Below are 53765 nucleotides of genomic sequence, written 5' to 3' on the forward strand. Positions count from 1 at the left end.
CTGCATCGCAATGACGACTGGATTGAGGAAGTGCTTCATCACCTCGGTCTTTCAGACAAGATGCACGCCAACATGCGAGCGTTATCTGGTGGCATGAAGCGCAGAGTGCTAGTTGCTCAGGCACTGGTGCACCGGCCCCCGGTAATCGTGTTGGATGAACCAACAGCAGGCGTTGATGTCGATTTACGTCGTAGCTTGTGGGAGTTCATATCGCGGCTGAATCGGGAGGGTCACACGATACTGCTGACCACGCATTACCTGGAAGAGGCCGAAGCCTTGTGCGGGCGTATCGCCATGCTCAAGCGTGGTCAGATCGTTGCGTTAGATACCACCGATGCGTTGCTCGCGCGAGTCGGTGGTGCTGGACTCGAGGAGGCGTTTGTGCAGATCATGCGCCAGGAAAATCAGGCAGCAGGCACAGCCCTATGAAAGAGATCAGTTCGATGGTGGCTTCAATTCCAGGCCGATCCGGGTTCTATACCCTCCTGTACAAAGAGCTGTTGCGGTTTTGGCGGGTGGCGTTTCAGACGATCGCTGCGCCCGTGATGACCGCCTTGCTTTATTTGATTGTGTTTGTTCAAGTGCTTCAAGACCGTGTCAAAGTCTATGATGCGATTCCTTATACCGAGTTTCTGATCCCAGGCTTGATGATGATGAGCATGCTGCAAAATGCTTTTGCCAATCCATCCTCTTCGTTGATTCAAAGCCGGGTGACGGGCAATCTGGTGTTTGTGCTGCTCACACCGATTTCCACGCGCGAGTTTTTTACGGCTTATGTGTTGGCCGCGGTCGTTCGTGGCCTGGCTGTCGGGCTAACGGTTTGGCTGGTATCCATGCTGTTTATTCCCATCCCGGTGACCTCGGTTATTTGGGTGTTGGTTTTTGGGGTGTTGGGCAGTGCCATGCTGGGCATCTTGGGATTGATTGCCGGCCTTTGGTCAGAGAAGTTTGATCAAATGGCGGCGTTCCAGAACTTTTTGATCATGCCATTGACGTTTTTGTCAGGGGTTTTTTATTCGGTGCATAGCCTGCCACCGTTTTGGCAGGCTGTGTCGCATTGGAATCCGATTTTTTATACCATTGACGGCTTCCGATACGGATTTTTTGGTGTGTCGGATAGTTCGCCCTGGCTAAGCCTTGCAGTAGTCGCCGGGTTTTTTATGGTCTTGACCATCATCGCAATCAGGCTGCTCGATAGCGGCTATAAACTCAGAACTTAGTGGAGTAGGACCCATGTTGCCAACACCAGAGGACATCAAGAAATACATTAGCGCAGGCTTGGCTTGTGAGCATCTCGAAGTCACCGGCGATGGTGCACATTTTGAGGCGGTGATTGTTAGCCCAGCGTTTGAAGGCAAGCGTCTGATTGCACGTCATCAACTCGTTTATGCCGCGCTTGGTGATCGTATGCGCGATGAGATTCATGCCCTGTCCATGAAAACGCTCACACCTGATGAGTTCAAGGCACAAGCCTGATGGACCGATTGCTGATCACTGGGGGTAAGCCGCTGGTTGGCGAGGTAGAGATTTCGGGCGCTAAAAATGCTGCGTTGCCGATTCTTTGCGCCGCGCTGCTCACCGCTGATACCGTGGCACTGGCGAATGTGCCTAGGCTTAAAGACGTGGACACCATGCTGAGCCTGCTTGCCCAGCTTGGTGTCAAGGTCAAGCACGATGGGCAAGCGGGTGTGGAGCTAACCGCCAGTTCGCTCGATTCGCTTCAAGCGCCGTATGAACTGGTTAAAACCATGCGCGCATCCATCCTCGTGTTAGGGCCGCTGGTTGCGCGCTTTGGACAGGCCAGGGTTAGCTTGCCAGGCGGTTGTGCGATCGGACAGCGGCCGGTCGATCAGCACATTCGAGGTCTTCAGGCGCTTGGAGCCGAGATCACGATTGAGCACGGCTATGTCGTTGCTAAAGCCAAACGGCTAAAAGGCGCTGTGATTCGTACTGACATGGTGACCGTCACCGGTACAGAAAACTTGCTCATGGCCGCAGTACTGGCTGAGGGCACGACGGTGCTGGAGAATGCTGCACGTGAGCCTGAGGTAGTGGATTTGGCCGAGTTGCTCATAAAAATGGGTGCCGATATTTCCGGGCACGGCACTGATCGAATCGTGATTCGTGGTGTCGAGCGTTTACACGGTGCGCAGCATGAGGTGATGCCTGATCGCATCGAGGCGGGTAGTTTTCTCTGTGCGGTTGCGGCAACGGGGGGGCAAATCCGGCTTGGCGGTGTTGCACCGTCTACAATGGGCGCAACGCTCAGTAAACTTGCTCAGGCAGGGCTGCAGCTAGAAGTCAGTGATGATTCGATTCAGGCCACTATGCAAGGCAGGCCCAAGTCAGTGGACATACGCACGCACGAATACCCCGGGTTTGCGACTGACATGCAGGCGCAGTTCATGGCGCTAAATACAGTGGCGCAGGGAACATCGATTGTGGTGGAGACCATATTTGAAAATCGCTTCATGCATGTGCAGGAACTGATACGGTTGGGTGCGGACATTGAAATCGATGGTCATACGGCAGTGGTCAGGGGTGTACCGTCACTGTCAGGCGCAACGGTGATGGCCACTGACTTGAGAGCCTCAGCTAGCTTGGTGATTGCTGGCCTGAAAGCTGAGGGCCAGACTGTCATTGAGCGTATCTATCATCTCGATCGTGGTTATACCAACATGGAAATTAAATTAAGGCAGCTTGGCGCTCAAATCGAGCGGATTTCTTCGCGAGGTCAAGCGTGACTGCGGCGGTTGATCGTCCGGTGACGCTGGCATTGTCCAAGGGCCGGATCTTTGAGGAGACGCTGCCGCTGCTGACGGCCGCTGGCATTGAGGTATCCGAGGATCCAGAAAAGTCGCGCAAACTGATTATTGGCACTAACCGGCCCGATGTGCGCCTGATTATTGTGCGTGCATCAGACGTCCCGACCTATGTCGAATATGGTGCAGCAGATCTAGGCATTGCAGGCAAGGATGTCTTGATCGAACATGCAGCAACTCATCCGGGTGGCCTGTATCAGCCTATTGACTTGCAAATAGCCCGTTGCAAGCTTTGCGTGGCCGTGCCGCGCGGGTTTGATTACGAAGCGGCTGTGCGTCAGGGTGCGCGGCTACGCGTTGCCACTAAGTACGTCTGTGCAGCTAGGGAACATTTTGCGCGCAAAGGGGTCTATGTAGATCTGATCAAGCTGTATGGCTCGATGGAGCTTGCACCACTGATTGGGCTGGCTGATGCGATTGTTGATCTGGTTTCCACTGGCAATACACTGAAAGCCAACAACCTCGTGGCAGTCGAAGACATCATGCCGATTTCTTCGCGGCTCATTGTCAACCGAGCAGCGTTAAAGACACGACAGGGACAATTACAGCCCATTATGGATGCTTTTGAGCAGGCAAGCTGAAATCCCTGTTAAGCTGATAGCTGTAGACTAGTCTTTTTTTGAATTTGATTGTTTTTTTGAATATTGAGTTGCCCCATGGCCGCCGTTACCCGACTGACCGCTAGAAATCCTGAGTTTGCCAGCCAGTTGACGAAGTTACTGCATGTGGATGCGGCTGAAGACGACGCGATCGAGTCAGCAGTCGCCAAGATATTGCAAGCGATTCGTCTAGAGGGTGATCAGGCGCTGTTGAGATACACGCAACAATTTGATCGTGTTTCTGCAAAATCAGTGGCTGAACTCGAAGTACCACGTCAGGCCTGGTTGTCGGCGCTTGAGGGCTTGCCAGCGGAGCAGCGCCAGGCGCTAGAGGCGGCAGCCGATCGCATTCGTGCCTACCACGAACGACAAAAACAAGACAGTTGGACTTTCACAGAGGCCAATGGCACAGTGCTTGGTCAGCAAATCACACCGCTTGACCGGGTGGGCCTCTACGTTCCAGGTGGCAAGGCAGCGTATCCATCATCGGTGTTGATGAACGTCATTCCTGCCAAAGTGGCTGGCGTCAAAGAAGTCATTATGGTGACGCCCACGCCAGATGGTCAGCGTAACCCCTTGGTGTTGGCTGCGGCAGCGATTGGTGGTGTGGATCGCGTCTTTGCTGTAGGTGGTGCCCAAGCGGTCGGTGCTTTGGCATATGGCACTGACACCATCGCTGCCGTGGACAAGATTGTCGGCCCTGGCAACGCCTACGTGGCTAGTGCTAAGCGTCGCGTATTTGGCAAGGTTGGGATTGACATGATTGCCGGTCCCAGTGAAATCCTGGTGATCTGTGATGGCAAGACACCGGCTGACTGGATCGCGATGGATCTGTTCTCCCAAGCCGAGCACGACGAGCTCGCGCAGGCGATTTTGTTGTGCCCGGATGCCGGTTTTTTGGATCAGGTACAAGATGCCATTGACCGTTTGCTGCCAACCATGCCCCGTAGCGACATCATCGCGACAAGCCTGAAAAACCGCGGTGCATTGATTCAGGTCGATTCGCTGGATGAAGCTTGCGACATCAGCAATCGTATTGCGCCAGAGCACCTTGAGGTGTCGGTTCAGGATCCAAAGTCACTATTGCCCAAGTTAAAGCATGCGGGTGCTATTTTTATGGGTCGCCACAGCTCTGAGTCTCTGGGAGACTATTGCGCCGGTCCCAATCACGTGCTGCCCACGTCAGGTACGGCGCGGTTTTCTTCGCCACTCGGTGTTTATGACTTTCAGAAGCGCTCAAGCATTATTGACGTATCTGCGCAAGGCGCCGTTGAGCTTGGACAGATTGCCCGAGTGTTGGCCACTGGTGAAGGACTGCCAGCGCACGCACAAAGTGCTGCGTATCGGATTGTCTGAAATTACCAGATACCGGGTGCATTTAACGTGTTAGGCCCAAGAGCCGCTTACAATATGATTTTGCAGTGACTGAACAGCAGTCTTAATTAAAGTGCGATCCTAATCATGCGAACCGCCGAAATCATCCGTAATACCAAAGAGACCCAAATCAGGGTCGCGTTAAATCTCGATGGCACTGGCAAACAGTCCATTGACACGGGCGTGCCGTTTTTGGATCACATGCTCGACCAGATTGCTCGTCACGGGTTGATTGATCTTGACATCAAAGCCACTGGTGATTTGTATATCGATGATCACCACACCGTCGAGGATGTTGGCATCACCATCGGACAAGCCTTGGCCAAAGCCCTAGGCGACAAGGCGGGGATCCGCCGTTATGGTCACAGTTATGTGCCGCTTGATGAGGCCTTATCGCGAGTGGTGATTGATCTGTCTGGCCGCCCTGGGCTGATTTTTGAGGTGCCGTACACGCGTGCTCGAGTCGGTAACTTTGACGTGGACCTCTCTCGGGAGTTTTTTCAGGGGCTGGTTAACCACGCGTGGATGACATTGCACATCGACAACTTGCGCGGCATTAACGCACACCATCAATGTGAGACGGTGTTCAAAGCGTTTGGTCGTGCATTGCGTATGGCCGTTGAACCTGATCCGCGCCAGGCTGGTGCAATTCCTTCGACCAAAGGCGTGCTGTAACTCCCGTACTTGTTGCGCCAAGAGACCCGCATGAAACGCATCGCAATTGTCGAATACGGCATGGGTAACTATCACTCTGTTGAGCGCGCCTTGCGTCACGCCGCTCCCGACGCCGATATCGTCTTGACTGGCACACCGGAGCATATCCTCGCTGCTGAGCGTGTGGTGTTGCCTGGCCAGGGTGCCATGGGCGATTGCATGAGGACGCTGCGCGAAGCGGGGCTGCAAGAGGTCATACTCGAAGTGGCTCGTAACAAGCCATTGCTTGGCGTTTGTGTTGGCGAGCAGATGCTGTTTGAGCGCAGCGAGGAAGGTCTCACCGACTGTCTGGCGTTACTGCCTGGGGAGGTTAAACGCTTTAGTGGCCCGATGTTTGACGAGTCAGCCGGCCCCGCTCGACTAAAAATCCCGCACATGGGCTGGAATCCAGTCAGGCAAGTGCAGCCGCACCCGCTTTGGGATGGTATTGCCGACGGGACACCTTTTTATTTTGTGCACAGCTATCATGTGGTGGCGGCAGATTCCACCTTGGTCTACGGTCAGGCCGATTATGGCTATGCATTCACGTGCGCCGTGGCGCGAGACAATATTTTTGCGGTGCAATTTCACCCTGAGAAGAGTGCGGATGATGGTTTACGCCTTTACCGCAATTTTGTAGATTGGAACCCTTAACCATTAACGTTGAATTACTAACCAGTCATGCTACTGATACCTGCAATCGATTTGAAAGACGGTCAATGTGTGCGTTTGCGTCAAGGCGACATGGATGATGCCACGGTCTTCTCGGAAGACCCGGTGGAGGTGGCCGAGCGCTGGGCTGATCTCGGTGCGAGACGGTTGCATCTGGTGGATTTGAATGGTGCGGTCGATGGCAAGCCACGCAATGAGGGTGTGATACGCGATATCCTGGAAGCCATGGGTGATGAGGTACCGGTGCAAATCGGTGGTGGCATCCGCGATTTGGATACGATTGAGCGCTATCTCGATGCAGGTATATCCTATGTCATCATCGGCACAGCGGCGGTCAAAAATCCGGGATTTTTGCAGGATGCTTGCGGCGCTTTCCCCGGCAACATCATTGTTGGCCTCGATGCCAAAGATGGCAGGGTTGCCACTGATGGATGGAGCAAGCTGACAAAGCATAGCGTGACGGATCTCGCCAAAAAGTTCGAAGACTATGGTTGTGAAGCCATTATCTACACGGACATTGGTCGTGATGGCATGCTCTCCGGCGTCAATATTGAAGCCACGGTCAAGCTTGCTCAGCACGTGCGCATTCCGGTGATTGCTTCTGGTGGCATCACAGACATCACGGACATTGAGAAACTCTGCGCCGTCGAGGCTGATGGTGTGGAGGGGGCGATTCTGGGTCGCAGCATTTATGAGGGCACACTGGATTTTGAGCAGGCAGTCAGACGTGCCGACGAGCTGTGTCCATGACCGAGGCGATCGAGCCCGTACTCGGCTGTGACGGCCTGATGCGCCGTATCATCCCGTGTCTGGATGTCACAGCCGGTCGAGTGGTCAAAGGCGTTAACTTCGTAGATCTGATGGATGCTGGCGATCCAGTTGAAATCGCCCGTCGGTACAACGCCGAAGGCGCCGATGAACTGACCTTTCTTGACATTACTGCCACCAGTGATGATCGGGATTTGATTTTGCCGATCATCGATGCGGTGGCGTCCGAAGTGTTCATCCCGTTAACCGTGGGTGGTGGTGTCAGACAAGTCAGTGATGTGCAGCGCTTACTAAATGCAGGCGCTGACAAAGTCTCCATCAACAGCGCTGCAGTGGCCGACCCGGACCTTATCAAGCGCGCCGCTGACTATCACGGCTCGCAATGTATTGTGATTGCCATTGATGCCAGGCGCGTGCCCGGCACGCCTGATTCCGATCCCCGCTGGGAGGTTTTTACCCATGGGGGCCGCCGCGGCACCGGTATGGATGCGCTCGAGTGGGCGCAACGTATGCAGGCCGCTGGCGCTGGTGAGGTGTTGTTAACCAGCATGGATCGAGATGGCACGCGTGAGGGATTTGACTTGTTGCTAACGCGTGCGGTTTCTGATGCTGTCAGTATCCCGGTGATTGCCTCTGGTGGCGTGGGCAATCTGCAGCACTTGGCCGATGGTGTCACCATCGGTGGAGCCAATGCCGTACTGGCGGCAAGTATTTTTCATTTTGGGCAGTACACCATAGACCAAGCCAAGGCATATATGGCCGAGCGCGGCATCCCGGTGAGAATTAAGCATGACTGAGCTGCAAACGTTGCCCGACTGGATGGCAGCGGTGAAATTCGATCAGCAGGGTCTGGTGCCTGTGATTGCTCAAGATGAGCTCACCGGACGGATTTTAATGGTGGCTTGGGCGAATCGCGAGGCGTTGCTCGAGACTGCCCGATCTGGGCATGCGGTGTATTTTTCCCGATCACGTCAGCGCCTTTGGCGCAAGGGCGAGTCCTCAGGTCATACCCAGATCGTCAAGGAGATTCGCCTAGACTGCGATGGCGATGTTGTTTTGTTGATCGTCAGCCAGATTGGCGATATTGCGTGCCATACGGGGCGTCAAAGCTGCTTTTATCGGCAGTTGAAGCAAATTGATGGCACAATGCAGTGGCAGTCAGTCGACCCGGTCCTCAAGGACCCTGATGATATTTACAAGTGATGAGTTAGGCCGTGCAAGAAAACCCCGAGATGATTTTGAGTCGTTTGGCGCGTGTGCTTCAAAGCCGCCACCCAGCCCAGGGCGCAGATCCTGAGGGCTCTTACGTCGCGAAGTTGCTTCTGAAGGGTCAGGATGCGATTCTGAAGAAAGTGGGTGAAGAGTCCACTGAGCTTGTCATGGCTAGCAAAGATGGTCAGCCTCAGCGTGTGGTATCCGAGATGGCGGATCTTTGGTTCCATTGTCTGGTGCTATTGACGCATCACGGGCTTGAGCCTGGCGACGTGCTCAAGGAGCTCGAACGCCGAGAAGGCGTCTCGGGCCTGGCTGAAAAAGCCAGCCGCGCAGCTGACCAGGGTTAGATGGGTTTAAAGGGGGGTCGATAGGCGATGAGTGAGAACTGCCTTTTTTGCAGAATTATCAAAAAAGAGATACCGGCTGACGTGGTCTATGAAGATGACGAGTTTATCGTTTTCAAAGACATTAACCCGGCTGCGCCGATACATCTTTTGCTTGTGCCGAAACACCACGTAGTTTCCCTACAGGACATTATCCCCTCTGATAGCGAATGGTTAGGTAGAATGATGTCATTGGTACCGAAAATAGCCCTGGAAAATGGTTGCGCTCCGGGTCCAAGCGGAGGGTTCCGTCTAGTGGCTAATTCGGGTGCACACGGTGGCCAGGAAGTCGGTCATCTTCATTTTCATATTATGGGTGGTCCAAGGCCCTGGTCGGGTCGGGCAGCACCTAACGCCTAAGTGGAGAGTTTGAATGGGCACCTTTAGCATTTGGCACTGGTTGATTGTTTTGTTGGTGGTGGCCTTGATTTTTGGCACCAAGAAGTTGCGCAACATCGGTTCAGATTTGGGCGGTGCGGTCAAGGGTTTTAAAGAGGGCATGAAAGAGGCCAACGATAAGGCCGATGAAGATGCAACTGCTGCGCAGACCCAGCGCGTCGCCTCGGGCGAGACCATTGACGTGCAAGCCAAGGAAAAGTCTGGCTCCCAGTCTTCTTGAAATTAATTAGTGCGGCTTGGCTTGGGCTGATCAGTTCAGCCCAAGCCTTTTCGACTTCGTAAAAAATAGGCGCTTTGTGTTTGATATCAGCTTTACTGAGTTGATGCTCATTGGAGTGGTTGCGTTGGTCGTTATTGGCCCGGAGCGACTGCCCAAGGTCGCAAAAACAGTCGGCCACCTTCTTGGGCGGGCACAACGTTACGTCAGTGATGTCAAGGGTGACATCCAGCGCGAGGTCGAACTCGATGAACTGCGCAAGATGAAAGAAGAGATGGAGACGGCGGCTAGATCGATGCAGACGTCGATGCAGCAAACCGAGTCGAGCCTGCGCAAAGAATTGCAAAGCCCGGTTGACGATATCAAAAGCGAAGTTGATGAGTTCAAGAGTGATTTTGAGCCGCAGATGAGCTCGATTGACAAGCAAGTCAGCAATCAAGCACAGCTATCAGAGGCACCGCCCGCCGCCCAGACGAGCCCTGCGCCGGTTGCCGAGCCATCGGTGAAGTCTGATGCGCCGGAGGCCAAACCATGAGCCAGGCAGATACCGCACCCCAAGAAGGGTTCATGTCCCACCTCGTTGAGTTGCGTAACCGGCTGATCAAGGCGGTCATTGCGGTGATGGGTGTGTTTGTTGTGCTTTTTATGTACCCCGGCGCCTCTGTCATTTATGACTTTCTGGCCCAACCGATGCTAGCGTCCCTGCCGCAGGGTACCCGCATGATCGCAACCGGGGTGATTACGCCATTCATGGTGCCAGTCAAGGTGACATTACTGGCGGCATTTATTTTGGCGCTGCCGTATGTGCTTTATCAGGCGTGGGCCTTTGTGGCACCTGGCCTATACCGCCATGAACAAAAATTGGCGTTGCCGCTGATTGTCTCAAGCTCGTTGTTATTCCTGGCTGGTATGGCGTTTTGTTATTTCATCGTATTCAACACGGTGTTTGCTTTCATCACGTCGTTTGCGCCTCAGTCAATTACGCCAGCCCCGGACATTGAGGCGTACCTCAGTTTCGTGATCACGATGTTCATCGCGTTTGGTGTGACTTTTGAGGTACCCATTGCGGTGGTCTTGCTTGTGCGCATGGGCATCATGAGTGTCGAGAAACTGCGGGAGATCCGCGGTTACGTCATTGTCGTGGCGTTTGTGATTGCCGCCATCGTGACCCCGCCCGATGTGATCAGTCAGTTTATGTTGGCTGTCCCGCTCTGGATTCTGTACGAAGTGGGTTTACTGCTTGCCCGCAATATCAAGCCAAGAAAGCCTGATGAAGATGACGGTGATCAGGCTAGCGAGTCTTCGTCTACCTCTAAAACCGACTGAATCGGATCTTCAGGTTTGCCTTGGGCGCGACGCAGCTCGATGACTGAGCCTAGGGATTGTTCGTGAGTCAGCCGCATGCGATTGCCTAGCGCTTGAGCGAATGCTTGAGCTGCCGCCGATGGAGCGCGCTGGGGGTTAAACACGTAAACCAGGTCCCTGTACAGGGATGGCGATTCAAGTCGGTGAGTGCGAAAGTGGACGGCTGTGCGGTTGCGCAGATTTTGTATGACGCTTTCCGGTAAAAATCCCACGTATGGTCCTTGGCTAATGAGCAAGGACTTGGCCAAGAGCGAGTCGAGCTCGAAAACAGGCGCTAAGGTAATACCCAGTTTTTTGGCGTAGTCTTCAAGGACATGACGCAGACCATGATCACGTGTTGGCAAAATCAGGCGATGCTTGACGACTTCCTTGAGTTGCATTTTTGCGGGTAGCTTTTCACCGCTACGTGCTGAAGACATCAACACGATTTCTTCACGCAGCACGAGCTCCTGAGCCAGGCTGCTATGTCCTCTGGGGCGATTGACAAATGCCAGATCGATTCGGCCATGGTTGACGTCTTCGCAAAGCGGATCAGTCAGGCCCTCAGTGATCGAGAGTGTGATGTTGGGGTAGCTTTCGGTGAACTGGGTTAGAACAGACGGCAAGACGCTATGGCCAATGCTTGAGATCAGACCAATCCTGACATGACCGGAGAGGCTTTTACCGTCGTGGGTGACCTTCGCTTTGGCTGACGCAAATGCCGATACGACAGGTACAAACAGACTGTACATTTCGTCAGCAGCCGGTGTCGAATGCATGCCTCGTGGTGTTCGTGTGAAAAGCTCGCGGCCGATCTCGCTCTCCAGACGTGAGATCTGCATGCTCAGCGCGGGCTGGACGATATTTAATCGCTTGGCCGCTTTCGTGACCGACTTTTCTTCGTAGAGGCAAAGGAAATACTGGATTTGTCGCAGATCCATGATTAATCTCGACTTTGGGGGTTGATCAACAAAACTATATCAATTATTTTGATACCTAGGATTAGAAATAATTAGTAGACATACTAGTATTGAAATTTTTAGTATTCACATACAACAATGAGATAGCAAATCGGGTTATTCGGTTTCGTCTCGAACGGTAACCTTAAAGTCCCGGGGGGAATGATGATCAGCGAAAGACTTAAAGTAGCGCGCTTACGTGTGGGTTTATCACAAGAAAAGCTTGGTAAGCTAGCGGGTATTGACCCAACATCTGCAAGCGCGCGCATGAACCAGTACGAGCGTGGCAAGCACTCACCGGATTACCGTCTGATGTGCAAAGTCGCCGAAATCCTGAACATGCCAGTTAGTTGGTTTTACACGCAGGATGACGACATGGCTCGCTTGCAAGAGATTTTCTTTAACTTGTCGCCTGACGCACGTCGTGACCTGCTCGCGCATGCTGAAGCAACCGGACAGAACTCGGTCAGTGGCTTTGCCTGATCGACTCGTCTGAGAAGCGTGTATGGCGTCATTGCCAGGAATCATTAGATGCAACGCGCCGAACTGCAACGCTGGTTAGATACAACGCTGGAATCCACCCGGTTCTCGGACTACTGCCCCAATGGGCTACAGGTCGAGGGTAGGACCGAAATCAACAAGTTGGTGACTGGAGTGACTGCGAGTCAAGCGTTGCTTGACCGCGCAGTGGCGCTACAGGCTGATGCCATCCTGGTGCATCATGGCTGGTTCTGGCGCGGTGAGGATCCGACCATTCGTGGCACTCGCAAACAACGTATTGCCACGGCTTTGGCGAGTGATCTGAATGTATTTGCCTATCACTTGCCGCTGGATGCGCACCCGACATTGGGTAACAACGCCCAACTGGCCAAGGTCCTTGGACTACAAGTTGAGCTCGACGCTCAGGCTAACCCGGTGACTGGCGGGGCAAAGGGACTCATTTGGTTTGGTGCACCGCAAACCCCCGTCACGTTGGGGCAGTTTGTTGCTAACACCAATCACGCTTTGAACCGACCCGCGGTGTTTATCGGTGATGCTGATCGACCCTGCAAGCGTGTTGCCTGGTGCACGGGTGGTGCACAAGGCATGTTTGAGGCAGCAATCGACGCCGGGGTGGATGTCTACATTACTGGCGAGATATCTGAGCCCAATGCTCACCTGGCGCGTGAAAGCGGTGTGGGCTTCATTGCGGCAGGACATCATGCAACCGAACGCTACGGGGTAAAAGCGCTCGGTGAAGCGATTGCGGCCGAATTCGATGTCGAAGTGTTGTTTTTTGACATCGACAATCCGGCCTAATCGAGTCAGCTTTGCTGTTTTTTCAAGAGATCTCTGATTTCAGTCAAGAGAACCACCTCTTGCGCGGTGGGCGCAGCCGTTGCTTCTTGCTCCTTCTCAAAACGTGCCCGGGCCGTGCTGACGGCCTTGACCATCCAGAAGATGACAAAGGCTAACAGGACAAAATTCAATAGGATGGTCAAAAAGTTACCCCAGGCGAAAAGCGTTGCGCCCGCGGCACTTAATTCAGCATAGGTTTCTGGGCCAGCGTAGCCAGCTGGTTTGGATAACACAATGAATTTATTGGAAAAATCTGCTGAGCCGCCGACCAGAAAGTTAATGATCGGCATCACAATGTCTTTCACCATCGAATCAACGATTTTGGAGAAAGCAGCGCCGATGATAATACCAACGGCTAAGTCGATGACATTGCCACGCATGGCAAAAGATTTGAACTCTGACAATATTCCTTTGACTGAAGCCACGTTTGTTCTCCTTGATAGTGGTCAATTGGTGGTTCAACACGGCGGTATAATATTGGACGATCATAAATTTGTGTCATTAGATTCCGGTTTTAGGAAATCACAACCAAGGATTATGTGATGAGTCAGGATTCAACGGTTAACCAAGACGCTGAGGGTTCCGCACCACTGGAACTACCTAGCGATCCACAGCGCCGCTTCTGGATTGGCGCAACCTGTGCGGCCGGTGGTGTTGCGGGTGCCGCCGTAGCGGTGCCATTTGTGGGCAGCTTCGCTCCTTCTGAAAAAGCGCGTGCAGCGGGTGCGCCCGTCGAAGTCGACATCAGCACCATCCCGCCTGGTCAAATGCGCACTTACGAGTGGCGTGGCAAACCAGTCTGGGTGATTCATCGCACGCCGGAAATGCTCGAAGGGCTCTCCAAAGTGAATGGTGACTTGGCTGATCCCAATTCTGATCGTCCCGGATACACGCCACCCTACGCCAAGAACGAGTGGCGCTCACGCAAACCTGAATTGTGGGTGGGCGTTGGCATTTGCACACACCTAGGCTGTTCGCCAACACCGCGATTTGAGCCGGGTGCTCAGCCTAGTCTGCCCGATGATTGGCAGGGCGGCAGTCTTTGCCCTTGTCATGGCTCGTGGTTTGACATGGCCGGCCGTGTCTACAAGAACAAACCTGCACCTGACAACTTGGAAGTGCCGCCATATCAATACATCAGTGATTCCAAGATTGTGATTGGGGTTGATGAAGATAACCCGGCCTAAATTGCCTAAGCTAGTGCTGTTTGTTGACATTGGATTGAAAGACTGAAAGGAGCCGTTTATGGCTGGCGAGAAGAACGTCGAAACAACGGGTTTGCTAGGGTGGATTGACCGCCGATTCCCGCTGACGTCGATGGTAAAGGAGCATTTGTCTGAGTACTATGCGCCCAAAAATTTCAACTTCTGGTATTTCTTTGGTTCGCTAGCGATGCTGGTGTTGGTAATCCAGATTGTGACTGGAATTTTTTTGGTGATGCATTACAAGCCGGATGCGCAATTAGCATTTGATTCGGTCGAATACATTATGCGCGAGGTGCCGGGAGGCTGGTTCATCCGCTACATGCACTCTACAGGCGCCTCGATGTTCTTTGTCGTGGTGTATCTGCACATGACGCGCGCCTTGATATATGGCTCTTACCGCAAACCACGCGAGTTGGTGTGGATCTTTGGTGTGGGCATCTTCTTGGCACTGATGGCTGAAGCGTTCATGGGTTACCTATTGCCCTGGGGTCAGATGTCTTACTGGGGTGCGCAGGTGATTGTTAACCTATTTGCTGCTGTGCCATTGATTGGACCCGACTTGGCCATTTGGATCCGCGGCGACTATGTGGTGTCTGATGCGACGCTGAACCGATTCTTCTCCTTACATGTGATCGCTATCCCATTGGTTTTGCTGGGCCTAGTGGTGGCTCACATCATTGCCTTGCACGAGGTGGGTTCAAACAATCCCGATGGTATCGACATCAAGGAAAAGAAAGACAAGTACGGGCGTCCGCTGGATGGTATCCCCTTCCATCCCTATTACACCGTGCATGACATTCTTGGTGTGGCGGGCTTCCTAATCGTCTTTATGGCCATCGTATTCTTTGCGCCAGAAATGGGCGGTTACTTCCTGGAGTTCAACAACTTCTTGCCAGCTGATCCGCTAAAGACACCGCCGCACATTGCACCGGTCTGGTATTTCACGCCTTTCTACTCAATGTTGCGCGCCACGACTGATCAGTTCACTTGGGTGATGGCAGCAGGTGCAGTTGTTGCCGCGCTGGTTTTGTTCTTAAAGTGTAAAGGCGCTGCCAAACTGATTGTTCCGGTAATTTTGATTGCATTGGCTGTTTCGTTCCGCATCATCGATGCCAAGTTCTGGGGTGTGGTGGTGATGGGCGGTGCGGTTGTGCTGTTGTTCTTCTTGCCATGGCTCGACTACAGCCCGGTCCGTTCAATCCGTTATCGTCCAGACTGGCACAAGTGGGTTTATGGGATCTTCTTTGTGAACTTTCTCATCTTGGGCTATCTGGGCACGCAGGCGCCAACAGACGTGTTTAACCTGATGTCACAAATTGGTACGGTTATCTACCTGGCATTCTTCTTCCTGATGCCGGTGTGGAGTCGTATGGGCACGTTCAAGCCAGTGCCTGACCGTGTTGTTTACCATGCCCATTGAGCCAGAGAGAGACGTGATGAAATTAATGAATAAGCTCCTTGGTGCTATCGTTGTATCCTTGACCTGTTCAGTTGCCATGGCGGCAGGCAGTTCTTATCCTTTGGACAAAGCACCACCCAAACTGAACGATCAAGCCGCCTTGCAAAATGGCGCCAAGATCTTTGTGAATCACTGCTTGAATTGCCACAGTGCCAAGTCGCTGCGCTACAACAAATTGCGCGACATCGGCTTGACCGATCAGCAGATCAAGGAAAGTCTGTTGTTCACCGGTGAGAAAGTAGGTGACATGATGACCATCGCGATGACTGTGCAAGATGGGGCGCGATGGTTCGGTGCTGCACCTCCCGACTTGTCAGTGATCGCTCGTGCCAAGTCAATTAATGCAGGCCCCCCGGGTGGTGACTACATCTACACCTACATGCGTACGTTCTATCGCGATACGACTAACGCAACGGGCTGGAACAACCTTGCCTTTCCCAACGCCGGTATGCCTCATGTCCTATGGGATCAACAGGGTCCTCGTGAGTTGACATCGACCTTGATCCATCAAGTGCCTAAAGACGGCAAGATGGTCTGGGAGAAACTCACCAAGCAGTATGACGCTCAGGGGTACTGGACGGCCAAGGCTGAAACTCTCGATAATTACTCGGGCCCCGGTGGCGAAACCCATACGTTCAAGGCACTTGACCCCAAAAAAGCTGCCCAGTACGACAAGGACATGGGTGACTTGGCTGCATTTATGACTTGGATGGCTGAACCTGTTCAGCTTGAGCGCAAGAAGATTGGTGTTTGGGTGTTAATTTTCTTGGGTCTGTTTTTTGTAGTGGCATGGCGCCTTAACGCGACATACTGGAAACACGTCCGTTAAAATCCACTACTTCGGGCCAGCACCTGCCTTAAGGCTGGTGCTGGCTTTTGTCATTTGATTTGATTCGTTATTAATTTTCTGATTCAGGACGGTACCTCACCATGATGGTCCTTTACTCCGGCACGACCTGCCCGTTTTCGCATCGCTGCCGCTTTGCCCTCTATGAAAAAGATATGGACTTTGAGGTGCAGGATATTGACCTGTACAACAAGCCTGAAGACATCAGTGTCATGAACCCCTACGGCCAGGTGCCAATTCTGGTTGAACGTGACTTGATCCTGTACGAGTCCAATATCATCAATGAGTACATCGATGAACGGTTTCCGCATCCACAACTGATGCCAGCCGATCCAGTGATGCGTGCGCGTACTCGCTTGTTCTTGTTCAACTTTGAAAAAGAACTGTTCGTGCACGTGGCGCTCTTGGAGGACAGGACCGCGCGTGCAGATACCAAGCGTCTTGACGCTGCTCGGGCTGCTATCCGTGATCGTTTGTCACAACTTGCGCCCTTGTTGATCAAGAACAAGTACATGTTGGGTGACGAATTCACCATGCTTGATGTGGCGATGGCACCGTTGCTTTGGCGCTTGGATCACTACGGCATCGAGCTTCCAAAAACTGCGGCGCCGATCCAAAAATATGGGGAAAGAATTTTTTCCCGCCCGGCGTACATTGAGGCACTGACTCCCTCTGAAAAAGTGATGCGTCGATAGACTGGGATGTCGTCAATGCCTGAAACATCGACAAAGCCTTATTTCCTGCGCGCGTTATACGAGTGGGCGACTGACAATGGTTATACGCCCCATATTGTCGTGCAGGTCAATAACGCTTGCCGTGTGCCTGCGGCATTTGTACAGGATGGTCAAATCACACTGAACATCGGTCATCTGGCTACAGGAGGCCTGGTGATTGGTAACGAACTCATCGAGTTTCAGGCTCGCTTTGGTGGTAAGGCAGAGCATATCTCGGTACCCGTGGCGGCAGTGACAGCCATTTATGCCCGTGAGACAGGCACAGGCATGGGGTTTGAGGTGGATGAAACCACTACATCCGAGACTGTCCTAGAGACCGATGGCAATCTTCAAGCGAGTGTTCAGGATGCTGACTCCCCCGAGCAAATTGGCACTGATGAGAAGTCAAAGCGCCCGAGTTTGCGCATCGTGAAGTAAATCTAGGGTGTGATTTAGTCAAATTCGAATAATCTTTTACAATACGTCCGCTTTGTTTTGAAAAGCGATCAAATGCCGGTGTAGCTCAGTTGGTAGAGCAGCGCACTTGTAATGCGAAGGTCGAGGGTTCAACTCCTTTCACCGGCACCAATCCTCACTCGGGAACACGCCCGACGCCCCGGCTCTATCCCACTAAGGGAATGAGCATTCATCAAACTCTGTTAAGTCCAGCGCGTCAGTTACTTGAACCGGCTCGCAAGTCTCGCAGACATTGCCTGATTTCTGAGCGTAATTGGTGAATAGCCGTAAAACGACTTGAAGAGCGAGCTGAAATTGCTTATGTGGGGGTAACCCAGTTTGGCGGCTATTTCGGAGATCTGTAATTTGCTTTGTGTAATTTGTTCATGAGCCAGGGCCAGTCTCTGTTCGCGGATGAATTGAGCGACGCTCATCCCGTACTTGCGCACGAACGCCATGTTCATGGATTTTGGTGACACACCGAACAATTTAGCTAAGCCAACAACGGTATGGGGTTCAGTGATGTTGGTTGATAGGTAATCGAATAGCGCCTGCGTGTCGAATGACTTTCCGATTTGTTTAGGCGTCTTGAGACGGCTTAGATGACCTATCAAGCCCTCAAGGAACTCGAGGGCCTTGTTCTGAGCATGCAGTTTTTGCAGTGACGAGTCGAGTCTGTAGTCGAAACAGTATTTCAGTGGCGCAATGACGTTTGATGGTAGCGCATAAACCCGATTGGGCGATCTGCATTGAGCCTGTAAGTCGTCAGTGAGCTCCTGTCCAATAAGCCTGAACAAAGAGGATTTACTGGCATGCAAGTAGAGTATCTCAATCACCGGCACACGATCGAAGATAACCTCTGCAGCGGACATCTCTTGCCACTGTAACAGTGTCCGTCCAGGCTCGATGCGACTAATGATCGGCTTGATGTGGTCGTGGCGAACCATACCACCAGAAAGAACGCTGCTCATTAAGAGCGATTCTTCCTTCATTTTTAGTTCGAGGTAAACACTGACGGGATTGGTACTGGCCTCGACGTTGAATCTAAACATGGAGTGATGCAGGCTGATACCGCTTGCGAGCTTGATGCTCGTAAATTCGCCCTGGCCGATGTGCGCAGGTAACGGATATCGCACAGAGAACAAATCATTCTCGGGGTAACGGTCATTCAGTGTGGAATCAACAAGCAGTTGGTCCCCGACTTTCCACTGGGTCTTGTATGAAGCAACGGGTGTCTGCATGCCAGATACATTAGCGATGTTTGCATTGCATACATGATGGCATAAATCAATAAAAATGGGAAAAATTCATAACTGTTGGCAAGCAGGACTTAGTGGGACGAAATGGCCATCTAAATGTTTCGCCTTTCAAATGATCGAGGGGAAACAGCGATGTTCGGATGACTGCCGCTCAAAGCCAATTTGCCAGAACGACCGCTACCCGTTAATCTGCAGCTCTCGCTTTGGAGGCTACGATGAGTTATCAAACTCTTATTTCTGTTGCTGAGTTGGGCCTGTTGTTGCGTGACAATCCAAACAGCCTCGTGTTACTTGACGCGAGCCACGACCTGTTTGATCCCAATTTGGGGCGACGTCAGTACGAGGCAGGGCATCTACCGGGCGCACGGTTTGTGTCGTTAGATAGCGATGTGGGTGGTAAAAAAACCGGTCGTAACGGAAGACATCCACTGCCAGAGCGGCAAGACGTGGTCGCCGTGATGCAACGCCTTGGTGTCAGCGATGGTGATCAGGTTGTGGTCTATGACCAATGCGAAAGCGTTCATGCCAGCCGGGTTTGGTGGACATTGAATTGGTTAGGTCATCGCAACGTCGCTGTATTGAACGGTGGCCTGAAGGCCTGGAAAGACTCGGGCGGTGCGCTCGAGTCTGGCGTGTCTCCGACAGTGACGGCAGGCAATTTTAGTGATCGTGGTGAGGGCATGACCGTCGTTTCCTACGAGGACGTACTAGACAACATCTCTAGCCAGGAAAAGCTCGTGATGGATGCTCGTTCGGAGGATCGATTTGCTGGCCAGAATGAGACGCTTGACCCTGTTGGTGGACACATACCTGGTGCCATTAATCGTTTTTACAAACACAACTTAAACGCAGACGGGACCTTCAAAACGCCTGAGCAATTGACCGTAGAGTTTCAGGCTCAAATTGGTGCTCGTAGAGCTGAGTATCTGATCATGCAATGTGGCTCAGGTGTGTCGGCCTGCCATAACCTACTGGCCTTGCATATGATCGGACTAGGTACGGCGCCTCTATATGTGGGTTCTTGGAGCGAATGGTGTTCGCGCGAGGGTGCCCCAATTGCAACAGGATCTGCCTGACGCGTTGTGAGGCCCGCCATTGTTTTAAATTGGGTCGGTTATTCGCTTGCGTGAGCCAACCATGCCTGATTTCCGAGTCCTGTTAACCAATCCAATTCACCGAGTCGCCCAGGCGCGACTCGGTGAATTGGTAGAGCTAGTCATAGCACCCGATGCGCAAGCGCAGACCTTTAGGTCGTTAGCCGTCGATTGTGACGCGATGATTGTGCGCAGCCACCTGCCTGCTGATGTCTTTGAAAACACTACCCGCATGAAATACGTGGTGCGCCATGGGGTTGGCCTCGATATGGTACCCGTGACTGCAGCTACCGCAAAAGGTATCGCCGTGGCTAATTTGCCTGGTAGCAATACGCAGGCAGTGGTTGAGTACGTGTTGGCTGCCATGTTTGCCCTGCGCCGCAATTTAGTGGGTATCAATGATGTTTTGCGCGGTGAAGGCTGGGAGACTGCCAAGCCTTTATCGAACGACTGTATTGAGCTCGCTGGCGGCGTGCTCGGGGTGGTAGGTTATGGATCGATCGGGCAGCGCTTGGGCAGCATCGCGCATGCCCTGGGCATGAGAGTTGTGGCGCACACGCGCAGGCCTCAGATGGTGGCATCACCAGCTGTGGCAGTTGATCTGACGGAATTGATGCGGGTTTCAGATGTCATCGTCCTGGCTTGTCCCCATACCGAACAAACGCACCACTTGATGAATGCCCAAGTACTTTCACAGGCCAAAGCATCTGCGCTACTGATCAATGTCGCCCGAGGGCCTGTGGTTGATACGCCTGCATTGGTTGATGCCTTGCTTGAAGGTCGATTGGCTGGCGCTGCGCTAGATGTCCATGAGAACGGGCCATTGACCGGGCGTGAACCAATTTTTGAGTGTCCCAACGTGTTGTTGACTCCCCATTTGGCAGGCAATACGTCAACAGCCCTATCGCACATGAGCCAATGGGCAGTTGACACGTTACTAGCGTTGATGGCGGGCCAACGCCCAGACAACGTAGTGAACCCAGAAGTGTTTGGTTAAGTGGTTTAGCGTCGCAAAGGATGAGCATGTCAGATTCATTCATTCATGATTTGAGGCAGGCACTAGGCGACGATCAATTGCTCGTGCACGAGCAGATTGAGCCGCGTTACAAGACTGACTGGTCCAAGGCCAGCGTTTGCGAGCCTGTCGCGGTGGTGCGTCCACGATCGACTGAGGCAGTGTCAGCCGCTTTAAAGGTGTGCCATGCCCATGGGCACCCAGTGACCGTACAGGGCGGGATGACGGGATTGGTTGGCGCTAGCCAGGCTAATGACGGCGATGTGGTGATGTCGCTGGAGTTTTTAAATGGGGTCCAGGAAATTGATGCCACAGCCAGTTGTATGACAGTTTGGGCTGGCACACCGTTACAGTTAGTCCAAGAAGCAGCGCAAGCCGCTGGCTTGTATTTTGCAGTTGATCTAGGCGCACGCGGGTCTTGTCAGGTTGGTGGCAACATTGCAACCAACGCTGGTGGCAATCGGGTCATTCGCTACGGCATGATGCGTGAGCAGGTGCTCGGTTTAGAAGTAGTTCTAGCCGATGGCACCATCGTCACGAGCTTAAACAAAATGCTCAAGAACAATGCGGGTTATGACGTCAAGCAATTGTTCATTGGATCCGAGGGTACGCTAGGCGTGATCACCCGTGCAGTGTTGCGCTTGCATGCGATGCCAACTGAGACCACCACGGTTTTATGTGCCCTGGCGCATCAAGATGCGATGGTCAGCTTTTTACGGCGAGTGCGCAGTATGGCTGGCCCGTCATTGTTAGCCTTTGAAGTCATGTGGCCCGATTTCTTTTCATTTATGACCGAGCGCGTTCCAGGTAATGTATCGCCATTTGAGCGATCTGACGTCATGGCTGTATTGCTCGAGGTTGCAACCGGTGATGCTGGCCTGGCAAATGATGTGTTAGAGGGTTTGCTTGAGAGTGCGCTTGACGCTGGCGAGCTGACTGATGCAGCGATTGCACAATCTGGCAAGCAGGCAGATGCTTTCTGGCGTATCAGAGATTCGGTGTCGGAGTTTCCGTTGCTTTTTGCGCCGTATGCAAGTTTTGATGTGAGTCTACCGATACAAAGTGTTTGTGAATTTGTCACAACGCTGAAGTCCCAATTGGCCAAAGATATGGCTTGTGCCCAATCATTGTTCTTTGGGCACATTGGTGACAGTAACCTGCATATCGTCGTGCACGTGCCCGGCCCACGCCAGACATTTCCTAAAGACGCCATCGATGCGGCAGTCTATGAACTGGTCAAGCAATATCATGGGTCAGTCTCAGCCGAGCATGGTATTGGAACGCGCAAGAAACCATGGCTTGGTTATTCGCGTTCGCCTGCTGAAATTGAAGTGATGAAGGTCATTAAAAAGGCACTCGACCCCGGACAAATTTTGAACCGGGGCCGAGTGATTGATTTTTGAGGCAGTGGGTTGGGTTTAGTTCAACCGGGTCAGACCCCATGAAGTCGAGAAATCAAAATACACCACTTCTTTGGCATTCATGTCGATCTTGGACATCTCGATAGTCTGAATCGAGGGGTTGCCATGGGTGCGGAGGTAAAAGATTTTGTTTTTTAGGTCTGATACAGCTGACCAATAGGTGATTTCATAGCCACCACCACCACCGCCAAACCCACCGTCGCCAAGTGCGATCATGCCCGGTGGCAGGTCAAAGTTGTTCAGAAAATGAAATGCTGTGGCAACTTGCTTGTCCGTGGTGAGATTGGTGGGGGCGTTTTGTTTCATGAAAAATGCCCGAACAAACCTTGACGGTGAAGACATATCACCCGGCAGCCCGGTCATGCCATAGCCCGTGCTCCATGGACCAAGCACCGTGGTGCCGAGCTTGATTGAGCCAGGCTCTTTGGGCGAGAGTTTGGTGTAATTGCCCAGATTATTCAAATGCCAGTTGAAATGCGGGGCATTGGTAAGTACTGAGGTTGGGTTGTCAGAAATCTGTAACTCGCCACCGATGTATTCAATGACGATACTTTTGCCACTGGCGTCATGCAGGGTTAGATGTAGATCGACCACGCCTTTAAAGAGCTTCTGGGGGGAGCGATTGACTTTGATTTTTCTGAAGCCTTCGCGTGCCTCGTCTACCGTGGCAAAGTTGGTCAAGGCGTAGACCAGCATCTCATAGGAGGCAATCGATTGCCCTGATTCAGAAGGATCAACTTCCTGATACTCGGTAATGCCAGGCGCATACAACATGCCACCAGCCAGACCTTTTTCATTCAGACCATCAACCAGAATGGGCAACCCAAGTGCTGCCGATCCGATGGCTGCATACTTGCTGGTCCACTTCAGGCCAGTGCCTGGCTTGCCATCGACGCCGGTGCCTTCAAAGGCGATGTTGGGGGCGATTGCAATACCACGAGAGTCAATGTCAATGCCAAATTCAAGTGTGCGGCCGTAGACAAAGCCACCATCAGACCCAGGCAGCAGAAAACTGGTGCAGGCTTGCGAGACAGCTGGCCCCATCATCATGCAGGCCGCTAGTGCGCCAGCAATCCAGCGCTTATGCCAGGAAGTTGTCATGGTGATTCTCCTTCAAAAAACTGCCATATGAATTCATGGGGCAGTTTACCGGCAAAACCCCTAACTCCTATGATTCTACGTATTGTTTATTGCCCAAGAATTTCTTGTACACGGATCATGACCCATTGCCGTTCAGCATCGTTCATCTCAAGATTCAAGCTCGGCAAGCCTCGCTCAATACGCAGCAGGGCGTCAGACTCGGTGATACCCAGTTGCCAGACCTTATCTTTGACCTTCTCGGCCAATAGCTGTGACAGGTCCTCACACAGGTCATGACGGTCTTCCAGCCATTGCCTAGGCGGTGTGGGGCGTGCATGGCCGCTCGGTGTGTAGAGCGCCAGAAACGAGGCTGGAATTTGAATTTGGCGTTCAAATGACATCGGTCATGTCACCGGTGCTGGATTAAAGAGCGCGAGGCTGTTGTGAAGCTTCCAGTGCTCTGCCCAGGTTTGTTTGCCGCTTGCCACCTCCAGAATCAGGTGAAACAGTTCCCAACCCAATGACTCAATGGTCTGCTGGCCATCGGCTACCAACCCGGCGTTTACGTCCATAAGATCGTGCCAGCGTCTGGCCAGGTCGCTGCGAGTGGCGACTTTAATGACGGGGCATTGGGCTAGTCCGTAGGGCGTGCCGCGTCCAGTTGTAAAGATGTGCAGGTTCATACCAGCCGCAAGCTGCAATGTGCCACAGATAAAGTCACTGGCTGGTGATGCGTTAAAGATAAGCCCGCGCTGACCATTGAGCCTGTCGCCAGGCCCAAGCACGCCGGCAATTGGTGCAGTGCCGCTTTTGCTGATCGAGCCCATGGCTTTTTCCACGATATTCGACAGCCCCCCGCGTTTATTGCCAGGCGACGTATTGGCGCTGCGATCTACCCCGCCACGAGCGAGGTATTCATCAAACCATTGCATGTGCTCGATCAGTTTTTGCGCTACCCGTGGTGTGGTTGCGCGCGACGTTAACTGGGCAATCCCGTCGCGCACCTCGGTGACTTCGGAGAACATAACCGTGGCACCAGCACGCACCAGTAAGTCACTCGCAAACCCGAGCACCGGGTTGGCAGTGATCCCGGAAAACGCATCACTGCCGCCACATTGCATGCCAACCACGAGTTCACTGGCAGGCACGGTCTCTCGCTTTCTGGCATTGAGCCGTCGCAGGTGTTGCTCGGCTTGCAGCATGATGTGTTCAATCATGCTGTCAAACCCGATGTGTTCCTTGTCTTGTAGGCAAACCACATCAAGGTCACCCCAACGGGTATCGTTGATGGTGCCTAGTTGCTCGCGATGGATCTCAATGCTGCCCGCGGGCATCAGCCGCTCGGGTTGGAGCTTCTCGCAGCCCAAGCTCACGAGCATCACCTCCCCCCCAAAATTCGGATTCTGGGCCAGATGCCGTAATGTGCGAATCGGCACCTCCGAACCCGGGGCATCAATGGCCACGCCACAGCCGTAGGTGTGTTCAAGCGAAATGACATCATCCACATTCGGGAAGTTGGGTAACAATTTGTCCTTGATCCGTTTGACCGCAAACTCGATGACACCGGCTACGCATTGCACTGTTGAACTGATGGCCAAGATGTTGCGCGTACCAACGCTGCCGTCGGGATTACGAAACCCTTCGAAGGTATAGCCCTCAAGTGGTGGCGCACAGGCAGGCGTGGCAGTCGCTATCGGCAAATCATCTAAAGATGGTGGCTCAGGCAGTCTGAGACGGTTTTCGTGAATCCAGCTGCCAGCGGCAATGTCATCTTTGGCGTAACCAATGATGACGTTATAGCGCCGCACTGGCTGGCCCGCCGCCAGGTTCGCCAGTGCCACCTTGTGGCCTTGGGGGATTCTTTCTTGCAAGACAAGCCCGTCAGACAACTTGGTGCCGCTAGCTAAGCCACCGTCGTTGGCCACAACCGCGACATTGTCCGCAGGGTGCATTTGAATGATGACTGGCGATATCTGGCTGCCGTTATTCGGTTGGTCCATATGCTCTGGTAACTGTTTTACGATGCTATAAGCGTAGTGTGTCGCAACTCAATTGAACAGTCCTTTTATCGTTTTTCTGGGTCGTTTAACCATGTATTTGCCCAAGCATTTTGCTGCGCCATCGCAAGAGGCGATCGAGTCCCTGGTCAGAGACTATCCATTGGCTCAGGTTGTGGTTGCCGATACCGATGGGCAGTTGATTTGCAATCCAGTTCCACTGCTGTTGCGTGGCTGTCTGCAGACTGGATCTTGCTTGGTAGGACATGTGGCACGAGCCAATCCACTGTGGCGGCACGCCGGTGCTGCGCTTGCCATCTTTACTGGCCCGCAGGTTTACATCACGCCCAACGCCTATCCTGGTAAGGCTGAACATCATCGTGTGGTGCCGACCTATAACTATGCCACGGTGCAGGTGCGGGGACAGCTCGTGGCGCGTGACGAACCTGCTATCAAGCATGCGGTGGTCAATGAGTTGACGCAATTTGCTGAGCAAGATCAGCCTCACCCGTGGTCGGTGTCTGATGCGCCAGAGGACTACTTGGACGCAAGTTTGAAAGCCATCGTGGCCATTGAAATTCAGATTGAATCGGTCACCGCCAAGTTCAAGCTTAGTCAGAACCGCAACGCGGCAGATCGGGCAGGTGTGCAAAGTTATCTGGCGGGCGTTGACACGGATGGTGACGCAGCCGCCATGCTACAAATCATGCAAACCCTGCATCACGACAAACACTAAATTAACGAGGCAATCAACATGGATGACTCGCACTTACCGCCCGTCCTGCAAAACCTGTCCTTGCCGGTGATCGCATCACCCATGTTTACGATTAGTTACCCCGAGCTGGTGCTGGCACAGTGCAAAGCCGGCATTGTCGGCTCATTTCCTGCCTTAAATGCTCGACCGGCGCAAGTGCTGGATCAGTGGCTTACCGACATGAAGGCCGAGCTCGCGCAGTTCAAAGCCGACAATCCCAATAAGCCGGTTGGCCCAATTGCGGTGAACCAGATTGTGCATGACTCCAATGTGCGCCTGGCGCAAGATGTCCAGACCTGTGTCAAGCACGAGGTTCCCATTTTGATTACTTCGTTGCGTGCGCCAGTGCCGGAGATTATTGATGCGGTGCATGCCTACGGGGGCATTGTCTTGCACGACGTGATCAATATGAGGCATGCAGCCAAGGCGCTTGATGCTGGCGTAGACGGTCTTATCGTCGTGGCAGCTGGCGCGGGTGGTCATGCCGGCACGCAGTCGCCATTTGCCTTGGTTGGGGAGTTACGACGCCACTATCAGGGACCCGTGATTCTGTCGGGCGCCATCAGCACCGGTGCAGCCGTGCTGGCTGCCCAAGCCATGGGTGCAGACCTGGCCTACATCGGCACCCGATTTATTGCCAGTACCGAGGCCAATGCTGTTCAGGACTACAAAGATGCGATTGTTCGTGCGAGTGCCTCTGACATCATTTATACCGATCTCTTTACCGGTGTGCGTGGTAACTACATCCGCGAGAGCATAGAAAAAGCGGGTCTTGATCCAGATAACTTGCCTACAGACAAGCAGGACATGAACTTCTCGTCGGGCACCTCCAAACCCAAAAGCTGGAAAGACATCTGGGGTGCCGGTCAAGGAGTCGGGCAGGTTGATGACATCGTGTCGGTGGGCGAGATCGTGGACCGTCTGAAACGTGAGTATGAGGCGGCGCGCGCCCGGATCGCTTAATCTGATTTGCGACCGATCGCTTGCACGCTGATTCGAGTCTCATTGCCCTGGCGACGAATGCTATTGCGCCACGCATGTCCGTAGGCGATTTCCAAGGTCAGGGTGAGTTTGTTAGCCTGACGTTTGGACTCAAGCGCATCGATTAAGTGTTCTCGCCAAACTCGCGAAGCCAAGCTGGCTTTGCGCTGCGGGTTCGGATTGCCACCGAGGGCATATGCATCCGCTAGCAAGGCACCTGCATGGTCATAGGTCAGCGTGATGGTTTCCTGATCCATGACTGGATCTGCAAACCCGTGCTCTACCATCAGGTCCCCGAGGTCGTGCATGTCAACGAGCGGCAGGGTTGCGGTTTGTAGTCCAGCCGCTGTGATGGCTTCGCGTAATTCCTTTCCTGTGGCAGGCCCCCAAACCGTAAAAAATGCCAAACCATTCGGTCGCAACAAACGAGACCATTCACGCAGCACGTGGTGTGGTTCCGGATGCCAGTGCATGGCAAGGTTTGACCAGATCAAGTCGATCGATTCAGGGGCCAGTTGAGTGCGGTCTAGCTCAGCGTTAATCAGCTCAATGGCCGGCTTACGTCCCATAGAGCCCAGAAACCTTTGCCAAATCGATTCTTTGAGGGCTTGTCTGGCCAGCGTTAGTAGTCTTTGGTTGTGATCTAGTCCAAGGATGGTTGCCTGCGGGTAGCGTTGCCGAAGTGCCGCGAACCGTCTGCCTGCACCACAGCCAGCATCCAGAATCACTGTTGGTTCAAGCCGGATCAGCGCTAGGCGATCAAGCATGCGAGCGGCAATTTCACCGTATAAAAACTCGGCGCACTCAAGATCACCGCGACGGTCAAACTGTTGCTTGACATGTCTAGGCTCAATGGCAAGGCGCTCTAGGTGTGATGAGTTTGTCATGCTGCAAATTTAACCATGGCTAGTCGTTGCAAAATGTTGGTTGTATGAAATCTTCATTTGTTTCTCGTTTGCTCAGGCGCCTGCCTAGCCGTTGCCCTTTGTGCCAGATGGCAGCCCACGGCGGTTTGTTGTGCGCGGGATGCGAGGCAGACACGTTTGGTGCGCGCCAACGACGCTCGCTGTGCCGAACATGCGGCGTTTGCGCGACGCAATCCGGGCTTTGCAGCAACTGTGAACATGGTAGCGTGCTCGACGCCGTCGTGTGTGCGATTGACTACCAGTTCAGTGGGCAGTTGTTGATCCAGCTGTATAAAGAGGGCAAACAACTCACACTGGCCCGACTTTTAAGCGACTTGATGGTTCGAGCGGCGCAGCCATTGCTTCAGACCTACCAACTCGATGCCTGGGTGCCCATACCAGCTAGTGCGGCACGCTTGAAACACACAGGATTTAGCCCAGCGCAACAGCTGGCGCGTCTGGTGGCCTCAGCGACAAACATACCTTGTCGTCTGGACTGGCTCACCCAGCGTCATGATGGTCCTGCGCAAAAGACGCTCAATCGCAGAGAACGGTCCCTGTCAGTGCGGGGTCGATACGTGGCTCATCCGGCTGTGGCCGGTCGGCCTATTGGTGTGATCGATGATGTAGTCACCACCACCAGCACAGCAGTTGAAGTCGCGCGTGTAGCCAAAGCAGCTGGTGCCAGACAAGTGGTGGTGTTGGCTGCTGCGCGCACACCACAGCGGGCTTGAATCTGGCACAATCTCGCGCATGTTTCATGTCATTCTTGTCGAACCTGAAATCCCGCCTAATACGGGTAATGCGATCAGGCTATGTGCCAATGTGGGCGCACAGCTGCATTTAGTACGCCCTTTGGGCTTTGAGATTGATGATCGTCGGTTGCGGCGTGCAGGGCTTGATTACCATGAGTGGCAGCCCCTGAAGATACATGACACATTGGCGCACGCGTTGGCTGCGACCGGTACACCGAGTGACCGGCAATTCGCCATGACAACGCGCGGCAAGCGATTGATTGGTGAAATCACGTTTGAGCCCGGTGATGTGTTTGTATTTGGCCGCGAGACGGCCGGGTTGTCCGAGGCGCAGCGCCAACTGTTCGCGCCTGAGCAGTGGATTCGGCTACCCATGCGTGACGGCCAGCGCAGCTTGAATCTTTCCAACACAGTAGCCGTGGTGGTGTATGAGGCTTGGCGCCAGCAGGGCTATACAGGCGGGCAGTAGCCGCCATCAGATCATTCTTCGGTTGCTGAACGCGCCATCAATCGATGCACGGCATGAGCTGCTGTAACGCCCCCGAAAAGCGTATCGCAAACGGCTTCGGTGATAGGCATGGGGACGTTCATTGCTCGGGCGCGCGCCAGTACCGCTTGGGCGCATCGCGCGCCTTCTGCTGTCATGCCGCCAGCCAGAATATCAACCAATGATTCGCCCTGGCCAACGCGAAGTCCAACTTGCCGGTTGCGCGATAAGTCACCTGTGGCAGTCAGCACCAGATCACCTAGGCCAGTCAACCCAGAAAACGTCCCAGGCAAAGCGCCAAGCGCTACCCCAAACCGGGTCATTTCCGCCAAGCCGCGGGTAATGAGCGCCGCTCTGGCGTTATTGCCAAGCCCAAGTCCGTCTGAAATGCCACAGGCAATTGCCATGACATTTTTAAGGGCGCCACCGACTTCGACCCCCATCAGGTCTGACGAACTGTAGATGCGCATGTGCTCCGAATGAAACACAGAGGTAACCAGTGCGCGCAAGCTTGGGCTATCGCTTGCGACAGTTAATGCAACCGGTAGCCCGAGCGCAACTTCCTTTGCAAATGAAGGACCCGAGAGTACCCCGGTGGCTAGCTCGCGAGTGTTCATGGATGCAGCAACTAGCTCGTGTGGCAGCTTGCCTGAGTCAGCCGTTAGCCCTTTGCATAACCAGACAATGTCGGTGATATTGAGCCCTGCGCTTAGGCGCTGTTGAATCAGCTCGCAGATCTCAGGTAACCCCACCATGGGAGTGCCTAGCACTAGCAAGCCAGGCCCCTGATGTTGTGAGACGTGTTCGAGCGCTTGGTGAAAGTCACTCGAGTACTGCAATGCACTTGGCAACTCAATGCCAGGCAAGTGCTCGCTGTTGATTCGAGTTTGTGCCATGGCGGTGATGACGCTTGGCCGACGCCCCCAAAGAATGACTTCGGCGTGGCGGCAGGCAGCCGCCGCAATGGCGGTTCCCCATGCACCAGCACCCAGTACAGTGACGTGCGGGCGCAAAGGTGTATGCATGGGGTTTAGGGCTAATTAGCGTTTATTGGCGTGTGGCACCAGCGGGCAAGATGATGCCCGAGCTATCCTCAGCTTTGCCATTGGGCAGGTTGCCTTCGCCTTGTTGTGCGCCTTCGGCCTGGCGTTGCTGATACAGCGCCTGGAAGTTCACGTCAGTCAGGTGCAATGGTGGCAGTGTCGTACGGGTGATCGCATCAGCCACGTTTGCGCGCAGATATGGGTAAAGCATGGTTGGGCAAACAATACCCAAGAGCGCATCAATTTGCTCATCTGGAATGTTGGCCAGTTCAAATACACCACCTTGGGTGGCTTCTACCAGATAGACCACTTTGTCTTCTATTTTGGTGGTGACAGTTACTGTGACTGTCGATTCAAACATGGTTTCAGCCAAGCGCTGAGCACCGATGCCGATGTTGACTTCGACATTTGGGGCTTGCTGCTCAAGAAATACGTGAGGTGCGTTGGGCACCTCAAGCGACAAATCTTTCAGGTAGGCACGTTGTAGGTTAAAGGTAGGGTTATCGTTGTTTGTCGCAGTATTCTCGTCAGCCATAAAAATTCCAGTTGTGTGTCATCAGGTTTGGGCAGCGCAATCAGTCGCTGCCTTCTAGCAGCGGTAGCAGTCCGCCGGCGCGGTCAAGTGCTGCAAGGTCATCATAACCGCCCACGTGGGTGTCACCGATGAAGATCTGTGGGACAGTGCGACGGTTGGTGCGCGACATCATGGCCTCGCGCTGTGCGGGGTCGGTGTCGATGCGGATTTTTTCTATTTCTGTGACGCCGCGTTGACCCAACAGGGCTTCCGCACGTGTGCAGTATGGGCAAAATCCTGTGCTGTACATCACGACTTTTTTCACGCGTTGCCTCCGATGGATGTGTGGGTTAATGAGCGTCGTGGATTCACTTCTTTTTAGTGGAAGTTGGCAGACCGGCTTGCAACCAGGCATTTAGACCGCCTTCGATCACCATCACGCGTTCAAGCCCGGCTTTGCGTAGACGGGCTGCGCCACCGACGGCTATCTGACCACGGTCGCAGGTCACTAAAATCGGCTTGTCTTTGGGTAGCTTGGCGGCCTTGTCCGCAATCTCGGCTAGCGGGATGTTGCGTGAATGGGGAATGTGACCGTTCTGAAAGCTCGCCAACGGACGCACATCGACCACGACAGCATCCTCATGATTAATTAGTTGTACGGCTTGTGTCGTGCTGACACTGCCGCCGGCCCGGCCACGCTGAATGACAGGCCACAACAGCATCAGTCCAGAGGACAGGGCAATGCCCAAGAGCATCAAATTGTCTGTTTTTAAGAAGAAATCCACGGTTTTTTCGCTTTGCAGGTTGAGCGTCCCGGCAGGACAATGCTGCTGATTATAAAATGACTGTTCCATGATCCATGAAACAACTGACACTATGTATAAGCTTGTCCTGATGCGCCATGGCGAGAGCCAGTGGAATTTAGAGAACCGGTTTACCGGATGGACCGATGTAGACCTCACCGAAACAGGGCGCCAACAGGCCTGGGAGGCGGGGCAGTTGCTCAAAGAAAAAGGCTATACCTTTGATCTAGCCTATACCTCGGTACTAAAGCGCGCTATTCGGACCTTGTGGTTAACGCTGGATGCGCTCGACCAGATGTACCTTCCGGTGCATAACAATTGGCGGCTTAACGAGCGTCATTACGGTAATTTGCAAGGCTTGAACAAGGCAGAGACAGCCGCTAAGTTTGGTGATGAGCAGGTGTTGATCTGGCGCCGCGCGTACGCTATTGCGCCAGACCCCCTCGATTTGCAGGATCCGCGCCATCCCCGCTTTGACCCGCGCTATGCCAAGTTGACCCCTGAGCAATTGCCGGCGACCGAATGCCTCAAAGATACGGTTGATCGGGTACTGCCGTTTTGGGATGATTCAATCGCGCCGGCGATACGCTCTGGACGGCGAGTGTTGATTTCAGCGCATGGCAATAGTCTGCGCGCCTTGATCAAACATCTGGATAATGTGTCAGACGAAGATATCATCGCGCTCAATATTCCTACGGGGCAGCCCTTGGTTTATGAGCTCGATGAGAATCTGAAACCGGTTAAGCATTACTACCTGGCTGACCCAGCCGTCATCGAAGCCGCCATGGCTGCCGTGGCTGCTCAGGGTAAAGCCAAGAAGGACTGACATGACGGGGCCAGCGCACCGAGTCGCGCTGGCGCTAGCCATCGTGGCAGCGTCATTGGGGCCTGCCTTGGGTCAACCGGCCATTGAGTCGTTGGAGCAAGACCAAGCTGCGGCGCTGCAGGCCAAGCAGGACCTACAGGCGCGCATCAAATCGGTGCAAGAGCAACTCGAGCGCAGGAACAAAGAGTTTCGGCGCGCCTCAGATCAGCTGCGACAGTCTGAATTGGCTATTTCTGATGCCACCAGGCGCCTGAAGGATTTGCAGGCAGCCATTGCGCGTGGTGAGCAAGCGCTAGAGACATTGACCAAGAAAATCGCGCAGACAAACGCTGACCTCGACCGTGATCGGTCAGCGCTCGCTAGCCAGCTGCGTGCTCAGCACAGCAGCAACTTGTCGCCATGGAGTGCCTTGTTGGCTGGCAAAGACCCTCAGTCGCTTGGCAAAGAGCTCGGTTACCTCTCGTTTGTCGCTGATGCCCGAGTTAAAACCATTGAGCGCTTAAACAAGGGCGTTGCGGAACTTTCTGCATTGCAGGCCACTCAAACTGAACAGCAACAATTGCTTGCCAAGCAGCAGCAAGAAGTTCAAGCTGAACAAACGGTTTTGCGCAGAGAGCGCCAAGCAAGAGCGGATTTGCTGGCCAAGCTTGAAGGGTCAATTGCGGTTGAGCGGGCCGAGCGGGACAAACTGGTTCAAGATGAGAAACAGTTAACGGCACTGATCGAAGGGTTGGGTCAGCAAATTGCCAAATTCCAAGCCGATGCGCAGCACGCCAACGCCATCCGTCAGGAGATCCTAGAGGCTTTGCCGCAAGGTGAGGGCTTAAAGCGTGGAATTTCCATGCCAATCAAAGGGGCAATCTTGGCCCGCTATGGCAGCAGCCGGCCCGACGGGGGCGATTGGCGTGGGGTTTTGATCGATGCCAAGCCAGGCACGCCTGTGAAGGCCGTGGCAGCAGGTACTGTTGTGTATGCGACCTGGTTGCGTGGTTTCGGGAACTTGATTATTGTGGACCACGCAGACGAATTTTTAACGGTGTATGCCTATAACCAGAGCTTGCTTAAAGAGGTGGGCGATACCGTCAAGGCAGGTGATGTGATTGCCAACGCGGGTAATACGGGGGGGCAGCTTGATTCAGCCCTATACTTTGAAGTCCGGCATAGGGGTAAGCCATTGGATCCCATGCTGTATTTCAAGCGCTGACAATTTAAAGTAAAGAGCTAGCAGTCAGACCGCTAAAAAACAGGACAAAGACATGAGCAGTCGCAAACTACGCACAATCGGCTTGTTATGTACCGGCTTGGTAGCAGGGCTGTTGCTAAGCATTGGCATTTCAGCGGTCGCCCAACGCGCCAGCACTCCTTTGCCCTTAGACGAGTTGCGCCAGTTCTCCAACGTCTTTGCAGCCATCAAGGAGAACTATGTCGAAGAGGTCACCGATGACAAGCTCATCAGCGGCGCCATTTCTGGCATGTTGACCGATCTCGATCCGCACTCGGCTTACCTTGATGCTGAGGCGTTCAAAGAAATGCGTACCTCAACACAAGGTCAGTTTGGTGGTTTGGGTATTGAAATCGGCTCCGAAGATGGGTTTGTCAAAGTCATTTCACCAATTGAAGACACGCCGGCTGAGCGCGCCGGAATGCAAGCCGGTGATCTGATCATCAAAGTCGATGACACGTCAACCAAGGGGATGAGCCTGACCGATGCGGTGAAGTTGATGCGCGGACCGGTCAAGACGCCCGTGACGTTAACGGTGGTGCGCCAGGGGCAGGACAAGCCGGTAGTAGTCGACTTGGTGCGCGACATCATCAAAGTGCGTAGTGTGCGTAGTAAAACCGTCGACGATGACATTGGTTACGTCCGTATTTCACAGTTCCAGGAGCGAACTGGTAGTGATTTGGCCAAGCACCTGAGCCAACTCGATGACAAGGGTGTGCCCAAAGCTTTGATTCTGGATCTGCGCAATGACCCAGGTGGCTTGTTAACTGGTGCGATTGGTGTGTCGGCTGCGTTTTTACCGGCAGACAAACTGGTGGTGTCAACCGATGGACGGGCAGCTGATGCGCGTCGCAAATACTTGGCCAATCCGGTTGATTACGCCCGTGGCGAGGCTGATTACCTGGCCGGGTTGCCGGATTGGGTGAAGACGGTACCCATGGTGGTGTTGGTCAATGCGGGTTCAGCCTCAGCCTCTGAAATCGTGGCTGGTGCGCTGCAGGACTATAAGCGTGCAACCATCATGGGCAACCAGACGTTTGGCAAGGGTTCTGTTCAGGTTATTTTGCCGATCTCGCATGAGACCGCCATCAAACTCACGACATCGCGCTACTACACGCCTAATGGTCGATCTATCCAGGCCGAAGGCATAGAGCCCGACATTATCGTGACGGATACACCAGTTGGTAACTTGTTCTCGGTTATGCGTGAAGCTGACCTGAACAAACATCTGGAGAACGGGCAAGCCAAGAAATCCAAAGAGGATCAGTCAGACACGCAAACGCCTGAGGCCAGCAGTGAAGATGCCAACAAAGAGCAGCCCAAGCCGTTCAGGTTTGGTGAGGATGGCGACTTCCAGTTGCAACAGGCCATTAACTTCTTGCGTGGTAAGCCGGTTGACAATGGCCCGGTCGACAACCTGAAGACGGCTCAGAAGAAGTAAGCGGATTGCTCTAAAGATGCGCGATGACGAGCTGCTTCGCTATGGGCGGCACATTCTGCTTGATGAGATCGGTATCGAAGGCCAGCAAGCTTTGCTTGCCAGCAAGGTGCTGATCATCGGTGCGGGTGGTCTGGGCTCCCCGGTTTGTCTCTACCTGGCTTCGGCTGGGGTTGGTGAGATTCGCGTGGCCGACAATGACACGGTGGAGCTTAGCAATCTGCAGCGCCAAATCATGCACAGCAGTGATCGGCTCGGTAGCCTGAAGGTCGAATCAGCGCAAGTTGCCATCAATCAAATCAACCCAAACACCCGTGTCGTGCCGCTGGCTATTCGACTAGAGGGCGAGGACTTGCTTGAGCAGGTCACGGCGGTGGATCTTGTGCTTGATTGCTGTGACAATTTTCAAACGCGTCATGCCGTTAACCGGGCATGCGTTCAGGCTGGCAAGCCCCTGGTCTCTGGTGCGGCTATCCGGTTTGATGGGCAGGTATGTGTGTATGACACGCGTGATCACCTCAGTCCGTGCTATCACTGCTTGTTTCCTGAGGCCGATGACGTCAGCCCGGTCAATTGTGCAACCATGGGCGTGTTTGCCCCACTGGTTGGGGTTATCGGTAGTTTGCAGGCTGCTGAAGCGATTAAAGTGCTGGCCAACATCGGCAAGCCCTTGAAAGGACGCCTGGTGATGTTTGATGGCCGTTCGGCACATTGGCATGAAGTGCGTGTGCCGCGCGATCCCGCTTGTGCGGTGTGCTGCGATCGACCCTAGCAACTGCGAACCGGACGCTTGCCAAGCAACAGGTCGCAGACGTTGTTGACTCGCAAGTCCACGTAATGTGGTCGCCCACGGCGCTGGTGAGCAAATGGCGTGGATGGGTGAAACACATGTACGGTGCGCAGGCCTGCACTACGGGCACCACGAAGATTTGCAAGCGTATCTTCTACTAGAACAGCACGATGAGGCGATACCCCCTCGCAGGCCAGGATGTGACGCAAGATGGCGCTAGACGGTTTAGGTTTGTATTGACCGTGCAGTTTCATATGTTCAATTGACCACAGGCTATGAAAGTGCCGCAAAATCCCAAGATGCTTCAGAACACTTCTGGCGTAGTGCAAAGGGGCATTGGTGACGAGTACTTTGCGTCCAGGCAGTCGGCCTAGCTTGTGATGCAGCCCTCGCTCAGCTTTCACAAGTGGCCGCACATCAAAATCGTGGCTGCGCCACAAAAACTCATGAGCGTCAACATCATGGTGCTTGACCAGTCCGATCATGGTTGCGCCATAGCGCCGCCAGTATTTGGCGCGCAGGTACTGAGCCTCATGTTCATCAACGTTCAGGCAAGTCATGACCGCACGGGTCATGCCTTCGCTGATGTAAGGAAAGATTTTGTGGGATGTGTCGTGCAGCGTGTTGTCAAGATCAAATAACCAGATTTGCTGGCTATTGCTGGCAAATTCACCATGAACACGCGCACGTTTGGCTTTGACGGCTGGCGTTGAGAGTCTGCGCATCCCGGGTGTGATTTAGCGCGAGGAAATCATGGTGCCAACCCCTTGATCGGTCAGCACTTCCAACAGCAGGCAATGTGGAACCCGCCCATCGACCACGTGCACTGAGCGCACGCCGTTTCGGGCTGCATCCAGAGCGGAACCGATCTTAGGCAACATGCCACCAGAGATCGTGCCATCTTCGAACATCGCATCAATGGTGCGCGCCGATAGCTCACGTAGAAGATTGCCGTCTTTGTCCAGTACGCCAGGCGTGTTGGTCATCATCAGTAACTTCTCGGCGCTTAATACCTCGGCCATCTTGCCAGCCACGACATCAGCATTGATGTTGTAGGCCATGCCATCTTCACCGAACCCGATGGGGGAAATGACAGGAATGAATTGGTCATCCTGCAATGCTTTGACGACCGATGGATCCACCTGGGTGATATCACCCACGAACCCGATATCTAAAGGTTTGTCGGGATCTTCCTTGTTCGGCATGAGTTTCTTTCTGGCTCGGATCAGGCCGCCATCCTTGCCAGTCAGGCCCACGGCTTTGCCACCTGCCTCATTGATCATCATGACGATATCTTGCTGCACCTGTCCGCCAAGCACCCACTCCACCACTTCCATGGTTTCGTTGTCGGTTACTCGCATCCCTTGAATAAACTCGCCTTTCTTGCCGATACGATTCAGCGCCTCGTCGATTTGCGGCCCACCGCCATGGACCACGACTGGATTCAAGCCGATGAGCTTTAACAAAACAACATCATGCGCGAAGCTGCGTTGCAACCGCTCCTCGGTCATGGCGTTGCCACCATATTTGATGACGATGGTTTTACCGTGAAACTGCCGGATGTAAGGTAGGGATTCAGACAATACCCGGGCGATGATTGCCGGTTCCAAGGCAGTGGCAGTAGAGTCGGTCATGGCGTGTACAGGATGTTGGTTAGCTTGAATGACAGAACTGTATCAGCTCGCGAGCGCTGACTCGATGGTTTTTTTCATGTCGAGCTTGTCATAGTTGCCGAGATAGCGCTTGAGAATCTTGCCGTCACGATCAATCACAAATGCGATTGGTGTGAGTTTGACATCACCAAATCCCTTGGCAACCGAGCCATCGGAATCGGTGGCCACGGTAAAAGGTAGCGCGCGACTGGTGGTGAACTGTTTGACATACTCGATCGGATCGTAGGACATCGCCACGGCGATCACCTCAAGCCCCTGGGGGTGATAAGTCTCGTAATAGCTTTCAGTGTCAGGCATTTGTTGCACGCACGTCACGCAGCTTGTTGCCCAGAATTTGACAAGTACAGCCTTGCCTTTGAGTGACTCCATGGCAATGTTGTTGCCATCCAGTGTCTGGAAGGTAACAGCCGGCGCATCGGGTTTAGGCGTGAACGCAAACCAGGCGCCTGCACCGACCAGTGCAGCGATGGCGATGATGGTGACAAATTTACGCATGTCAGTACCTCTGGCAATTCAGGTTGCAAATTAAAGCGGTCTGGCTTGTGGCGATGATGGCGCCTGCACCGGCTCCACGGTTGTCGCAGCACCTGGTGCTGCACCTGCGGGCGCGTTGATGTTCGTGCCACCAGCCCTGTCAGTTACACCGGTTGGTGTTGGGTTGCTGGAGGGCAGACCAGACTGGGGCTGCTTTGAAGCGTTCAGGGCTGCCGCCTGTTCAGGGGTCATGATGTCAAACAGCGTAAACACCTTCTTGACGCCGCCGACGCTGGCAACCACTTCGGCTATTTTGTCGGCCTCGGCTTGGGTAACCAGACCTTGCAGGTATACGTCATCGCGCTCGACGCTGACCACGATGGCGCCATAAGGAATGCCCTCGGTTGTCAGCAGTGTGGTCTTGACCTTGGAGGCTAGCCACGTGTCTGACGTAATCTGACTAAACGATGCCAGTGGACCGACATAGAGCCGATTAATCACGGATTTGACTTGTGGCACACTGGCCGCAATCGCGGCGGCCTCACCACGAATTTTTTCACTGAAGGCATCGCCAGTCAGCAAGACCACGCCATCGTACGAAGAGGCGTTAATGCGAGCAGTCTTTCCAAACTTGACCTGCAGGTCATTGTCAACCTTGAGGTTAATTTCCTTGTCGGTGACTTGTTGACCCACGGTGCGACGATCTGTGGCAACCATGGCAGTCGTGGCGGCAACCCCGCCCACCAAGACGGGTGCGCAAGCTGTCAAGGTGCCTGATACGCCGATGACAGCGGCTAGCGCCAATAATTTGCCGCGCGTAGAAAAAGAATGCGTCATTTGGGCTCTCCGAGTAATTGGGCATCAATACCTTCACAGATCAGGTGCAGCAACAGAATATGCATTTCCTGGATCCTCATGGTGCGCTGATCCGGTACACACAACAAAACATCTTGGCCAGATAGCCCTTGAGCCATTTGGCCGCCGTCGCGTCCGGTCAGTGCAATCACGCGCATGTCGTTATCATGCGCTTGCTGCATGGCGCGCAAAACGTTGGGCGAATTGCCGCTAGTAGATATGCCGATCAGTACATCACCTGTTTGTCCGAGGGCTGCGACCTGCCGGGAGAACACGTGGTCAAACCCGTAGTCGTTACCCACGGCGGTGAGTATGGACGTGTCGGTTGATAATGCCACAGCAGCCAGTGGTTCGCGTTCGCGTTCGAAGCGGCCCACTAGCTCAGCCACAAAATGTTGGGCATCTGATGCCGAGCCGCCATTACCGCAAACCAGAATGCGTCTGCGTTGTGTCACGGTTTCATGGCAAAGCTGTATCGCTTTCTCAAGGTCTGGCAGTATCTTGGCCACCGTCCGTTCGGTGGTGCGAAGATGATCGTCGAAATGTTGCTTCAGATGCTCGGTTAGTTGCATGGCAGCGTTACGCTAAAGTCAATGGCCTATTATCTCACGTTGGGGCTTGCCAACACCGGTTGTTCCACTAACTCGGCCGTCAGTGCGCCGCGCAGGGCATTACACACAAGGACTCCTTCGGCGCGCTGAAGTTCCCCGCGCGTGATAATTCGTTCGCAGGCAGCTAGCGCCGGGTCAGCCAGCAAAATGCTGCGCATAACGCCAGGTAATACACCGGCAGCCAGGGGCGGTGTATACCAGCGGCCGTCAATTTTGATGAAAACATTCGAGCGACCGCCTTCGGTGAGCTCGTCGCGCTCATTAAAAAAAAGCATGTCAAAGGCACCATGTGCTTCAGCCTGACGCCAGGCATCGTCATAGCGAGCGCGATTGGAGGTTTTATGTCTTAAAAAAATATCGTTGGAATGGGTTGGTTCAGGCGCCAGCATCACTTTGACGGGAGTGGGTAAGGGATCAAGACGCCCGGTCTTGATCGACAGGCTGCCATCGCTGGCCAGATCAAGTCTGATTCTGTAGTCACCCGCGGTCGGCAAGTCATCACAGGTTGTTTGCAGAGCTCCCTTCATGGCCTGCGCATCAAAAGCAAACCCTAACGATTTGGCAGATGCTTGCAAGCGCGCCAGATGACGTTCGAGATGGGCCACGCCAAGCGCTCGGTTTGCCCGCATGGTTTCAAACAGTGTGAGTGGCGTAGTCTGGCGGGTCAGAAAGCTTGATTTAAGGGCGCACTCAGCCCACTCTGACAAGCTGTCACTGCCCCACGTGATGCCAGCACCCACGCCAAACACGCCCGTGCGTCTGCCCTGGTGGTCTGGAGCTGACAGTGTGAGCGTTCGTATGGGCACCGACAAACAAAAGCTGCCCAAGGTGCCGGGGCGCTCTGGTGCGACCCAGCCAATCGCGCCGGTGTATATCCCGCGCGCTGATGGCTCAATCTGGTTGATGATTTGCATGGTGCTGCGTTTGGGCGCTCCGGTGATTGAGCCACAGGGAAAGATCGCTTCGAGTAATTCCAGCCAGCTTACATCCGTGCGCAGTCGTGCGCGCACGGTGGATGTCATCTGCAAGACGTTGCCATACTGCTTGACGATAAAGCGCTCGGGTACGGTCACGCTACCTCGATCGGCAACGCGACCGAGATCGTTGCGCAACAGATCAACGATCATGACATTTTCTGCGCGGTTTTTTGGGTCGCTGGCCAAATCGAGGCTACTGTCAACCGCAGTGGTGCCTTTCATGGGCTCAGACTCGATCCAGCCATCATGATGGCGTACAAAGAGCTCCGGCGAGCGTGACAAGATCCAGCGCCCATCAGATAGTCCAATCAGTGCTCCGTATGGCACAACCTGCTGTTGGCGCAGTTCTCGGTATAACGCCACTGGGCTGCCGTAGAGTGCGACGTGTATGGCAAAGCACAAATTGACCTGATAGGTATCGCCGTTGGCAATATGCTGGCGGATCCTGTCAACGGCTGCTGCAAACTCAGTCTCGGTCATGTTGTTACCAAGGCCAGTCAGCGTGGCTGACGAGTTCTCGTCTTGGCCCTGCAGCCACGCATCGACTTCATCGGCTGTGAGACATTTGACTGACTCAAACAACAGGATCTGGCTGGTTGGCTTGTCAGCCTGTGTGTGAGCAGGTAAGCCCTGCATCGCGACACCGAGCTCATAATCGAGCAGCAACACGGCGTGAAGGCCTTGATCCAGGGCTGATTGCATGCGCCCAAGTGCAGCTGCTAGATCCGTTGGGCTGTCGATCAGCAGTTGCTCGCGTAAATCCAGATAAAGCCTTGACCGCCGCTCGTTGGCTGGCGCGGTTTGATCATCCAGTAGTATGGTCACAGGTGAAGTGGTGCTCAATGCAGGCATCCAGAATTCAAGCTTGGGTGGTGTGGCAAAGTAATGAAGGCGAGAATGCCATCAACAAAAGTATGCCATGTACTGGCTCCCTGCTCACCTAACTCCCGACCGCATTACACTGAGCGGTGTAACGGATACTGTTTGAACCTGGTTTGCTTAAATGTCTGAAACCCACCCATCTGACGGACTGATGCCGCCGTGGCAAGATTTGCTGGATCGTCTGGCTCAGCAGCACTGGCCCAAGCCGGCACTATTTGTTGTGGCTACGCCAATTGGCAACTTGACAGACTTGAGCTTGAGAGCCTGGTATACCTTAAGGTTAGCCGATGTGATTGCTGCCGAAGATACCCGCACCAGTCAGGCGCTGTTGCAGGCATGGCATATCGATACACCGCTGATGTCTGCGCACCGCCATAACGAACGTGCCGCCACGGCGGCTATCTTGCAGCGGCTAGCGGCGGGTGAGCGGATTGCCTTGATTTCAGATGCAGGTGCGCCCGCGGTTAGCGACCCAGGCGGTCAGCTTGTGCGTGATGTCCGCGAGGCGGGGTTTGATGTGGTTGCCATTCCCGGTGCCAGTGCGGTGATTACGGCCTTGATGGCCACGGGTGTCACAACCGATGCACAGCCAACATTTGCGTTTCTGGGATTTTTACCGGCCAGGCAGGCTGCCCGAGAGCGGGCGCTCAAGCGCTGGCTTGGCTCGGATACGTCGCTTCTCATGTATGAGGCGCCACATCGGATCGGTGATTTGTTGCGGGATTTAAGCGACGTATTTGGTGCAGCGCGAACGGTGAGCCTTGCGCGCGAATTGACCAAACGATTTGAAGAGACAGTGACAGTGCCACTGGCAGATGCTGGCAACTGGATAACAGCCAACCGCCATCGTGAGCAGGGTGAGTATGTCGTACTCTTGCATGCACCGCCTGCAGGCGCTACTAATTCAGACGAGAGTGAAGACGATCTCCTTTGGCAAAGTCCTGAGCGCCAAGCATGGATGTCGGCCTTGTTAGCCGGGTTGTCAACGCGCGATGCCGCCAAGATCATGGCCAAGGCGTTAGGGGTGGCCAAAGACGTCTGCTACGCCCGGTTGCTCGCGCACTCAGGGCAACGAGATGCTAGGTCTGACACCGAGTGATTGCACCACGGCATCCATGGAGCTTAAGGCCTGAACACGATTGGCAAATGGTCCAATCCTGACTCGATAAAGCTGGCCAGCGGTGCTGTCGACTTCAACTGGAAGATTGCCTGGCATGTTTGCAGCGGCCCTTGCAGCCAACGCCCGGGCGTTGGACTCGCTGCTAAAGGCACCAATCTGCAAGAAGACGGGCTCATTGGCTAGATCCGCGGTCGCCACAACCGGTGATGGGTTGGCGGCGGCAGGCTCAGGCGGCATGGCCGTTGGCGCGGTACTGGCAAATGATTCAGTTGCCCAGGTCCCGGCTCTGATTTGCTCGGGCGTAATACGCTCGACCACAACCTCGGCGCTACCTGGTCCGACCATACCAAGCCGATGGGCTGCGGCATAGGACAAGTCAATCACACGGTTATGCAGGAATGGACCGCGGTCATTCACCCGAACGATGACACTCTGTCCGTTTGAGACTCTGGTCACGCGCACGTAGCTTGGGATGGGCAGCGTTGTATGGGCGGCCGTCATGGCGAACATGTCATAGGTTTCACCATTGGAGGTCTTGCGTCCATGAAATTTGCGGCCATACCATGAAGCAATGCCGCGCTTACGATAGGGGCGTTCAGTGGTGTCAGGCACATAGCGTTTGCCCATCACCGTGTAAGGACGATTTGGACCGCGCGCTAAGGGTTCGATGCGCGGCACGGCATCGGGTATGTTGTCAATGTCGGCAGGTACTTGTGCCGGTGGTCCGTCGTCTTTGTAATAGCCGCCACTGCTACTTAGCCAACTGCCGCTTGAGCCGCCACCCGAAGAACAGGCCGCCACTATGGTGGCCATCACCAAAAGACTCGCACGACATAAAAAACGCCTCATGCCGGAATATCCATGGATTCACGTTGCTCACTGAACTGTGGTTGTTGGCGGTGGCGCTTCAGTAATCCGGCAACGTCTTTAAAACGCCGGGCCAGCGTTTCAACGATATATACCGATCGATGCTGTCCACCGGTACAACCAATCGCGATCGTCAGATAGTTGCGGGTGTCGGCTGTGTAGCGCGGCAGCCATTTGCGAACGAATGCTTCGATATCATCGATCATGTCGCCCACTGTTGGCTGCTGCTCCAGCCACGTCACCACTGGTGGATCCAAGCCAGTGAGCGGCTTTAGCGCTGGGTCATAGTGTGGATTAGGCAGACATCGTGCATCAAACACCAGGTCAGCGTCGCGAGGGGCGCCTTGCTTGTATGCAAACGACTCTAGCGTCATGATGATACCGGGCCGATCGGTCTTGATCAGGTCACGCATCCAGTCACGCAGTTGCACTGGTTTGAGGCCCGAGGTGTCAATTACATGTTCGCGGTTACGCAGTCGATCGAGCAACTCGCGTTCGTGACTGATACATGCCTGCAAAGAGACTGGTTGATTGTTTCCGACCATACGGTCAGCCAGTGGATGGCGCCGCCGCGACTCGGAATACCGTTGTACCAGTGTTGCGTCATCAGCATCAAGAAACACAACACGAATCAAGGTGCCTTGGCTGCGAAGGCTGTCAAGCATTTCCGGCAGTTCGCGCAAGTCCCCTTGCGAGCGAGCGTCAATCGCAACGGCCAGCCTGCGGTTATGCCCGCGTTGGGCGTTGTCAATCAGATCTTTTAATAAGTGCACGGGCAGGTTGTCTACACAGGCATAGCCCGCATCCTCGAGCCACTTTAACGCGACGGATTTGCCAGACCCAGACATGCCAGTGATCAGGACAACGCTTTGCAGGCCGTCAGTTTGAAGACTATCCGGCATTTTTGTGGTCCTGGGCGATGGCTTGCGCTTGCTTTTCCATGAACTCTTGCAGTGTGTCGATCCCACGTAGTTTCAAGATGGTGTTGCGAACAGCCGCCTCTACCAGCACCGCGAGGTTTCGGCCGGCAGCCACTTGCAGCGTGACCTTGGAAATTGGTTCACCCAAGATCTCTTGGGTCGTTTCCTGTAAGGGGAGGCGCTCGAACTTTTCCTGGGCTGAGGCGCGTACAAGGTGAACGATCAGCTTGAGTTTCATTTTTCGGCGCACCGAGGTTTCGCCAAAGATGGTCCGGATGTTCAATAGCCCCAGACCACGCACTTCAAGCATGTTTTGTAGGAGGGCTGGGCAATGACCATCGATGACATGTGGTGCAGTGCGAGAGAGTTCGACCGCATCATCAGCAACCAGACCGTGACCGCGCGAGATAAGCTCAAGCGCCAATTCACTTTTACCCAGACCAGACTCCCCCGTGATCAGAACGCCCAAACCCAACACGTCCATCAGTACCCCGTGGACTGTGATTTTTGGGGCAAAGCGTTTGGATAAGTAAATGCGAAGCCGGTCTATGGTTTCAGCTGCCGACACCCCGGTTTTAAGCAGGGGCACACTGGTGCGCTCACAAACCTCTACCAGGTCCTCAGGTGTCTCCAGGCCATGAGCCAGAATAATGGCTGGCACGCCGCCGCTTGCGAGCTCCTCAATGTGATGAATCCGCCGCTTGGGATCAAAGCGTTTGTAGTAGGCCAGTTCTTCATGACCAAACACCTGTATGCGAGCTGGATGAATAAGATTCAGGTGTCCGATAAGGTCTGCAGCAGCCCTGCCATCGGCAGGCAGGGGCCTATTCTCACCGGCATGACCGGCCAGCCATTCGAACGCGACGTCATCGGCGTTGTCGTCTACTAATTCCCTGACCACTAGCATGACGTTTCCTAAGGCTGTTGTTGTTCAACGCCGGATCAAGCTGCCGCCGATGTACTCCGAGCAGTCAGCAACTCATGGACCCGCAAAACATCCGTCTCCGATCTGAGTGCCTGCACGACCGACTCATCCGAAAGTCGCTGGGCAACTTCAGCCAGGATATCAAGATGTTGCTGCGTGGCCTCTTCCGGTACCACGATGACTAACAGTATATCGACAGGTTGGCCATCGGGGGCGTCAAACGCAATGGGCTTTTCCAAACGCACAAACGCTGCCCATGGTCTGTGAATGCTTTTGATACGTCCATGAGGCACTGCAACGCCGTGCCCCAATCCGGTTGAGCCCAGACGTTCGCGAGCAAATAAATTGTCGAACACGTTGGCGCGCTCAAGACCTTGGTTATTCTCGAACAGCAACGCGACTTGTTCGAGTGCGCGCTTTTTGCTGGTTACAGCAACGTCCAACAAAACGTTTTCAGGCGGCAATATTTGAGAAAGTAGCTTCATAACGGAATTATAGGGGGTTTTGCGGCATTGCAATATAAAACACAACAAAGACCCCCTTAGCTAAAAATAGCTACACATAACAGCTTTTAGAGAAAGATAGGTTAGCTTTCTGCGACGATCTGGCGTTTGCCAGGCGTATGGCCATGATCCTGGGTTTTTTTCTTGTGTTCAACAACCTGACGGTCGACCTTATCGATCAGCAAGTCGATGGCAGCATACAGGTTCTCCTGCGCTGCCTCACAGTGAATGTCTTTGCCGCGCACGTGAACAGTCATTTCAGCCCGATGCTTCAGCGGTTCAACCGACAGCATGACTTTGGTATCAATCACGTGGTCGAAATGTCGCGTGACCCGCTCTAGCTTGGTCGAAATATAGTCGCGAATGGCGGGGGTGACTTCGAGGTGATGTCCAGTGATTTGAACGTTCATGCTGTTTCTCCTCTAACAAGGCAAACGGACTGATTGCCAAAGGGCAATCCCGTGCTTTTAGTGTAATGGGTTGTTCAGGGAAATCAAGCTGAACTAACCGGCAGTTACAGCCAGTTACATCTTGAAATGTTCGCCAAGATAGACGCGACGCACTGCCGGATCATCAATGATTTTTTCCGGATCGCCACTGGTCAGCACGGACCCTTCACTGATGATATAGGCCCGGTCACAAATGCCCAGGGTTTCGCGAACGTTGTGATCTGTAATCAAAACGCCAATCCCACGGCTTTTTAAGAAACGCACAATGCGCTGAATTTCGATCACGGCAATCGGATCCACGCCAGCAAATGGCTCATCGAGCAATACAAATCTCGGGTTGGTAGCCAGTGCTCGAGCAATTTCAACTCGGCGACGCTCACCGCCCGATAGTGAGAGTGCGCCGTTGTTGCGCAGATGTTCGATTTGCAGCTCTTGCAGCAAAGACTCAAGCCGTTGTTTGATTTCAGAAGGCGTCGCTCGCTTGCCATCCGGGTTGGTCTGCAATTCGAGTACGGCACGGATGTTTTGTTCGACAGTCAATCGGCGAAACACCGATGCATCTTGAGGCAGGTAGGAAAGTCCGCGGCGAGCCCGCTGATGAATCGGCATTGCGGTAATCGATGCGCCATCAATCTCAATGCGTCCGGCATCCGCCTGGATTAACCCCACAATCATGTAGAAGCTTGTTGTCTTGCCAGCGCCATTGGGTCCGAGCAGACCCACCACCTCGCCGCCGTCCACATGCAGACTCACGTCCTGTACCACCATGCGACCGCTGTAGGATTTACGCAAACCAATGGCGCTCAAGCGACCGGCGTTCAAGCCTTCAGTAAGCGTGCTGCTATTGACTGTCATCATGGATGTGATCAGGGTTTAGGGGCGGGCGGTGTAGGTATGTCTGCACCACTTGCTTGCAATTTGCGACAGGCTTCGATGGCCGCGTCTACTTTGGCGCGTGGCTGCGCAATCGAACGTACACGACCATCGGGGTTGTCAGAGTTAGGCCCAGAAAACGCCTGGTATCGATCTGTTTTTTGGTAGTAACGCACGCGCTCGCCAGAGATCGAATCAAACGGCTTGCCACAAATAAAACGCGTTAACCGTGCTTTGCCAATTAAATCAAAGGTCTCAGCCCGGCCATCGTATTCAGCCCTCTCCCCAATGCCCTCGAGCACCTCGAAGCTCTCTGGACGATCCTGGCGAATGTATACGCGCTTGCGTTCATCCATCGAAGCAGTGCCGTACTGATAGCCTTCGGCGTCTTCGGTTAGGCGTAGCTCATCTGCGAGCAGCTTTAATAACCCGCGTGTCATGATGACCTCACCGCTAAAGACACTGGTTTTTGTCTTTTCGTCATAGGTCAGTTCATTGGAGAGAATTTGGGTGGCAGGCTCCTCTTTGTCTTGGCTGCTGGCCGAGAGCAAAGCGTTTTGCGACCAGGCAGTGGCTGGCTGCGTCAATAGAATGGCAAGCAAGAAAGTGCCAAGCAGGCGAAGGGTGCTCAAGGTTTTTTCTCCGTGGCAGGCGGCTGCGCCTGTCTGGCGCGAGGTGCGATCTCCACATCGGTCGAATCAAATACTTTGAGTTCGCCGGTTTTGTTGTCATAGCGCATGCCTACTCCTTTTAACGTGGAGCGATTGCGCACTGCAGTCGCCGGCAGATCCGTGTAGGCGACGTCCTCATTGATCAGCAGCGTAATTTCGTTGCTACTGACGTTAAGTGGTTCTGTCGTATCACTGGCCAGGCGCATCACCAGGGCATCTTGTTTCATGATGATACGGTTGCCGTCATCAAGCACGGTGGCCAGTTTGGAGGTCCCCACCAAAGTGGGTTGCCCAGGCTTGATGCTCATGGCGCGCGGATACCGGATGTCATAGGAATCATCATCGGGAAAGTGTTCCATATAGTCGCCCTCAATACGACTAATTGGCACGCCATTCTCATCGGTGCGCAGCATCAGCATGACCTTGCCCCAGCTATCGGGCTCATGGGTCTGCTTGGCCGGTGCATCAAGCGTCACTGCTCGTTGAGTGTGCTCAGCCGCAAACCAGGTGCCAATGACCAGGCCAGCCAGGATCACAACAGAAGCGATGGTGGGAAAGCGGTCTCTCATCTGTGCTTATTGAATCACGCCGGCGCCAACTGTACTACCCATCAGGAAGGGTGCGAGTTTGTGTTGAGCCGCCAGAATCACGTCACAGCACTCGCGCACAGCACCGTTGCCGCCGGTTTGGCTGGTGGTCCAATGGGCGCTTTGGGCCATATAGGCCGGGGCGTTGGGCACGGTCACGGCCAAGCCAGCTTGCTGCATGGCAGGCAAATCAATCACATCGTCACCCATGTAGCCCACCGCTTGTTTTGGTATGCCAAGCTCCTGTGCCAGCTCATTAAGCGCTTGCGCTTTGTCTCGCACGCCTTGCCGAACGTGGCGTATTCCCAGTTCAGCGCATCGCCATGCCACGATTGGCCCGTCGCGCGCGGTGATAATCGCCACATCAATGCCGCTCGCGTCAAGCATTTTTAAACCGTGGCCATCGAGCACGTGAAAGCGTTTGAGGGCTTCACCCTGCTCCCCGTACCAAAGCCCGCCATCGGTCAGCACGCCATCGACATCGAATATCATCAAACGGATCTGTCGCGCCCGATCAATAACGGTATCCGGTAGCTTGGCTAGCACCAGTGCTTCGGCGGGGTGGGCTGGCAGGGGTTTCATAATACCTTCGCTGTCATGAGGTCGTGCATGTGCAATGCACCAATGAGTTTACCGGCATCGTCAGCAACCAGAATTTGGCTGATTCGACGCTCATCCATCGTGCTCGCTGCATCGACTGCAAGCATCTCCGGGCTGATGTGTTGAGGATGGTGTGACATGCCATTGGTGACGTTTAATCCACGAATGTCACCGGCAGACTCTATCAATCGCCGTAAGTCACCGTCTGTGAAGATGCCAATGGCAATCCCCTGCTCATTGACTACGGCGGTCATGCCCATCCCCTTGCGAGACATCTCATCGAGTGCTTGCGTGATGCTTGCGGATGGGCCAACCTGAGGAATGGCCTGGCCTTGGCGCATCACATCGCGCACGCGAGTCAGTAGCCGACGCCCCAAGGCACCCGCAGGGTGGGAGCGCGCAAAATCCTCTGGCGTGAAGCCGCGTGCATTCAGACACGCGACCGCGAGCGCGTCACCCATGGCTAGCGCTACGGTGGTGCTCGCCGTCGGTGCCAAGTTCATCGGGCAGGCTTCGTTAGTCACGCTGACATCGAGATGAACACGGGACAGTTGAGCCAGATCGGATTTGGGGTTGCCAGTCAGCGCAACCACCGGCACATTGAGCCGATGGGCAGCCGCCACGACAGTCAGTAGCTCATCGCCACTACCCGAGTGAGAGAGCGCGAGCAACATATCCTGCGCCGTGAGCATACCGAGATCCCCATGCAAGGCTTCAGCAGCATGCATAAACATCGCCGGCGTTCCGGTGGAGGCCAGGGTGGCTGCGATTTTTCTGGCGATGTGGCCTGTCTTACCCAATCCACACACGATCACTCGGCCACGGCAGGCCAACAGCATACCGACGGCTTGCACGAATGTCTCATCGAGCCGTTGCTTCAGATCATGCAGTGCTTGCGCTTCCGTGGCCAGTGTTTGTTCGCCACTGGCAAGAATTTCCGCCGCCAGTTGGTTGGTTTCACTCATCTGGCGATTTTACCTAGGTGCGCGTGCTAAAAGTGCAAACAATTGCTCTGTACGCACTGAATCCGTCTGTCCGAGGTTAAAAATGTCCAATTCAAAGTCTGTTTTAGCTACTTGGGGAACTCCACTTAGCCCGCTCGCCCGGCGCGTCATGCTGCTTGGCGCAGGCGAGCTTGGCAAGGAAGTGGTGATTGCACTGCAAAGGCTTGGCGTGGAAGTCATTGCTGTAGATCGGTATGCACATGCGCCGGCGCAACAGGTCGCGCACCACGCCGAAGTCGTCAATATGACAGACCGGCAAGCACTGAAGGCTGTGATTGATCGGTACAAGCCAGATGTCATCGTGCCGGAAATTGAGGCGATTGCCACCGATTTACTGGTGGATATGGAGGGTCAGAATGGCTTGCGGGTCACACCAACAGCCCGGGCTGCGAGGCTAACCATGAATCGCGAAGGTATTCGACGCTTGGCGGCTGAAACGCTTGGCCTTCCAACATCGCCTTATCGATTTGCTGATACGTTTGCGCAGCTCGAGCAGGCAGTGCAAGAGATCGGCTTGCCTTGTGTGGTCAAACCAGTCATGTCCTCATCAGGCAAGGGACAGAGTGTGATTCGCCAGGCTGGCGATGTCCAAACGGCCTGGGATTATGCCCAGACAGGTGGGCGCGTGGGTGCGGGTAGGGTGATTGTCGAGGGCTGGGTTGAGTTTGACTACGAGATCACTTTGTTGACCGTTCGCTACCAGAACTCGCAGGGTAGTGTAGTGACAGATTTTTGTGCGCCGATTGGCCATTTGCAAGTCGATGGTGACTATGTCGAGAGCTGGCAGCCGCAGCCAATGAGCCCCGCGGCACTGGCTCGCGCGCAGGAAATTGCGCTAGCCGTCACTTCCGACCTTGGTGGGTTGGGGATTTTTGGGGTGGAGCTTTTTGTGCGGGGCGATATGGTTTGGTTCTCGGAGGTCAGTCCTCGCCCACATGATACTGGCTTGGTCACATTGGCTTCGCAAGTGCAAAGTGAGTTTGATATTCACGCTCGGGCTTTGCTTGGTCTGCCGGTCAGTGTCGCCATGCGTGGTCCGGCCGCGAGCCGTGTGATCTACGGGGGCGTTGATGCAGGGGCGGTGGTGTTTGATGGCATGGCCGATGCGCTGGCTGAGCCAGGTACTGACCTGAGACTATTTGGCAAGCCCGAGTCCTTCGTGAAACGGCGTTTGGGCGTGGGACTCGCAAGCGCCGATTCAATCGAGCAAGCGCGCGAGCGTGCTCGCGCGGTTTCTAAGGCAGTTAGTGTGAAAGCTGCTGATTAACCTTCGAGGAAAAGCTTGTAGGCAGGGTTTTCTGTTTCGTTCCAGAAAGGATAGCCAATCTCGGCTAAAAAGGTTTTGAATGCTGTTTTTTGTCCAGGTGGCACTTGAATTCCCACCAGAATCTGACCGTAGTCAGCACCTTGATTGCGGTAGTGAAACAAACTGATATTCCAGTCAGGCCGCATGGTGTTCAGAAAGCGCATCAGTGCCCCGGGGCGTTCAGGAAACTCAAATCGGTAAAGCAATTCGTTTTTGGCGAGTTTTGAGTGTCCACCGACCATGTGGCGCAGGTGCGTTTTGGCCATTTCATCGTGGGTCAGGTCCACAGTTGGAAAGCCATTGCGCTTGAACTCGGCGGCCAGTTTGGAGGAGTCCGCCGCGCGTTCGACCTGGATGCCAACGAATACATGGGCTTTTTCTGAGTCAGAGATGCGATAGTTAAATTCGGTGACACTGCGCGGTCCCACGAGGGTGCACAGGTGTCTGAAGCTGCCGCGCTCCTCAGGCAAGGTAATGGCAAACAATGCCTCACGTGATTCACCAACTTCAGCACGTTCAGCCACAAATCGCAAACGATCAAAATTCATGTTCGCGCCACACGCAATGGCGACCACGGTTTTGTCTTTCCATCGGTGTTGTTGGGCGTACTGTTTGGCGCCGGCAATTGCAAGGGCGCCAGCAGGTTCGAGCACGCTGCGGGTATCCTGGAAAACATCTTTGATGGCCGCACAGATGGCATCGGTGTCGACAATCACAAAGTCATCAACGTACTCTTTGACCAGTCGAAATGTTTCGACACCAACCTGCTTGACGGCCGTGCCATCAGAAAACAGTCCTACATCGTGCAAGCGCACGCGTTTGCCCGCTTTGACGCTACGCACCATCGCATCGGAGTCTTCGGTCTGTACACCGATGACTTTGATGGAGGGTCGTAGCTGCTTGATGTAAGCCGCTACGCCACTGATGAGCCCGCCACCGCCAATGGCCACAAACACCGCATCGATGTTGTCCGGATGCTGCCGCAAAATCTCCATCGCAATGGTGCCTTGACCAGCAATAACGTCCGGATCATCAAAAGGGTGCACAAATGTCAGTTTTTCTGTGGCTTCAAGCTCGGCGGCTTTTTCAAAAGCATCGCTGTAACTGTCGCCATGCAGGATGACTTCTGCGCCAAGACGTTTGACTGCCTCGATCTTGACCGGTGGTGTCGTCGTGGGCATGACAATCACAGCTCGGCAACCAAGCCGACTTGCGGACAGGGCGACACCTTGGGCATGGTTGCCAGCCGATGATGCAATCACCCCACGAGCCAACGCCTCTTTACTTAAGTGGGCCATCTTGTTGTAGGCGCCACGAAGCTTAAAGCTAAACACCGGCTGGTAATCTTCACGTTTTAGCAACACGGTGTTGCCAAGGCGGGCAGACAGTGTGGGCGCTTTCTCAAGGGGCGTTTCGCTGGCGACGTCATACACTTTGGACGTCAGAATGCGTTTCAGGTAATCAGTCGACATAACCCAGATGCACAAAAAAACCCCATTATCCCATGCGCCGCCGTTAACAAGTCATGTTGCCGAACCCCATGACGAGGAGCGTTTTGGATGAACATTGGCTTGACGGCGTTGTTTGTGGCTGGGCTCGTATCGTCAACGTTATTGCCCGGTGGCTCAGAGCCACTGCTGGTGGCGTATTTGATGCAGCAGGCGCCTGTCGCGATTTGGCCAACGGCTGCAATGGCGGTGCTTGCCGTTGGTCTTGGAAATACCCTGGGTGGCTTGGTGACCTACGCCATGGGGCGCGGTGGACGATATTTGTGGGCCCGGTGGCGTCACGAAGTCGACCAAGACAAACAAAGCCACCAAAAAGCCCGTGTCTGGCTTGATCGCTGGGGGCCGTGGGCGCTGCTGCTGTCCTGGATCCCGATTGTGGGCGACCCGCTGTGCCTGGTTGCCGGCGCTTTGCGCTTGAAGTTCTGGGCCTGCGTGGCGGCTATTGCCGTGGGCAAGTTTGCCCGATACCTGGTTTTGGCGGGTGCCGTGCTCGCAATTCAAGGTTGAGCCTAATCGCTGCTTTCATAGGGGATTGGGTCGCCAAGGCCACACTTTGCACCTAAAATGCTGTTTTTGAAGCCTAAAGAGCCACGCGCCCCCAGATTTGGGCGTGCACTCTGTAACCGCCTGGTTTTTTTCAATGAACTCCCCCGCTGCCAGTCATCTGCTCGCCAATTTACCCGCTCAATCTGAATCCCGGTTGCGCGAAATTCCCTACAACTACACCTCGTTTTCTGATCGGGAGGTAGTGCTGCGGTTGCTCGGTGATGAGGCATGGTTGCTTTTGAGTGAGCTGCGTGCTGAGCGACGCACGGGTCGCTCGGCACGTATGCTGTACGAAGTGCTCGGCGACATCTGGGTGGTCAAGCGTAACCCCTACTTGCAAGATGACCTGCTAGACAATCCCAAGCGTCGCCGTTTACTGATTGAAGCTTTGCGTCATCGCTTGGGTGAGATCGATGAGCGCCGCCAGTCAGACAATCTGCAGCGCGATGAGAAAGTCGCTGCATTGCTTGCGCGCGCTAGGCGCGCGGTTGATGAGTTTGAGCGGACTTTTAACGAGACGGCTGAGTTGCGCAAGCGCGTGGCCAAGGTGCTTGGCAAGTTAACCGC

Annotated in this window: 66 protein-coding genes and 1 tRNA gene (2 of these 67 only partly in view); 39 read left to right on the forward strand and 28 right to left on the reverse strand. The window is 54.2% G+C overall.

The window, feature by feature from the left end; genetic code table 11:
• From DHf2319_RS01320 to tatC, 16 genes are all read left to right on the forward strand, one after another.
• Nucleotides 1-429 carry the 3' portion of an ABC transporter ATP-binding protein gene (locus DHf2319_RS01320; protein WP_243479016.1) on the forward strand. Its footprint begins 372 nt before the window's first position, so the window shows 429 of its 801 coding nt (coding positions 373-801); its start codon lies off the left edge, out of view; it ends in the stop codon at nt 427-429.
• The gene (locus DHf2319_RS01325) at nt 426-1220 is read left to right on the forward strand and encodes an ABC transporter permease (RefSeq protein ID WP_243479017.1); all 795 of its coding nucleotides are present in this window, start codon (nt 426-428) and stop codon (nt 1218-1220) included. Before DHf2319_RS01320 ends, DHf2319_RS01325 begins: the two co-directional genes overlap by 4 nt.
• A gap of 13 nt (nt 1221-1233) precedes the next feature.
• Nucleotides 1234-1476 carry a BolA family protein gene (locus tag DHf2319_RS01330; RefSeq protein ID WP_243479018.1) on the forward strand — a complete coding sequence of 81 codons (243 nt, stop codon included), beginning with the start codon at nt 1234-1236 and terminating at the stop codon, nt 1474-1476.
• The gene (gene murA, locus DHf2319_RS01335) at nt 1476-2744 is read left to right on the forward strand and encodes a UDP-N-acetylglucosamine 1-carboxyvinyltransferase (RefSeq protein WP_243479019.1); all 1269 of its coding nucleotides are present in this window, start codon (nt 1476-1478) and stop codon (nt 2742-2744) included. The genes DHf2319_RS01330 and murA overlap by 1 nt, the downstream gene beginning before the upstream one ends.
• Nucleotides 2741-3403 carry an ATP phosphoribosyltransferase gene (gene hisG, locus DHf2319_RS01340; protein WP_243479020.1) on the forward strand — a complete coding sequence of 221 codons (663 nt, stop codon included), beginning with the start codon at nt 2741-2743 and terminating at the stop codon, nt 3401-3403. The genes murA and hisG overlap by 4 nt, the downstream gene beginning before the upstream one ends.
• Before the next feature lie 75 nt (nt 3404-3478).
• Complete coding sequence (hisD, locus tag DHf2319_RS01345; RefSeq protein ID WP_243479021.1) at nt 3479-4777, forward strand: histidinol dehydrogenase; 1299 nt, start codon at nt 3479-3481, stop codon at nt 4775-4777.
• A 105-nt stretch (nt 4778-4882) separates the two neighbouring features.
• Nucleotides 4883-5470 carry an imidazoleglycerol-phosphate dehydratase HisB gene (gene hisB, locus DHf2319_RS01350; RefSeq protein WP_243479022.1) on the forward strand — a complete coding sequence of 196 codons (588 nt, stop codon included), beginning with the start codon at nt 4883-4885 and terminating at the stop codon, nt 5468-5470.
• 30 nt (nt 5471-5500) lie between these two features.
• Nucleotides 5501-6142 (forward strand): imidazole glycerol phosphate synthase subunit HisH, encoded by a 642-nt coding sequence (gene hisH, locus DHf2319_RS01355; protein ID WP_243479023.1) that lies wholly within the window; start codon nt 5501-5503, stop codon nt 6140-6142.
• Nucleotides 6143-6169: 27 nt separating this feature from the next.
• On the forward strand, nt 6170-6910 hold the full coding sequence (hisA, locus tag DHf2319_RS01360; RefSeq protein WP_243479024.1) for a 1-(5-phosphoribosyl)-5-[(5-phosphoribosylamino)methylideneamino]imidazole-4-carboxamide isomerase: 741 nt from the start codon (nt 6170-6172) through the stop codon (nt 6908-6910).
• Nucleotides 6907-7725 carry an imidazole glycerol phosphate synthase subunit HisF gene (hisF, locus tag DHf2319_RS01365; RefSeq protein WP_243479025.1) on the forward strand — a complete coding sequence of 273 codons (819 nt, stop codon included), beginning with the start codon at nt 6907-6909 and terminating at the stop codon, nt 7723-7725. Before hisA ends, hisF begins: the two co-directional genes overlap by 4 nt.
• A 1-nt stretch (nt 7726) precedes the next feature.
• Nucleotides 7727-8131, forward strand: a complete 405-nt coding sequence (hisI, locus tag DHf2319_RS01370; protein ID WP_243479959.1) for a phosphoribosyl-AMP cyclohydrolase — start codon at nt 7727-7729, stop codon at nt 8129-8131.
• Between the two features lie 29 nt (nt 8132-8160).
• Nucleotides 8161-8490 (forward strand): phosphoribosyl-ATP diphosphatase, encoded by a 330-nt coding sequence (locus DHf2319_RS01375; RefSeq protein ID WP_243479960.1) that lies wholly within the window; start codon nt 8161-8163, stop codon nt 8488-8490.
• 27 nt (nt 8491-8517) lie between these two features.
• Complete coding sequence (locus DHf2319_RS01380) at nt 8518-8886, forward strand: histidine triad nucleotide-binding protein (protein ID WP_243479026.1); 369 nt, start codon at nt 8518-8520, stop codon at nt 8884-8886.
• Nucleotides 8887-8899: 13 nt separating this feature from the next.
• Nucleotides 8900-9145 (forward strand): Sec-independent protein translocase subunit TatA, encoded by a 246-nt coding sequence (gene tatA / locus DHf2319_RS01385; RefSeq protein ID WP_243479027.1) that lies wholly within the window; start codon nt 8900-8902, stop codon nt 9143-9145.
• Between the two features lie 76 nt (nt 9146-9221).
• Nucleotides 9222-9677, forward strand: coding sequence for a Sec-independent protein translocase protein TatB (tatB, locus tag DHf2319_RS01390; RefSeq protein ID WP_243479028.1), 456 nt, complete (start codon nt 9222-9224; stop codon nt 9675-9677).
• Nucleotides 9674-10468 carry a twin-arginine translocase subunit TatC gene (tatC, locus tag DHf2319_RS01395; protein WP_243479029.1) on the forward strand — a complete coding sequence of 265 codons (795 nt, stop codon included), beginning with the start codon at nt 9674-9676 and terminating at the stop codon, nt 10466-10468. The genes tatB and tatC overlap by 4 nt, the downstream gene beginning before the upstream one ends.
• On the opposite strand, the gene DHf2319_RS01400 is transcribed toward tatC, so the two are convergent.
• Nucleotides 10429-11427, reverse strand: coding sequence for a LysR family transcriptional regulator (locus DHf2319_RS01400; RefSeq protein ID WP_243479030.1), 999 nt, complete (start codon nt 11425-11427; stop codon nt 10429-10431). The genes tatC and DHf2319_RS01400 overlap by 40 nt on opposite strands.
• Nucleotides 11428-11607: 180 nt before the next feature.
• On the opposite strand from DHf2319_RS01400, the gene DHf2319_RS01405 reads away from it, so the two are divergent.
• Nucleotides 11608-11928, forward strand: coding sequence for a helix-turn-helix domain-containing protein (locus DHf2319_RS01405; RefSeq protein WP_243479031.1), 321 nt, complete (start codon nt 11608-11610; stop codon nt 11926-11928).
• Between the two features lie 48 nt (nt 11929-11976).
• Complete coding sequence (locus DHf2319_RS01410; protein ID WP_243479032.1) at nt 11977-12744, forward strand: Nif3-like dinuclear metal center hexameric protein; 768 nt, start codon at nt 11977-11979, stop codon at nt 12742-12744.
• 5 nt (nt 12745-12749) lie between these two features.
• Here DHf2319_RS01410 and mscL read toward each other — a convergent pair whose 3' ends face one another.
• Nucleotides 12750-13208 carry a large conductance mechanosensitive channel protein MscL gene (gene mscL, locus DHf2319_RS01415; RefSeq protein ID WP_256462165.1) on the reverse strand — a complete coding sequence of 153 codons (459 nt, stop codon included), beginning with the start codon at nt 13206-13208 and terminating at the stop codon, nt 12750-12752.
• 117 nt (nt 13209-13325) lie between these two features.
• Here mscL and petA point away from each other — a divergent pair, with 117 nt between their 5' ends.
• From petA to DHf2319_RS01445, 6 genes are all read left to right on the forward strand, one after another.
• Nucleotides 13326-13970, forward strand: coding sequence for a ubiquinol-cytochrome c reductase iron-sulfur subunit (gene petA, locus DHf2319_RS01420; RefSeq protein ID WP_243479033.1), 645 nt, complete (start codon nt 13326-13328; stop codon nt 13968-13970).
• Between the two features lie 58 nt (nt 13971-14028).
• On the forward strand, nt 14029-15408 hold the full coding sequence (locus DHf2319_RS01425) for a cytochrome b (RefSeq protein ID WP_243479034.1): 1380 nt from the start codon (nt 14029-14031) through the stop codon (nt 15406-15408).
• A gap of 16 nt (nt 15409-15424) precedes the next feature.
• Nucleotides 15425-16276: a cytochrome c1 gene (locus DHf2319_RS01430; protein ID WP_243479035.1), complete on the forward strand. Its 852-nt coding sequence runs from the start codon at nt 15425-15427 to the stop codon at nt 16274-16276.
• A gap of 101 nt (nt 16277-16377) precedes the next feature.
• A complete protein-coding gene (locus DHf2319_RS01435) occupies nt 16378-16989 on the forward strand; it encodes a glutathione S-transferase N-terminal domain-containing protein (protein ID WP_243479036.1) in 612 nt (203 codons plus the stop codon).
• Between the two features lie 15 nt (nt 16990-17004).
• Nucleotides 17005-17445, forward strand: coding sequence for a ClpXP protease specificity-enhancing factor (locus DHf2319_RS01440; protein ID WP_243479037.1), 441 nt, complete (start codon nt 17005-17007; stop codon nt 17443-17445).
• A 74-nt stretch (nt 17446-17519) separates the two neighbouring features.
• Nucleotides 17520-17595, forward strand: a tRNA-Thr gene (locus DHf2319_RS01445).
• An 89-nt stretch (nt 17596-17684) separates the two neighbouring features.
• Here the strand turns inward: DHf2319_RS01445 and DHf2319_RS01450 are convergent.
• A complete protein-coding gene (locus DHf2319_RS01450; protein ID WP_243479038.1) occupies nt 17685-18704 on the reverse strand; it encodes a helix-turn-helix domain-containing protein in 1020 nt (339 codons plus the stop codon).
• A 233-nt stretch (nt 18705-18937) separates the two neighbouring features.
• On the opposite strand from DHf2319_RS01450, the gene DHf2319_RS01455 reads away from it, so the two are divergent.
• The 3 genes from DHf2319_RS01455 to DHf2319_RS01465 all read left to right on the forward strand — a co-directional run bounded on the left by DHf2319_RS01455 (nt 18938) and on the right by DHf2319_RS01465 (nt 22234).
• On the forward strand, nt 18938-19798 hold the full coding sequence (locus tag DHf2319_RS01455; RefSeq protein WP_243479039.1) for a sulfurtransferase: 861 nt from the start codon (nt 18938-18940) through the stop codon (nt 19796-19798).
• 61 nt (nt 19799-19859) lie between these two features.
• A complete protein-coding gene (locus DHf2319_RS01460; protein ID WP_243479040.1) occupies nt 19860-20813 on the forward strand; it encodes an NAD(P)-dependent oxidoreductase in 954 nt (317 codons plus the stop codon).
• 26 nt (nt 20814-20839) lie between these two features.
• The gene (locus DHf2319_RS01465; protein ID WP_243479041.1) at nt 20840-22234 is read left to right on the forward strand and encodes an FAD-binding oxidoreductase; all 1395 of its coding nucleotides are present in this window, start codon (nt 20840-20842) and stop codon (nt 22232-22234) included.
• A 15-nt stretch (nt 22235-22249) separates the two neighbouring features.
• On the opposite strand, the gene DHf2319_RS01470 is transcribed toward DHf2319_RS01465, so the two are convergent.
• From DHf2319_RS01470 to garD, 3 genes are all read right to left on the reverse strand, one after another.
• Complete coding sequence (locus DHf2319_RS01470; RefSeq protein ID WP_243479042.1) at nt 22250-23353, reverse strand: linear amide C-N hydrolase; 1104 nt, start codon at nt 23351-23353, stop codon at nt 22250-22252.
• A gap of 86 nt (nt 23354-23439) precedes the next feature.
• Nucleotides 23440-23733, reverse strand: coding sequence for an ATPase with chaperone activity (locus DHf2319_RS01475; protein WP_243479043.1), 294 nt, complete (start codon nt 23731-23733; stop codon nt 23440-23442).
• Nucleotides 23734-23736: 3 nt separating this feature from the next.
• Nucleotides 23737-25332, reverse strand: a complete 1596-nt coding sequence (gene garD, locus DHf2319_RS01480; RefSeq protein WP_243479044.1) for a galactarate dehydratase — start codon at nt 25330-25332, stop codon at nt 23737-23739.
• A gap of 91 nt (nt 25333-25423) precedes the next feature.
• Between garD and DHf2319_RS01485 the strand changes: the two genes are divergently transcribed.
• Together DHf2319_RS01485 and DHf2319_RS01490 are read left to right on the forward strand one after the other, a co-directional pair.
• A complete protein-coding gene (locus DHf2319_RS01485) occupies nt 25424-26065 on the forward strand; it encodes an FMN-binding negative transcriptional regulator (RefSeq protein WP_243479045.1) in 642 nt (213 codons plus the stop codon).
• A gap of 18 nt (nt 26066-26083) precedes the next feature.
• Complete coding sequence (locus tag DHf2319_RS01490; RefSeq protein ID WP_243479046.1) at nt 26084-27046, forward strand: NAD(P)H-dependent flavin oxidoreductase; 963 nt, start codon at nt 26084-26086, stop codon at nt 27044-27046.
• Here DHf2319_RS01490 and DHf2319_RS01495 read toward each other — a convergent pair.
• Nucleotides 27043-27951 (reverse strand): methyltransferase domain-containing protein, encoded by a 909-nt coding sequence (locus DHf2319_RS01495; protein ID WP_243479047.1) that lies wholly within the window; start codon nt 27949-27951, stop codon nt 27043-27045. The two genes, DHf2319_RS01490 and DHf2319_RS01495, sit on opposite strands and share 4 nt — an antisense overlap.
• A 44-nt stretch (nt 27952-27995) precedes the next feature.
• Here DHf2319_RS01495 and DHf2319_RS01500 point away from each other — a divergent pair, with 44 nt between their 5' ends.
• Together DHf2319_RS01500 and DHf2319_RS01505 are read left to right on the forward strand one after the other, a co-directional pair.
• Nucleotides 27996-28703, forward strand: a complete 708-nt coding sequence (locus tag DHf2319_RS01500) for a ComF family protein (protein ID WP_243479048.1) — start codon at nt 27996-27998, stop codon at nt 28701-28703.
• Nucleotides 28704-28722: 19 nt separating this feature from the next.
• Nucleotides 28723-29193 (forward strand): tRNA (cytidine(34)-2'-O)-methyltransferase, encoded by a 471-nt coding sequence (locus tag DHf2319_RS01505; protein ID WP_243479049.1) that lies wholly within the window; start codon nt 28723-28725, stop codon nt 29191-29193.
• 11 nt (nt 29194-29204) lie between these two features.
• Here DHf2319_RS01505 and DHf2319_RS01510 read toward each other — a convergent pair whose 3' ends face one another.
• From DHf2319_RS01510 to DHf2319_RS01525, 4 genes are read right to left on the reverse strand one after another with little or no spacing between them, the layout of a single operon-like run.
• A complete protein-coding gene (locus DHf2319_RS01510) occupies nt 29205-30236 on the reverse strand; it encodes an NAD(P)H-dependent glycerol-3-phosphate dehydrogenase (protein WP_243479050.1) in 1032 nt (343 codons plus the stop codon).
• Nucleotides 30237-30258: 22 nt separating this feature from the next.
• Complete coding sequence (gene secB, locus DHf2319_RS01515) at nt 30259-30789, reverse strand: protein-export chaperone SecB (RefSeq protein WP_243479051.1); 531 nt, start codon at nt 30787-30789, stop codon at nt 30259-30261.
• Between the two features lie 40 nt (nt 30790-30829).
• Complete coding sequence (grxC, locus tag DHf2319_RS01520; protein WP_243479052.1) at nt 30830-31093, reverse strand: glutaredoxin 3; 264 nt, start codon at nt 31091-31093, stop codon at nt 30830-30832.
• Nucleotides 31094-31136: 43 nt separating this feature from the next.
• Nucleotides 31137-31622: a rhodanese-like domain-containing protein gene (locus DHf2319_RS01525; RefSeq protein ID WP_243479053.1), complete on the reverse strand. Its 486-nt coding sequence runs from the start codon at nt 31620-31622 to the stop codon at nt 31137-31139.
• 22 nt (nt 31623-31644) lie between these two features.
• Between DHf2319_RS01525 and gpmA the strand changes: the two genes are divergently transcribed.
• Genes gpmA through DHf2319_RS01545 form a run of 4 tightly spaced genes read left to right on the forward strand, consistent with a single transcriptional unit; the run spans nt 31645 to nt 35829 of the window.
• The gene (gene gpmA, locus DHf2319_RS01530) at nt 31645-32397 is read left to right on the forward strand and encodes a 2,3-diphosphoglycerate-dependent phosphoglycerate mutase (protein ID WP_243479962.1); all 753 of its coding nucleotides are present in this window, start codon (nt 31645-31647) and stop codon (nt 32395-32397) included.
• 1 nt (nt 32398) lies between these two features.
• Nucleotides 32399-33601 (forward strand): murein hydrolase activator EnvC family protein, encoded by a 1203-nt coding sequence (locus DHf2319_RS01535; protein WP_243479054.1) that lies wholly within the window; start codon nt 32399-32401, stop codon nt 33599-33601.
• A gap of 52 nt (nt 33602-33653) precedes the next feature.
• Entirely contained in the window at nt 33654-35060 is a 1407-nt protein-coding gene (locus DHf2319_RS01540; RefSeq protein ID WP_305802166.1) for a S41 family peptidase, read from the forward strand.
• Between the two features lie 16 nt (nt 35061-35076).
• On the forward strand, nt 35077-35829 hold the full coding sequence (locus DHf2319_RS01545; protein WP_243479055.1) for a HesA/MoeB/ThiF family protein: 753 nt from the start codon (nt 35077-35079) through the stop codon (nt 35827-35829).
• Here the strand turns inward: DHf2319_RS01545 and DHf2319_RS01550 are convergent.
• Genes DHf2319_RS01550 through DHf2319_RS01575 form a run of 6 tightly spaced genes read right to left on the reverse strand, consistent with a single transcriptional unit; the run spans nt 35826 to nt 41289 of the window.
• The gene (locus tag DHf2319_RS01550) at nt 35826-36572 is read right to left on the reverse strand and encodes a pyrimidine 5'-nucleotidase (protein ID WP_243479056.1); all 747 of its coding nucleotides are present in this window, start codon (nt 36570-36572) and stop codon (nt 35826-35828) included. The two genes, DHf2319_RS01545 and DHf2319_RS01550, sit on opposite strands and share 4 nt — an antisense overlap.
• 12 nt (nt 36573-36584) lie before the next feature.
• Nucleotides 36585-37481 (reverse strand): acetylglutamate kinase, encoded by an 897-nt coding sequence (gene argB / locus DHf2319_RS01555; protein WP_243479057.1) that lies wholly within the window; start codon nt 37479-37481, stop codon nt 36585-36587.
• A 42-nt stretch (nt 37482-37523) separates the two neighbouring features.
• Nucleotides 37524-38015 carry a peroxiredoxin family protein gene (locus DHf2319_RS01560; RefSeq protein WP_243479058.1) on the reverse strand — a complete coding sequence of 164 codons (492 nt, stop codon included), beginning with the start codon at nt 38013-38015 and terminating at the stop codon, nt 37524-37526.
• A gap of 30 nt (nt 38016-38045) precedes the next feature.
• Nucleotides 38046-38831 (reverse strand): BON domain-containing protein, encoded by a 786-nt coding sequence (locus tag DHf2319_RS01565; protein WP_243479059.1) that lies wholly within the window; start codon nt 38829-38831, stop codon nt 38046-38048.
• The gene (locus DHf2319_RS01570; protein WP_243479060.1) at nt 38828-39421 is read right to left on the reverse strand and encodes a phosphoheptose isomerase; all 594 of its coding nucleotides are present in this window, start codon (nt 39419-39421) and stop codon (nt 38828-38830) included. Before DHf2319_RS01570 ends, DHf2319_RS01565 begins: the two co-directional genes overlap by 4 nt.
• A gap of 29 nt (nt 39422-39450) precedes the next feature.
• Nucleotides 39451-41289, reverse strand: a complete 1839-nt coding sequence (locus tag DHf2319_RS01575) for a chorismate-binding protein (protein ID WP_369810207.1) — start codon at nt 41287-41289, stop codon at nt 39451-39453.
• A gap of 151 nt (nt 41290-41440) precedes the next feature.
• Between DHf2319_RS01575 and rsmI the strand changes: the two genes are divergently transcribed.
• Nucleotides 41441-42418, forward strand: coding sequence for a 16S rRNA (cytidine(1402)-2'-O)-methyltransferase (rsmI, locus tag DHf2319_RS01580; protein ID WP_243479062.1), 978 nt, complete (start codon nt 41441-41443; stop codon nt 42416-42418).
• Here rsmI and DHf2319_RS01585 read toward each other — a convergent pair.
• From DHf2319_RS01585 to DHf2319_RS01630, 10 genes are all read right to left on the reverse strand, one after another.
• Complete coding sequence (locus DHf2319_RS01585; RefSeq protein WP_243479063.1) at nt 42383-43288, reverse strand: septal ring lytic transglycosylase RlpA family protein; 906 nt, start codon at nt 43286-43288, stop codon at nt 42383-42385. The two genes, rsmI and DHf2319_RS01585, sit on opposite strands and share 36 nt — an antisense overlap.
• Complete coding sequence (rapZ, locus tag DHf2319_RS01590; protein WP_243479963.1) at nt 43285-44181, reverse strand: RNase adapter RapZ; 897 nt, start codon at nt 44179-44181, stop codon at nt 43285-43287. Before rapZ ends, DHf2319_RS01585 begins: the two co-directional genes overlap by 4 nt.
• Nucleotides 44182-44197: 16 nt before the next feature.
• Nucleotides 44198-45133: an HPr(Ser) kinase/phosphatase gene (hprK, locus tag DHf2319_RS01595; protein WP_243479064.1), complete on the reverse strand. Its 936-nt coding sequence runs from the start codon at nt 45131-45133 to the stop codon at nt 44198-44200.
• A gap of 35 nt (nt 45134-45168) precedes the next feature.
• Complete coding sequence (gene ptsN / locus DHf2319_RS01600; RefSeq protein ID WP_243479065.1) at nt 45169-45636, reverse strand: PTS IIA-like nitrogen regulatory protein PtsN; 468 nt, start codon at nt 45634-45636, stop codon at nt 45169-45171.
• Between the two features lie 101 nt (nt 45637-45737).
• Complete coding sequence (gene hpf, locus DHf2319_RS01605) at nt 45738-46064, reverse strand: ribosome hibernation-promoting factor, HPF/YfiA family (RefSeq protein WP_243479066.1); 327 nt, start codon at nt 46062-46064, stop codon at nt 45738-45740.
• A 114-nt stretch (nt 46065-46178) separates the two neighbouring features.
• On the reverse strand, nt 46179-46958 hold the full coding sequence (gene lptB / locus DHf2319_RS01610; protein ID WP_243479964.1) for an LPS export ABC transporter ATP-binding protein: 780 nt from the start codon (nt 46956-46958) through the stop codon (nt 46179-46181).
• Nucleotides 46959-46969: 11 nt separating this feature from the next.
• Complete coding sequence (gene lptA / locus DHf2319_RS01615) at nt 46970-47608, reverse strand: lipopolysaccharide transport periplasmic protein LptA (protein ID WP_243479067.1); 639 nt, start codon at nt 47606-47608, stop codon at nt 46970-46972.
• Nucleotides 47605-48216: an LPS export ABC transporter periplasmic protein LptC gene (gene lptC / locus DHf2319_RS01620; protein ID WP_243479068.1), complete on the reverse strand. Its 612-nt coding sequence runs from the start codon at nt 48214-48216 to the stop codon at nt 47605-47607. Before lptC ends, lptA begins: the two co-directional genes overlap by 4 nt.
• Nucleotides 48217-48222: 6 nt before the next feature.
• Nucleotides 48223-48816 carry a KdsC family phosphatase gene (locus DHf2319_RS01625; RefSeq protein WP_243479069.1) on the reverse strand — a complete coding sequence of 198 codons (594 nt, stop codon included), beginning with the start codon at nt 48814-48816 and terminating at the stop codon, nt 48223-48225.
• Complete coding sequence (locus tag DHf2319_RS01630) at nt 48813-49799, reverse strand: KpsF/GutQ family sugar-phosphate isomerase (protein WP_243479070.1); 987 nt, start codon at nt 49797-49799, stop codon at nt 48813-48815. The genes DHf2319_RS01625 and DHf2319_RS01630 overlap by 4 nt, the downstream gene beginning before the upstream one ends.
• A gap of 82 nt (nt 49800-49881) precedes the next feature.
• Here DHf2319_RS01630 and purT point away from each other — a divergent pair, with 82 nt between their 5' ends.
• Nucleotides 49882-51105 (forward strand): formate-dependent phosphoribosylglycinamide formyltransferase, encoded by a 1224-nt coding sequence (gene purT, locus DHf2319_RS01635; protein ID WP_243479071.1) that lies wholly within the window; start codon nt 49882-49884, stop codon nt 51103-51105.
• Here purT and ilvA read toward each other — a convergent pair.
• Nucleotides 51102-52616, reverse strand: coding sequence for a threonine ammonia-lyase, biosynthetic (ilvA, locus tag DHf2319_RS01640; RefSeq protein WP_243479072.1), 1515 nt, complete (start codon nt 52614-52616; stop codon nt 51102-51104). The two genes, purT and ilvA, sit on opposite strands and share 4 nt — an antisense overlap.
• Nucleotides 52617-52703: 87 nt before the next feature.
• Here ilvA and DHf2319_RS01645 point away from each other — a divergent pair, with 87 nt between their 5' ends.
• Nucleotides 52704-53159, forward strand: a complete 456-nt coding sequence (locus tag DHf2319_RS01645; protein ID WP_243479073.1) for a YqaA family protein — start codon at nt 52704-52706, stop codon at nt 53157-53159.
• A 133-nt stretch (nt 53160-53292) separates the two neighbouring features.
• Nucleotides 53293-53765, forward strand: the beginning of a protein-coding gene (locus DHf2319_RS01650) for a DUF3683 domain-containing protein (RefSeq protein WP_243479074.1). The gene runs 3457 nt beyond the window's last position; the window shows 473 of its 3930 coding nt (coding positions 1-473); the start codon lies at nt 53293-53295; the stop codon falls past the right edge of the window.

Source organism: Orrella daihaiensis (assembly GCF_022811525.1).
Taxonomy (GTDB): Bacteria; Pseudomonadota; Gammaproteobacteria; order Burkholderiales; family Burkholderiaceae_B; genus Algicoccus; species Algicoccus daihaiensis.

What these genes read in the sequence shown, in the direction of transcription:
- garD (WP_243479044.1), bottom strand. Translation starts at nt 25,332, where the DNA reads ATGGACCAACCGAATAACGGCAGCCAGATATCGCCAGTCATCATTCAA.
- hpf (WP_243479066.1), bottom strand. Translation starts at nt 46,064, where the DNA reads ATGAACGTTCAAATCACTGGACATCACCTCGAAGTCACCCCCGCCATT.
- DHf2319_RS01585 (WP_243479063.1), bottom strand. Translation starts at nt 43,288, where the DNA reads ATGAGGCGTTTTTTATGTCGTGCGAGTCTTTTGGTGATGGCCACCATA.
- DHf2319_RS01490 (WP_243479046.1), top strand. Translation starts at nt 26,084, where the DNA reads ATGGATGACTCGCACTTACCGCCCGTCCTGCAAAACCTGTCCTTGCCG.
- DHf2319_RS01405 (WP_243479031.1), top strand. Translation starts at nt 11,608, where the DNA reads ATGATGATCAGCGAAAGACTTAAAGTAGCGCGCTTACGTGTGGGTTTA.
- DHf2319_RS01565 (WP_243479059.1), bottom strand. Translation starts at nt 38,831, where the DNA reads ATGACGCATTCTTTTTCTACGCGCGGCAAATTATTGGCGCTAGCCGCT.
- DHf2319_RS01455 (WP_243479039.1), top strand. Translation starts at nt 18,938, where the DNA reads ATGAGTTATCAAACTCTTATTTCTGTTGCTGAGTTGGGCCTGTTGTTG.
- DHf2319_RS01330 (WP_243479018.1), top strand. Translation starts at nt 1,234, where the DNA reads ATGTTGCCAACACCAGAGGACATCAAGAAATACATTAGCGCAGGCTTG.
- DHf2319_RS01560 (WP_243479058.1), bottom strand. Translation starts at nt 38,015, where the DNA reads ATGCGTAAATTTGTCACCATCATCGCCATCGCTGCACTGGTCGGTGCA.
- DHf2319_RS01375 (WP_243479960.1), top strand. Translation starts at nt 8,161, where the DNA reads ATGATTTTGAGTCGTTTGGCGCGTGTGCTTCAAAGCCGCCACCCAGCC.
- lptC (WP_243479068.1), bottom strand. Translation starts at nt 48,216, where the DNA reads ATGAGAGACCGCTTTCCCACCATCGCTTCTGTTGTGATCCTGGCTGGC.
- DHf2319_RS01475 (WP_243479043.1), bottom strand. Translation starts at nt 23,733, where the DNA reads ATGTCATTTGAACGCCAAATTCAAATTCCAGCCTCGTTTCTGGCGCTC.
- hisA (WP_243479024.1), top strand. Translation starts at nt 6,170, where the DNA reads ATGCTACTGATACCTGCAATCGATTTGAAAGACGGTCAATGTGTGCGT.
- hisB (WP_243479022.1), top strand. Translation starts at nt 4,883, where the DNA reads ATGCGAACCGCCGAAATCATCCGTAATACCAAAGAGACCCAAATCAGG.
- DHf2319_RS01465 (WP_243479041.1), top strand. Translation starts at nt 20,840, where the DNA reads ATGTCAGATTCATTCATTCATGATTTGAGGCAGGCACTAGGCGACGAT.
- DHf2319_RS01410 (WP_243479032.1), top strand. Translation starts at nt 11,977, where the DNA reads ATGCAACGCGCCGAACTGCAACGCTGGTTAGATACAACGCTGGAATCC.
- hisD (WP_243479021.1), top strand. Translation starts at nt 3,479, where the DNA reads ATGGCCGCCGTTACCCGACTGACCGCTAGAAATCCTGAGTTTGCCAGC.
- DHf2319_RS01625 (WP_243479069.1), bottom strand. Translation starts at nt 48,816, where the DNA reads ATGAAACCCCTGCCAGCCCACCCCGCCGAAGCACTGGTGCTAGCCAAG.
- gpmA (WP_243479962.1), top strand. Translation starts at nt 31,645, where the DNA reads ATGTATAAGCTTGTCCTGATGCGCCATGGCGAGAGCCAGTGGAATTTA.
- DHf2319_RS01505 (WP_243479049.1), top strand. Translation starts at nt 28,723, where the DNA reads ATGTTTCATGTCATTCTTGTCGAACCTGAAATCCCGCCTAATACGGGT.
- DHf2319_RS01485 (WP_243479045.1), top strand. Translation starts at nt 25,424, where the DNA reads ATGTATTTGCCCAAGCATTTTGCTGCGCCATCGCAAGAGGCGATCGAG.
- DHf2319_RS01540 (WP_305802166.1), top strand. Translation starts at nt 33,654, where the DNA reads ATGAGCAGTCGCAAACTACGCACAATCGGCTTGTTATGTACCGGCTTG.
- DHf2319_RS01450 (WP_243479038.1), bottom strand. Translation starts at nt 18,704, where the DNA reads ATGCAGACACCCGTTGCTTCATACAAGACCCAGTGGAAAGTCGGGGAC.
- DHf2319_RS01380 (WP_243479026.1), top strand. Translation starts at nt 8,518, where the DNA reads ATGAGTGAGAACTGCCTTTTTTGCAGAATTATCAAAAAAGAGATACCG.
- argB (WP_243479057.1), bottom strand. Translation starts at nt 37,481, where the DNA reads ATGACCGACTCTACTGCCACTGCCTTGGAACCGGCAATCATCGCCCGG.
- DHf2319_RS01575 (WP_369810207.1), bottom strand. Translation starts at nt 41,289, where the DNA reads ATGCCTGCATTGAGCACCACTTCACCTGTGACCATACTACTGGATGAT.
- DHf2319_RS01525 (WP_243479053.1), bottom strand. Translation starts at nt 31,622, where the DNA reads ATGGAACAGTCATTTTATAATCAGCAGCATTGTCCTGCCGGGACGCTC.
- hisF (WP_243479025.1), top strand. Translation starts at nt 6,907, where the DNA reads ATGACCGAGGCGATCGAGCCCGTACTCGGCTGTGACGGCCTGATGCGC.
- DHf2319_RS01425 (WP_243479034.1), top strand. Translation starts at nt 14,029, where the DNA reads ATGGCTGGCGAGAAGAACGTCGAAACAACGGGTTTGCTAGGGTGGATT.
- DHf2319_RS01570 (WP_243479060.1), bottom strand. Translation starts at nt 39,421, where the DNA reads ATGCAACTAACCGAGCATCTGAAGCAACATTTCGACGATCATCTTCGC.
- DHf2319_RS01645 (WP_243479073.1), top strand. Translation starts at nt 52,704, where the DNA reads ATGAACATTGGCTTGACGGCGTTGTTTGTGGCTGGGCTCGTATCGTCA.
- tatA (WP_243479027.1), top strand. Translation starts at nt 8,900, where the DNA reads ATGGGCACCTTTAGCATTTGGCACTGGTTGATTGTTTTGTTGGTGGTG.
- hisH (WP_243479023.1), top strand. Translation starts at nt 5,501, where the DNA reads ATGAAACGCATCGCAATTGTCGAATACGGCATGGGTAACTATCACTCT.
- hprK (WP_243479064.1), bottom strand. Translation starts at nt 45,133, where the DNA reads ATGCTAGTGGTCAGGGAATTAGTAGACGACAACGCCGATGACGTCGCG.
- DHf2319_RS01500 (WP_243479048.1), top strand. Translation starts at nt 27,996, where the DNA reads ATGAAATCTTCATTTGTTTCTCGTTTGCTCAGGCGCCTGCCTAGCCGT.
- DHf2319_RS01435 (WP_243479036.1), top strand. Translation starts at nt 16,378, where the DNA reads ATGATGGTCCTTTACTCCGGCACGACCTGCCCGTTTTCGCATCGCTGC.
- DHf2319_RS01545 (WP_243479055.1), top strand. Translation starts at nt 35,077, where the DNA reads ATGCGCGATGACGAGCTGCTTCGCTATGGGCGGCACATTCTGCTTGAT.
- rsmI (WP_243479062.1), top strand. Translation starts at nt 41,441, where the DNA reads ATGTCTGAAACCCACCCATCTGACGGACTGATGCCGCCGTGGCAAGAT.
- DHf2319_RS01440 (WP_243479037.1), top strand. Translation starts at nt 17,005, where the DNA reads ATGCCTGAAACATCGACAAAGCCTTATTTCCTGCGCGCGTTATACGAG.
- DHf2319_RS01510 (WP_243479050.1), bottom strand. Translation starts at nt 30,236, where the DNA reads ATGCATACACCTTTGCGCCCGCACGTCACTGTACTGGGTGCTGGTGCA.
- murA (WP_243479019.1), top strand. Translation starts at nt 1,476, where the DNA reads ATGGACCGATTGCTGATCACTGGGGGTAAGCCGCTGGTTGGCGAGGTA.
- purT (WP_243479071.1), top strand. Translation starts at nt 49,882, where the DNA reads ATGTCCAATTCAAAGTCTGTTTTAGCTACTTGGGGAACTCCACTTAGC.
- DHf2319_RS01460 (WP_243479040.1), top strand. Translation starts at nt 19,860, where the DNA reads ATGCCTGATTTCCGAGTCCTGTTAACCAATCCAATTCACCGAGTCGCC.
- petA (WP_243479033.1), top strand. Translation starts at nt 13,326, where the DNA reads ATGAGTCAGGATTCAACGGTTAACCAAGACGCTGAGGGTTCCGCACCA.
- DHf2319_RS01630 (WP_243479070.1), bottom strand. Translation starts at nt 49,799, where the DNA reads ATGAGTGAAACCAACCAACTGGCGGCGGAAATTCTTGCCAGTGGCGAA.
- lptB (WP_243479964.1), bottom strand. Translation starts at nt 46,958, where the DNA reads ATGACAGTCAATAGCAGCACGCTTACTGAAGGCTTGAACGCCGGTCGC.
- DHf2319_RS01325 (WP_243479017.1), top strand. Translation starts at nt 426, where the DNA reads ATGAAAGAGATCAGTTCGATGGTGGCTTCAATTCCAGGCCGATCCGGG.
- DHf2319_RS01550 (WP_243479056.1), bottom strand. Translation starts at nt 36,572, where the DNA reads ATGCGCAGACTCTCAACGCCAGCCGTCAAAGCCAAACGTGCGCGTGTT.
- secB (WP_243479051.1), bottom strand. Translation starts at nt 30,789, where the DNA reads ATGGCTGACGAGAATACTGCGACAAACAACGATAACCCTACCTTTAAC.
- DHf2319_RS01535 (WP_243479054.1), top strand. Translation starts at nt 32,399, where the DNA reads ATGACGGGGCCAGCGCACCGAGTCGCGCTGGCGCTAGCCATCGTGGCA.
- ptsN (WP_243479065.1), bottom strand. Translation starts at nt 45,636, where the DNA reads ATGAAGCTACTTTCTCAAATATTGCCGCCTGAAAACGTTTTGTTGGAC.
- DHf2319_RS01400 (WP_243479030.1), bottom strand. Translation starts at nt 11,427, where the DNA reads ATGGATCTGCGACAAATCCAGTATTTCCTTTGCCTCTACGAAGAAAAG.
- DHf2319_RS01470 (WP_243479042.1), bottom strand. Translation starts at nt 23,353, where the DNA reads ATGACAACTTCCTGGCATAAGCGCTGGATTGCTGGCGCACTAGCGGCC.
- tatC (WP_243479029.1), top strand. Translation starts at nt 9,674, where the DNA reads ATGAGCCAGGCAGATACCGCACCCCAAGAAGGGTTCATGTCCCACCTC.
- DHf2319_RS01495 (WP_243479047.1), bottom strand. Translation starts at nt 27,951, where the DNA reads ATGACAAACTCATCACACCTAGAGCGCCTTGCCATTGAGCCTAGACAT.
- ilvA (WP_243479072.1), bottom strand. Translation starts at nt 52,616, where the DNA reads ATGTCGACTGATTACCTGAAACGCATTCTGACGTCCAAAGTGTATGAC.
- DHf2319_RS01430 (WP_243479035.1), top strand. Translation starts at nt 15,425, where the DNA reads ATGAAATTAATGAATAAGCTCCTTGGTGCTATCGTTGTATCCTTGACC.